Here is a 41,539-nt window from a genome sequence, read left to right on the forward strand (position 1 = left end):
ATTTAAGGAGTGGATAACTGCTGTAAAACTAGAGCGGAACTACACCAAGGAGGAGATTGCTGCTATGTACCTTAACGTGGTGGAGTTTGGCAGTAACTCGTTTGGCATTAAAGCAGCGGCTAAAACATTTTTTGATACAACTCCCGACTCACTAACCATTGATCAGGCTGCCCTACTTGTGGGTGTAGTTAATGCGCCAACACGTTATAGCCCCGTGCGCAACCCAGAAAATGCTAGACACCGCAGAAATGTTGTGCTTGGGCAAATGCTTAAATACGGTTATATAAGTCAGGAGCAATTCGATTCCATATCAAAACTGCCCATTGTACTTAAATATCAAGCACAGAGCCATAACCAGGGAACTGCTACCTACTTCAGGGAGATGTTGCGATTGTTCATGACTGCATCAAAACCCAATCCCAAGCGCTACTGGTCGCAGCAGCTTTATAGGGAAGATTCCCTGCTGTGGGAAACTAATCCCCTTTACGGATGGTGCAATAAGAACACCAAGCCCGATGGCACTCCCTATAATGTTTACACTGATGGGCTGAAGATATACACCACCGTTAACTCGCGTATGCAACGGTATGCCGAAGAGGCGCTTGCCGAGCATCTTAAAAACGACCTCCAACCGGCGCTTGACAAGGAGATTAAGGCTCGCGGAGGAAAAATCTTTTACGATATAACTCCCGAACAGGCCGACCATATAATATACCTTGCAATGCGGCAAACGCAAAGGTACAGGGGTCTTGTTGCCTCAGGTGCTTCGCGCGATAGCATAATGGATAACTTTAATGAGAAAATACCCATGCGGGTGTTTTCATGGAAAGGTGAGCGCGATACTCTTATGTCGCCCCTTGACTCCATAAGGTACTACAAGCAATTCCTGCGCTCAAGCTTTATGGCAATGGATCCGCATAACGGTCATGTAAAAGCCTACGTCGGTGGTCCTGATTTTAAGCACTTTAAGTATGATATGGTTCAGCAGGGGAAACGACAGGTTGGTTCAACCATCAAACCATTCCTTTATACCTTAGCCATGCAGGAAGGATATTCGCCCTGCACCAAAGTACCCAATGTTACACAAACCTTTGTGGTGGGCGATACCATTTGGGCGCCCAAAAACTCGGGTAGCACCAAGTACGATGGCCAAATGGTCACACTAAAATGGGGCTTGTCCAACTCGGTTAACAACATCTCTGCATGGATCATGAAGCAGTTTGCGCCAAGCGCTGTGGTGGAAATGATTCATCAACTTGGTATAAAGAGCTACATTGAACCTGTTCCCTCAATAATACTTGGCACATTTGAGTTCAGCCTTTATGAAATGGTAGGTGCATATGGAACTTATGTGAATAAAGGGGTTCAGGTGGAACCAATATTTGTTACGCGCATTGAGGATAAAAACGGAAATGTACTGGCAACTTTTAACACCAAAAAAAACGAAGCCATTAGTGAGCAAACAGCATACCTCATGATAAACCTGCTTGAAAGCGTTGTTAATCAAGGTACAGGGGTTCGCTTGCGGTTGAAGTATCGGCTGCCCGGAAAGATTGGTGGAAAAACCGGAACAACCCAGCACCACTCTGACGGTTGGTTTATGGGCGTAACCCCAAATCTTGTTGCAGGAGTTTGGACGGGTGCCGAGGACCGTTCGGTTCACTTCCAGAACCTCGCCTTAGGACAGGGGGCCAACATGGCTCTCCCTATCTTTGGTTTGTTTATGCAAAAGGTTTATGCTGACACCTCGCTAGGTATATCGCCAAACGATGATTGGCAAAAGCCATTACTTCCTAGCAACGTAAGCATTAACTGTGAGGACGAATCTAGCTATGAGATAAACGAAATAGAAATCTACTAAAGCGATTTACCAGGAATTGCATCGATAAGCAACTGCGTATATACACTTTGGGGCCTGCTAAATATCTCCTCGGCAGGCCCTTGTTCTTCAATACTGCCTCTATTTAAAACTATTACCCTTGAACAAATACTCCGCACTACCGATAAGTCGTGGGAGATAAAAAGGTAGGTTAACCCCATTCCCTTTTTTAGCTCCTGAAGCAAATCAAGCATCTGGGCCTGAGTTGATACATCAAGCGCTGAAAGGACCTCATCGCAAACCAAAATTTTTGGTTTAAGAACCAGTGCACGAGCAATAACAATCCTTTGCCTTTGTCCCCCGGAGAATTCGTGAGGGTAGCGATTAATACTGTCAGCTGGCAAGCTAACCATTTGAAGTAATTCCTCAACCGCCTTCCGGGCCTCCCTTTTACCTCCTAAACCATGATAGATAAAAGGCTCCATTAGGGCCTGGCCTATGGTTAGCCTCGGATTTAGCGATGAGTAGGGGTCCTGAAAAATAAACTGAACCTCGCGACGAAAATTAAGCAGATTGCTCCCTTTTAGGCTGCTCAATGGTTCCCCATTATATTCAATGGTTCCGCTTTGGGTTTCGATTAATTTAAGCAAAGTACGACCAATGGTACTTTTACCTGAACCCGACTCGCCCACCAGACCTAATGTTTCGCCTTTAAATAAAGTAAATGAAACATCGCTAATTGCCTTAAAGCCCCTTTTAAACCAGCTATTGCTACCGTATTCTACACTGATTGAATTTACACGGAAAATGTGTTCAGGCTCATTTGTGACACCAGCTGTTTCAGTAATAGGTTGATTTATCCGTTTACGGAACTCAATAAGCCGACGGGTGTATGGATGTGTAGGGTTGTTAAAAATTTCGGTTACAGTGCCCTGCTCAACAATTTGCCCCTGCTGCATAACCATAATTCTATCGGCAACCTCAGCAACTACTGACAAATCATGAGTGATGAAGATAATGCCTATTTGATGCCTTTGCCGAATATCCTTCAGTAGCTGTAAAATACTCTTTTGAACGGTAACGTCGAGTGCGGTGGTTGGCTCGTCGGCGATAAGGATACGGGGATTACCCGCAAGTGCCATGGCTATCATAACCCTTTGCTTTTGACCTCCGCTAAGCTGGTGCGGATAGCTGCTATAAACCTTAGCAGGATCGGTTAATTGCATTTCCGCAAGCAACTGTATGCATCGCTCTTTAGCCTTTGCGCCCCTAAGATTGGTATGTAGTTCAACAGCCTCCGATATTTGCTTACCACATATCATGGAAGGGTTAAGGCTGGTTTGGGGTTCCTGAAAAATCATTGCAATGCCTTGTCCCCTGATCTGCCGGTGCGTTTTACTATCTACTTTTAGTAGATCGACCTGTCCTTTTTCAGTGCTGAAAGAGGCTGAACCACCTTCCACTTTTGCATTGGGTGGCAACAGCCCCATAAGGGCTAACGATGTTACCGATTTTCCCGATCCCGATTCGCCAACAAATCCAAGTATTTCGCCGGGCATCAAGCTAAAGCATATCCCTGAAACCACCGGGTTGCCAGAAAACGATACTGTGAGATCGGATACCTTTAGCATCAGATATCAACATTAAAATTGTTGGACTCAATGGCTTCGGCCATCAGGTAGCCATGTGCAGTTGCATAGATTATGGAACGGGTTGCCCCTGAGCAATCGCCAATAAATTTCAGCCTTGCCGAAATCTGGTTGTTCAGCCTATTGGAGTAGAACTTTATTTCGGGAGCATATACTAGATTGTCGTTGTTGGCCACCCCGGGAATAACCGTGTTAAGATTTTCAATGAAATCAATTATACTCTCAATAATCCTACGTGGGAATGCAAGGTTTATATCACCTAAAATGTATTTTTCGGGCTCAAGGGTTGGATGAACCCGGTAAAGGTTTTTAGTGCGTTTGGATTCCTTAAAGTGGCTGTATGTTTGTAGTATTACTTTCCCCTCACCCGCCAAAAGGTTCGATAGCTTAGCAATGTATGAGCCATAGCCAATGGGATCGTTGAACGGTTCGGTTAGCACAAGCGATGCCAGAATGGCAAAGTTGGTATTCCCACTTTTTTCGCGCATCTTGGCATGTCCGTTAACCGTGGTGAAATCGCCATAGTTCTCAGTAACCACAAACCCCGATGGGTTGTTGCAGAACGTACGAACCATGTAACCGGTACGGCTTTTGTATTTCACCTTGAATTCATACATCTCACGGTTTATTTCATCCACAATGTGGTTGGGTAACTCGTAGCGAATACCCAAATCAACCTTAGTATTATTCTTTATAAGCTGTGGATATTCCGATATGGTTCTGTTAATCAGCTTATGCCCACTCCTACCAACCGCAATAACCGCCATATCGAACCTTTCGGTTCCGTTAACTATTACACCATCAGGCTGCTCTTTTACCTCAGTTACCTCAGTGCTAAAATGAAAGTGGATATTAGCCGATTTGCAAAATTGCTCGTAGATATTGAAGAGAACCTCCTTGAGCTGATCGGTTCCAATGTGGAAGAATTGCGATGATATGGGTAGAAATCCTTTTTCGTAGAATTTACGGTAGTAATCCTCCGATGCGAATGAGTTGCCGGTTTCAACCTCACGCTTACCCGTAAAATTGATGTAGTACTCAACAAACCTACGCTGCAGCAAGGGATCAATATAAATTTCACCTCCCATCTCGGTTGATACGAATAGCTTTCCATCGGCACGTATGCCCGATATGCTAGACGAGTAGATGTCGTTGCTTTTCTCAAAAACGTGCACCTCGTGGTTGCTATTCTTTAGCTTCTCGAGCAAACCGATGGCTGCTGCCCCAAAACCGATAACCGCAATTCTCATATCAATTATTTTTAGTCCACGGATTCCCGTCCAAATAAGAGTCGAATTAACTCCTCAATTCTCCCGATTGGAATAATCTTACAGTTTTTATTTCCGTTATCGAGCCCTTTGGTATTGTAGCGCGATACAAACATGCGGGTCATCCCAAGCTTATTGGCCTCAGCCACACGTTGGTCGAGACGGTTCACCGGGCGAATTTCGCCAGAAAGGCCAACCTCCGCAGCAAAGCATGTTGTGCCAGGTATTGCAACATCGAGCGTTGATGATAGTATGGCTGCAATAACAGCAAGGTCAATAGCCGGATCGCTAACCTTAAGCCCTCCGGCAATATTCAGGAAAACATCCTTGTTGGCAAGCCTAAAACCTGCGCGACGCTCAAGAACAGCCAAAAGCATGTTAAGCCTTCGCTGGTCAAAGCCTGTGGTGGATCGCTGAGGTGTACCGTAAACCGCTGTGCTAACCAGCGCCTGAGTCTCAATTAGAAATGGTCTTGCACCATCGATTGTAGCGGCAACTGCAATGCCGCTAAGCTGCTCATCGCGATGCGATAGTAGTATCTCCGATGGATTGGTTACCTCAACCAAGCCATTGTTTTGCATCTCAAAAATCCCAATCTCCGATGTTGAACCAAACCGATTCTTTGATGAACGTAAGATTCGGTAAAGGTAGTTCTGATCGCCCTCAAACTGTAATACCACATCAACAATATGCTCCAGCACCTTGGGGCCAGCTATGCTACCATCCTTGGTTATGTGACCAATAAGTATGACGGGAACACCCGATGTTTTTGCGTAACGCAATAGCGTGGCAGCCGTTTCGCGAATCTGCGAAACGCTACCCGGCGACGACTCTATTGTATCGGTGTACAGGGTTTGAATGGAGTCAATAACAATTAAATCGGGCTGAACATTCTCAATCTGGGTGAGTATGTTCTCCAAAAGCGTTTCGTTCAGGATTAGGCAATCCTGATTAGCAGGGTTAATCCTATCGGCACGGATTTTCACCTGACGGGCACTCTCCTCGCCCGAAACGTAAAGCACCTTTTGGTGATCCATACCCAGGGCAAGCTGCAAAGCTAAAGTTGATTTTCCTATGCCCGGTTCACCTCCAAGCAAAACAATTGAACCAGGAACAATTCCCCCTCCTAGTATTCGGTTTAGCTCGCCTATGCGGGTATCGATGCGTTTCTCATTGCTGGTTTCAATCTCCTTTAAGGGCTTTGGTATTGCATTGCGGGAAACCTCTACCAGTCCTGGTCGGCTTTTGGACTCCTTGGTTATCCGCTCCTCTACAAAGGTGTTCCACTCATTGCATGAGGGGCAACGCCCCAGCCATTTTACCGACTCGGCCCCGCAATTCTGGCAAACGTAAACGCTCTTAGTTTTAGCCACCTACTTATACTTTGAAATGATATCATCGATACTGGTAGTGCTACCCATGAAAATCTCGACACGGCCTCCCCACTCCTTAACCACCTCAAGGGCTTTCTTATCGGTATCGGATGCATGCGCACAGCAAACTGCCACAGCAGGTTTTGTCCTGCGGAGGAAATCTTCAACCCCTTCATTGCAAATATGCACTGCTGAAACCAGCTGATGCGCCGAAACCATTGCAGCCCGTTGATCCTGATTATAAATTGGAAATTTTTCGCCTTTATCTGCCTTAACATCGGCATCGGGCTTAACGCCTACTGCCAACTCCTGACCTAACTCAGAGGCAAAGGTGATTAAGTCAAAAACCGACGGGTGAAAAACATCAAAGGTGCCATAAAGGGCTACTACCGAACGCGATTTAAAGTTCCAAAATGCTACCATTCGGTCGTACTCAACACCACTAAGTATTTTTTTCGAAAGAATTTCTCTTTTATCCATAAAGCAAAACGTTTAAAGATTTAAGCAAGTAAAAATACAAATTTTCAGAGATAATGGGTGAAAATCAAGTTTGGTATTTAGCGTTTAGCGTTTGATTGCAGACAAAAAGAGGGTTTGACGGAAAGCGGGAAGGAAGGATAAAGGTTAAAGGATAAAGGATAAAGGATAAAGGCTAAAAGTTGACCCGTGACCCGTCCTGAAGTATTGGGATAGACTACTCTGAAACATCTCTCTGTCCTGCTGAGCTCGCCGAAGCATCTCTTTGCTCCTTTTTCGCTTTTACCCTTCACTGAAATCCTTCGCTCCCCTCTAAGTCGAGACAGGAGGCTCAGGATGAAAGATTTAGCTGTTCGTTGATAGTGAATTCATGACCCCAGCATTCTTTTTCTTAACTTTTCTTTTTCGCCTCAGCCATTAGTTGAACCGTATGGGTAATGGGTGTGAATGTAAAACCAAGTGCTTTAATTTTAACGGATGAGTAGTACGATTTTGTAAATGCCGATTTGAGGTTACTTTTTGATATTCTTCCGGCTGTAAGAATGAAAATCAGCGGGTAAAGAACATGTATTAATGTCAAAGGTATCTTTATAAAAGGTTTTCTATTGTTGGAAACATTAGCAATTAAGGTAAAAAGTTCCCTGAAGCCAAGGTTTTCTGAATTAAGAACAAATCGCTCTCCGCTAACCTCGGTGTTTAGAGTAAGAAAGACCATGGCTTTTGCCACATCGCGAACATCAACATAACCGGTTACGCCATCGGTATAAAAGGGCATCCCTTTCGATACTATGCTGAATAGCTGTCCACTACCCGAATTCCAACGTCCGGGACCGAGAATTACTGAAGGATTAACTATTACCACTCTTAACCCCTGTTCAAAACCACGCCAAACCTCGTTTTCACCTAAAAACTTGCTTCGGGCATAGGCACTCTGTCCCTTACTTTTTTGCCACTTGCAGCTCTCATCAATTACTCCCAAGTCGTTCCTTTCGCCTAGGGCTGCAATGGAGCTAACGTGGCATAACGTTTTAACCCCATTCTCAAGACAGGCATCCACAACATTAGCAGTCCCACGAACATTGGTGGCAAGTATGTTCTGCTCCTGCGATGGGCTGAACGAGACCGTAGCGGCTGTATGAAAAACGGTTGATACGCCCTTAGTAGCCTCAACCAACGATTGGTAATCTAACACCTCAGCATCAACCCATTCAATCAGATTTAGTAAGTCCGAAGAATTAGCGGTGTATAGTGAGAAAAACCACTCTACAAAATGCGTATTTGAGTTTGCCCTTCGGGTAGCTCTAACCTTGTGCCCCCCTGAACACAGTTCATAAAGCAAATGAGCACCTACGAGTCCAGTAGCACCAGTTACAAGTATCATACTGTTGGGTGAATTTATTTCTGGAACGATAGGTCCTTTGACCAAATTAGCTTTTTGCCAAACCCTAACCGGTTATCGGTCATCTTTAAGTAGGTAAGGTCAACAACCCATAGGTGGGTTTCCATTAGCATGGCAATTGGAAAACGCTTAAGGTAAGCCTTCTTGGCTCTCTCATGCAGTTCGCCTTGTGGTTGTGATATTATTCCCTGAAACTGCACTCCCTGGATTTTGCCAATGATGCTTGTTTCAAGCACAATAGTCCCCGCAACGTAGATATTATGACTGGCCTGTTGGATGTGTTTGGTGTCGAAATCGGAAGTAAACACAAGACTGTTTTCATCTTCCATGTAAACATAGAAACAGTTAGCGCACCAGGGTTCCTCGTTGAAGCTTGTAGCCAGCGTTAAAACATGATGCTCGTTGATAAACTCAACAATCCTGCTATCGGGTTTTTCGGCCATGATAAACTTTTAATCAAGCAAAGGTAAAAAATTTAGTTGATAGTTGGTAGTTGATAGTTGGTAGTGAAAATACACTTTGCCCTTCCCCTCTGGGTGTAGTTATTTGTTGTTCGGGTTTATTTAAACGGCTCTCTCTACATTTCTCTAACTTCCTCAAGCTTCTTTATAACTTCTTCTCAATTCCACTTTCAAATGAGATTCCTCGCTAGGCTCCTAATGACAATAGGGGTTGCTCGATTTCGTTTAACGGCTTACGTTTAACGCTCTATACACCTCTAACTTCCTCACATTCTCCAATGCCCGTATTACTATTCACTAACCTAGCGCCCTCCGTACTGCTGCTCGTAGTATTTCAGGTAATCGCCGCTTACCACATTGTTAAGCCATTGCTCATTGGCCAGGTACCATTCAACGGTTTTTTCCAGGCCCACATCAAAAGTTAGCGATGGCTTCCAGCCCAGCTCGCGCTGAATTTTGCTGGAGTCAATGGCGTAGCGTAAGTCATGACCAGCCCTGTCCTTTACAAAGGTTATCAGCTTTTCCGACTCCCCCTGGGCTCTGCCGAGTTTCCTGTCCATTATTTGACAAAGCAGCCTGATAAGGTCAATATTCTTCCACTCGTTGTTACCCCCAATATTGTAGGTTGTGCCAGGCTTTGCCTTATGGAAAATCAGATCGATAGCGGCTGCATGATCTTCCACGTACAGCCAGTCGCGAACATTCTCCCCTTTACCGTAAATTGGGATGGGTTTACTGTTCTTAATGTTGTGGATAGATAGTGGTATAAGCTTCTCAGGAAACTGGTTTGGCCCGTAGTTATTGGAGCAATTCGATATAACAGCGGGTAGGCCATAGGTGTGATTGTAGGCCCTTACCAGATGATCCGACGATGCCTTTGAAGCGGAGTATGGGCTGCGGGGGTCATAAGGGGTTTCCTCTGTGAAGAACCCTTCAGCCCCAAGGCTACCGTAAACCTCATCGGTGGAAATGTGGTAGAAAAGTTTTCCTTCCCAGTTGCCATTCCAAAACTTTCGGGCTGCGTTCAGAAGAATGGTGGTTCCAAGTATGTTTGTACGGATAAATGCCATGGGGTCTGTTATCGACCGGTCCACGTGCGACTCGGCTGCCAGGTGGATAACACCGTCAATGGCATACTCGCTAAAAACCTTGTCAACATCGGCCTCGCTGGCTATATCGCCTTTAATAAATTTGTAATTGGACTTGCCCTCAATGTCGGTTAGATTTTGCAGGTTACCCGCATAAGTTAGCTTATCAAAGTTGATAATCAGGTAGTTGGGGTAGTTGTTTACAAATCGGCGAACCACATGCGAGCCAATGAATCCTGCGCCACCGGTTATTAGAATTGTTCTGCGTTCCATTCCCTTTTCATGAATTTACAAGTGTTTAACAAAATTTTTCTGTAAAGAAAGTAAATTTTTGGATGACATTTTGTGTTGGATAAAAAAGATACTAAATTTGCAGCCACAAAAATAACGGCTCGTAGCTCAGCTGGTAGAGCACGTGACTCTTAATCATGGGGTCGTGGGTTCGATCCCCACCGAGCCGACAGCAAGCCACTCCAAAGGAGTGGCTTTTTTGTTTGGGTCATAAAATATTTTGCTAATTTTGTTAGTAAACCATTTCCCCCATGCCCGGACTACAAAAGGAAACCGTTAATTTTCTTGTAAACCTCTCAAACAATAATAACCGTGAGTGGTTTCAGGTTAACCGCAATTATTATGAGCAGGCCCAAACCGATTTTCAACGGCTTGTGTTTACACTGATTGCAGGTATTAGCCACTTCGATAAATCGATAGGTGCTCTTGAACCCCGCGATTGCATCTTTCGTATTTACCGCGATGTTCGCTTTTCTGCTAACAAAAATCCTTACAAGGAGAACTTTGGGGCCTTTATTGCTCCGGGTGGCCGAAAAAGCAGTGGTTGTGGCTATTACATCCATATCCAGCCCGGGGGTTCATTTGCTTCGGGAGGTTTGTACATGGCCCCTGCGCCTGTTATGAAAGCGGTACGCACGGCAATGGTTGAAAATAGGAGCGAGTTCCTTTCCGTAGTTAACAACCCTAAGTTCAAATCAACCTTTACCTGGGAGGGAGTTGAGCAGGCTAAGCGCACACCTGCAGGTTTTGAGTTCGATCCCGAACTCGATCTATTTCTCAGGTTGAAACACATAACCCCATCACGCGATTTTACCGATGATGAACTCTTTCATCCCGATTTCGACCTTAGGGCGATTGAAGTGTTTGAAACGCTTAGTCCACTGGTTAAATTTCTAAATCAAGCCATACCATAAAATGCGCAGCCTATTTACAGCAATAATCGCCCTACTACCCATATGCATCAATGCTCAGGTAGGATATGTTCAGGAGGGCAACGCATCGTATTACGGCGATAATTTTGAGGGAAGGGTTACCGCATCGGGTGAACGCTACAGTCACCTGAAAGCTACCTGTGCACACGTGTCAATACCGTTTGGTTCGCTGGTTAAAATAACCAACCTGGATAATAACCAAACGGCAATAGCACGCGTAAACGATAGGGGCCCTTTTGTACCCGACAGAATAATTGATGTTTCCAAATCGGTAGCGGAAAGGCTAGGGATGATTGGTACGGGTATAGCACGGGTTAGAATTGAAGTTATAGATAGCCAGGGAATTAAGCTTAATTCCCAAGAGGATGCATCGAAAACGGCAGTAACCGATTGGGGTAAGAAAACTACCAATTCACAAACCGTTGAGATTAAAACCAACCAACAAGCCGCACCTTCCGAAGCGATAGAGTATTTCTCGGTCGAAGTTCAAAAGCAAACCAAAAAAGGATTCTATGTCCAGCTAGGTAGCTTCCGGGAGCAAACCAATATCTTTTTGCTGCTAGCCGATGCTCAGGAGCAGTTTGGAAAGAAAACTTGCGTTCAGGTAGTTGCGGTAAACAACGACCGCCTTTTCAAGTTACTCATAGGACCATTTACATCCCGTTCCGATGCCGAAAAGGTAAAACAATCCGCTCAAACCAAATATCCGGGCTGTTTTATTATTGAGGCTAAATAATTGATAAAAAATTACTAATATTGAAATTCATAACCAACCTAAATTACTATGAAAAAGCTGTTTTTGCTATCATTGGCTATTATGCTAATAGTGCCGGCAATGGCTCAACACCAGGACAAGGTTCTTGGTACATGGCTTACACAGTATGGCGATTCCAAGGTAACCATTAAGAAGGATGCCAAGGGAAAATTTTATGGCGAGATTACTTGGCTTAAGGAACCCAATAAGGATGGGAAACCCAAGGTTGACGATAAGAATCCTGAGCCTAAACTACAGAGTAGGCCAATTATGGGTTTGAGAATGCTCGATGGCTTTGTTTACAAGGATAACCAGTGGGTTGATGGCACTATCTATAACCCCAAGGAGGGAAAAACCTACAAGTGCTACATGTGGTTCGACGATGGTAACTATAACTTGCTCCACGTTAAGGGTTATATAGGTTTCTCTTTCATTGGGAAAGAGGTGGAGTGGACCCGAAGCAACTAAACACATGGGGTAAAACGTGTAGCATACGATTTTATAAATCTTTTCTACCCTAACGTTTGCACCATTTGCCACGATGGTCTTTCGCTATACGAGGAGGTGCTTTGCACCTCCTGTTTATATCATATCCCCCGAACCCGATTCTGGAACTGGGACGATAACCCAGTATCGCAAATCTTTTGGGGTAGAGTGAATGTGGAGCATGCTTGCTCATTCTTTTACTTCCGCAAGGGTAGCCGCTACCGTAAGCTATTGCATATGCTAAAATACCAAGGGCGCGAGGATATTGGCGTGTTTCTTGGTCGTCAGTTTGGCCTTGAGCTGAAAAACTCGGAGCTATATAAGCCAATTACTGCAATAATCCCTGTGCCACTGCATCCTAAACGATTTAAGGAACGCGGTTACAATCAGGCCGAGGCCATTGCAAGGGGATTATCGGAAGCCATGGGCGTTCCGGTGGTGACCGATGTTTTGCTCAGAAACATTTATACCCAAACCCAAACCAAGAAAACGCGCATGGAGCGTATGCAGAATATTGCCGGGGCATTTACTATCTGCAACCCCGAAAAAATAGAAGGAGGGCATGTCCTGCTGGTTGACGATGTTATTACCACAGGGGCCACACTTGAAACCTGCACCCAAACCCTTATCGATTCTGTTAATATTAAAGTTAGCGTTGGCACTCTTGCCTATGCAACTAATACTTAAGATTTAAGGATAAAGGATAAAGGGTAAAGGGTAAAGTTTTAGGTTCACCATCAACCAACAACTATCAACTATAAACGAACAACTTTACTTATACCTGTAAGCCGCTTTACGGAGCCTGTCCATAATGGCAATTCCGATGCCTACCTCAGGTACAGGATCGGCAACTATGTATTCCACATCGGAATCCTCAAAGGCGTGGATTTTTTCAAAAAGGTGCGCTGCCGCTTCAACCATATCGCCCGTTTCCGATAGGTACTCAATACGTTTGTAGTTACCTTCTGGTTTTTTCCCAAAGGCAATATATCCTGCCATTGATGGGTCAATGGGTTTGCTGGTTTCACCAGCAATGTATAGTGGTTTGTTTGGGCTGTAGTGCGATTTAAGCAGTCCGGGCGATGCTAGCCCTTTTAGAGGTTTATGGGCACCTGAAGGTTTCAGCACCTGTGCCAAATGGCTATGGGTTATTGCACCATGACGCAGAATTATAAAACCTTCCTCGTCGAGCGTTATTACTGTCGATTCTATTCCAACGGTTGTTTTCCCTCCATCAAGAATATAGTCCACCTCAGGCAACTGCTTTAGCACATGCTCCGCGCGTGTGGGGCTAACCCTTCCAAACTTATTGGCACTGGGGGCTGCAATTACACATCCCGATTTTTTAATAAGCTCCAGGGCAATGGGATGGTTTGGCATGCGTATGCCAACTGTATCGAGGTCGGAGGTCACAATGCCGGGGACAACTGTACTTTTGGGAACAACTATGGTTAGCGGGCCTGGCCAGAATCGTTCTGCTAGCTGAAATACTCTGGGATCGTTACATGATGATAAAAGGGATATGTTTTCAGCTGAAGCAATATGAACAATTAAGGGATCGAACGAGGGGCGCTCCTTAAGTGCAAAAACTTTTGCTACAGCATTGGGGTTAAGGGCATTAGCCCCCAACCCATAAACCGTTTCAGTAGGAAAAGCTACAACTCCCCCGTTGGCAATAATTGATGCAGCGTGGTCGATATCAACCCCAACTATCCCCATCGGCTTCAATTACTGAATATTCTTATCGGCCTCTTCAAGTTCAATACGCTTCTTCTCCTGGTATTCAGCAATCTTTTTCTGAATATCGGGATTGGAAAGCCCAATAATTTTTGCGGCAGCAAGGGCTGCGTTTTCAGTGCTAAGAATAGTAAGAGGAGCAACACCCGATGGCATACGAAGGCTTGAATACACATCGGCACCACCAAACTTATCGCTGTACGGTGGGCAGGCAATTACTGGGCAGTGGGTTTGAGCATCGGTGAAACCGCTTAAGGCGTTGCTCATGCCAGCAATGGTTATAAACACTACGTTTTCCTTTTCGTAATGTTTAATCAGCTCATAGCATTTTAGCGGCACCTTATGGGCCGATGCAATGCGTGTTACGGTTTCAATTCCAAAACCCTTTAGCACGTTAACAATTTGGTTGGCCCAATCAAGGTCAGCCTTTGAGCCCATAATGATTACAACTTTGCGGTTCATGATCTATTTATTATTTATGGTTATGTTGATGCCCAAACAGAGTATGCCGATGAAACAGCAGCAGGTATATCACCCCGATGGTTATGGATGAATCGGCAATGTTAAAAACAGGCCTGAAGAAAACGAAGTGCTCACCCCCAATAATGGGAACCCAAGAGGGTAGCACAGTATCGATAATAGGGAAGTAGAACATATCAACTACACATCCCTGAAGGAATCCGGCATATCCTCCAAAGTTTAGCTTTGATATGCCATAGTACGATACCCACTGGTTAAACTCCGAACTATAAGTGGTACCACTATCGAACAGATAACCGTAGAATGCGCTATCGATAATATTTCCAATGGCACCGGCAAGGATGAGCGAAAGGCCTACTATAATTCCCGTTTTTACCTGTTGCTTAATAAGATGATTTAAATACCATGCAATGGCAACAATTGCTGCAATACGGAATATGCTTAAGCCAATTTTACCCCAAATACCCCAAAACTTTAACCCGAAGGCCATACCGGGGTTTTCAGTAAAGTGAAGAATGAACCAGTTCCCAATTACCCTCATCTCATCGCCTATGGCAAAGTTGGTTTTTATCCAAACCTTGAGGGCCTGATCAATTACAAGGATAAGAAGGATTATTAGAAAGGCTAAATGTTTCTTATTGAAATTCATAGGTCAACTGTTTATGGCGTAAAACTAATACAAAAAGTAAAAGCGACCAAATGGTCGCTTTCCTGAGTAATACATATTAACACTTACAGCTATCGTTGACTATTTTTGGCTTCAATGCTGAGCGTTGCGTGTGGAACAGCACGTAGACGTTCTTTTGAGATCAGTTTGCCGGTTTCGCGGCAAATACCATAGGTTTTGTTCTCGATACGTACCAGGGCAGCCTCAAGATGTTGGATAAACTTGAGCTGGCGTTGAGCCAAGCGGCCAGCCTCTTCCTTCGATAGGGTTGAAGCACCCTCCTCCAAAACCTTAAAGGTTGGCGAGGTATCCTCGGTATCGTTACTCTCATCCATGGTAATGGCACTCTTAAGGATTTCGTAATCCCTACGTGCCTTTTCGAGTTTCTGCAGAATAATTTCCTTGAATTCTGCTAACTCCTCATCGGAATATCTGGTCTTCTCTCCCATGGCTTTTTAAATTTTGCTAAAGATATAAAAAAATTGTAGTAAAAAACCAACTCATCTATTCAATCTTTTCAACAGAAATAGCAGTTGAAAGTTCATCGTCTAACTCTATTACGTTAGAATTTCCATTTAGTTCCTCATCAACTAAAATAATTTCACGGGCAAGGGTTTGCGTTGAAATATAGCTCTTGTGAACCTCAATGGCCTTGTTCAGCTTGTCGTGTTTCTGTATTTTGATGCGGATTTTATCGGTTACCTCAAAGCCTGAATCCTTACGCATGTTTTGAACCCTATTGATAAGCTCACGGGCAATACCCTCCATGCGAAGCTCCTCAGTAATGGTAATATCAAGTGCAACCGTATAGCGTCCTTCGTTTGCAACAAGCCATCCTGGAATATCTTCCGAGAGAATTTCAACATCCTCAAGGGTTAGATTGATATCTCCCTCGGCTGCCTTTATGGTGAACTGTCCGTTGCGCTCAAAAGCAGCAATGTCTTCCTGTGTCATTTTGGCAATGGCTTCGGAAATTGCTTTCATTGCCTTTCCGTAGCGAGGGCCAAGGGTTTTAAAGTTCGGTTTTATCTTTTTAACCAGAATCCCCGATGAGTCGCTAATGTACTCAAGCTCCTTAACATTAACCTCGCTAAGAATGAGGTTTTCAACTGCTGCAAGTTGCTCCCTGAACCTTTCATCAAGGATTGGAATCATAATCTTTTGCAGGGGTTGACGAACCTTGATGTTAACCTTACGTCGCAATCCAAGTACCAGCGAGCAAATTGATTGGGCCATTTCCATCTTCTCCTCAAGGTTCTTGTCAATCAATGCATCGTTGCATTTTGGGAAGTTCGCAAGGTGAACGCTTTCGGCTGAATGGCGATGTGTAACACGGTTAAGGTCAGTGAACAGCTGATCCATGTAGAATGGGGCAATGGGGGCAGCCAGCATGGCTACTGTTTCCAAACAGGTATAAAGGGTTTGGAAAGCTGCAATCTTGTCGGTATCGTACTCGCCACCCCAGAAGCGTTTACGATTAAGCCTTACATACCAGTTGCTGAGCTGCTCAATTACAAAATCCTGAATTGCTCGGCCAGCACGTGTAGGTTCATAGTCCTCGTATGCCTCCTCAACCTCTTTCACCAGGCTGTTAAGCAGCGAAAGTATCCAGCGGTCAATTTCGGGCCGCTGACTAACCGGAATTTCGTCCTCAGCATATGAAAATCCATCCACGTTGGCGTAAAGAGCAAAGAACGAGTAGGTGTTGTAAAGGGTTCCAAAGAACTTACGCTTAACCTCGTCAACACCATCAATATCGAACTTAAGGTTATCCCAGGGTTGTGCGTTGGTAATCATGTACCAGCGTAAGGGATCAGAACCGTACTTTTCAATTACCTCCCACGGGTCAACGGCATTGCCAAGGCGCTTACTCATCTTGTTACCGTTCTTGTCAAGCACCAATCCGTTGGAAACGATATTCTTATAGGCTACAGAATCGAAAAGTAGAGTTGACAGCGCATGGAGCGTATAGAACCAGCCACGGGTTTGATCAACACCCTCAGCAATAAAATCGGCTGGGAACAACTCGTTAAGATTATCCTTGTTCTCAAAGGGGTAGTGAATTTGAGCGTATGGCATAGCTCCAGAGTCGAACCAAACGTCAATTAGGTCGAGCTCACGGAACATACGCTTCCCGCTTGGCGAAACAAGCACAATATTATCAACAAATGGGCGATGCAGGTCGAAGCTGTTATAGTTTTCCTTGCTAAAGTCACCCTCCTTGTAGTTGGCCAACGGGTTCTTATCCATGAACCCAGCCTTAATAGCCTTTTCTATTTCATCCTTAAGCTGGGCAACGGAACCAATACAAATCATCTCGCTGCGATCTTCTGAAACCCAGATGGGCAGTGGTGTACCCCAGAAACGCGAACGGGAAAGATTCCAATCCAACAGATTTTCGAGCCATTTACCAAATCGCCCGGTACCTGTACTGGCCGGTTTCCAGTTAATGGTTTTGTTCAGCTCAATCATCCTATCCTTAAGGGCTGTAACACGGATAAACCAGCTATCGAGTGGGTAGTAGAGTACAGGCTTATCGGTGCGCCAGCAGTGCGGGTAGTTGTGAACGTGTTTTTCAATCCTGAATGCCTTATTTTCCTTTTTTAGGGCAACCGCAAGGTCAACATCAAGTGTTGGTGCATCTTCAGGCAGGCTTGAATCGTACTCGTTTTTAACAAATCTACCGGCAAACTCCCTGTAAAGGTCAACATTTACGTTGCTTTTCACAAAGTCAGGGTCGAGGTCCTCTATTGGGTAAAATCTTCCGCGCCTATCGACCATGGGTTCAGGGTTGCGGTACTTGTCGCGAAGTATTAGCTGAGCAATACCCGATGCCTTTGCCACTCGGTCGTCGTCGGCACCAAAGGTTGGTGCAATATGAACCACACCGGTACCATCCTCGGTAGTAACAAAATCGCCGGCAATCACCCTGAAGGCGTCGCCCTCGGGTTTCACCCAGGGGAATAGTTGATGGTATCGGATACCTACAAGCTTTGAACCCTCAATCTCCGATAAAACCTTAAAGGGAACCTTTTTGTCGCCTGGCTGATAATCGTTGAACGACAGCTCGGCATTTGCTGCCGGAAAGTAATAATCCTGCCTGTCCTTGGCCAGTACAACAGTCAATGGCTCACCGCTGTACGGGTTAAAGGTTCTAACGATGCTATACTTAATGCTGGCATTTATCGCCAGTGCGGTGTTCGATGGAAGAGTCCAGGGTGTGGTTGTCCAAGCCAGTATGTATACATCTGGGGTATCGGTTAAGTCAAAAAGGAACTGGCTACTCTCATTCCTGATAACATTGAACTGTGCTACCACAGTGGTATCCTTAACATCGCGGTAGCATCCGGGCTGGTTAAGCTCGTGGGTACTTAAACCGGTTCCAGCAGCCGGAGAGTATGGTTGTATGGTTTTCCCCTTGTACAGTAAACCTTTCTCAAAAAGCTTTTGTAAAAGATACCAAAGCGATTCAATGTAACGGTTGTCGTAGGTGATATAGGGGTCGTCCATATCGACCCAGTAGCCCATTTTTTGGGTAAGGTCCTCCCATAGGTCGGTATACTTCATTACCTCCTTACGGCAGGTGTTATTGTACTCCTCAACTGATATTTTGGTGCCAATATCCTCCTTGGTTATACCAAGCATTTTTTCAACGCCAAGTTCAACGGGCAAACCATGGGTGTCCCATCCGGCTTTACGCTCAACTAAAAAACCTTTTTGGGTTTTATATCGACAAAAAATATCCTTAATGGTGCGTGCCATTACGTGATGGATGCCGGGTATTCCATTGGCTGATGGTGGCCCTTCGTAAAAAATAAACTTGGGGTGCCCTTTACGAGTTTCTATACTTTTCCTAAAGGTGTTCTGCTGCTCCCAGGTCTTAAGAACATCCTTGTTCACTTGAGGCAAATCAAGTCCCTTGTACTCTTTAAATTTTAGGTTACCCATATAAAACGCTGTTAAATACTAAAATCTGTGTAGATAATCGCTTCCAAAAAAATCTCACAAAATTAGAGTTTTTTTCAGACAATCAAAAGTTTAAGTTCAGTTATTCAGGTGAGGATTATTCGTGTTTGGTGTTTAGTGTTTGATTTTTTGTGGAATGCTAGTTTAATAACCAACCAACAACTATCAACTACTTCCCCACACTAAACACCAAATATCAGTTTATCCTTCCTAAATTAGTTGTAACTTTAACACGCCAAACAGTTACATCGATGAAGCGCATCATAGCAACCATGGTATTTCTATCACTTGCCATTGCTGGATTAGTATTTCTGTTTTACCATTGGGTAAACAAACAGGATTACCGGCAATTCAACCCAATTGATGCTATCCCTCTAAATGCCTCATTGATTTTGAATATTGATGATTTTGAATTGTTTACTAACTCTGTAAAGTCAAATAGTTGGTGGAAAACCCTTGAACGGGGCGATGTTGTTAAAAGTTTTGCAGGCATGCTTAACTATTTGGATAGCGCAGCAAAATCGGACAATAAAGTTAGAACAGCCTTAAAAGGAACTAATACTGCAGTAGCCTTTTACAACCACCATCTGCAGGGCAGCGAGTTTTTACTGGCCCATAAAGTTCCCCAGGAGATTAACCAAAGCGATATTCTAGAGCTTATAAAGCTTCAAAGTTTAGGGTATGCTAAGGCCGAGGAGATACAAATTGCCGGCAACAGCGCAATTTATGTTGAGGTTCCTGAGGGGAACTATTTCAGCTTAACTTTTACCGTGTTCAGCAATCTTTTACTGGTTAGCAATAGCCAGGAATTGCTTGTTGAATCGGTCAAAAAGCTGAAGGAAGATGCTGCCGTTGAATCCGATGTGCAGTTTCAGTCGCTTTACCAAACAGCCGCAACTGGCGTTGCAGCAAATGTCTTTGTAAATATCAATGAGCTCTCTAAAACTTTATCGCTTGAAAATAATTCGCTTGCTCTTAAGGGGGTTGCAAGCTGGGTTGGGCTCGATGTTCAGGTATCACCTACCATGGTAATTGCCAATGGGCTTATTGTGAGTTCAGCCACCAATGGCGATTACTATAAAATATTTACCCGTCAAAACCCTGTTCCTTTTTCTTTGCATGGCTACATGCCTGCTTCAACATCATTTTTTACCTGGTATGGCCTGCCCAACATCCATAACTTTATGGCCGACTATAGCGATTATATTGATAACCTTGGCCTAACTGAACCATACAATAGAAACCTTTCAGATTTCTTAGCCCATACAGGGGTTTCAATCGATGAGTTTTTAGTGAATAACCTCGATAACGAGGTTGCTGTACTATCGGCCAAATTACAAAACAATAGCACAGATTGGTTTATTCTTGCAAACACCAAGAGCGGTTCAGCTACCCTACAGCAGCTTGAATCGTTTGCTGGTACAAAAACCATTGTCAAACATGAGTTTAAGCCCGATAAACAGAAAAGTTTCCCTATTATTGAAAACCCTATTAAATGGTTTATCCCTACCCTATTGGGTAATAGCTTTTTGAAAGTAAACGATGGGTTTGTGACGGTAATCGATAACGTTTTGGTTTTCGGCTCAAGCATCAGTTCGCTTGAATTCATAATTAATGAGTATTTGCGTAATAACACACTTACCAGAACAGAAAGCTATAGGAGCGTTCAGCAACGTATTTCCACATCATCGAATCTGATTCTTTATAGCAAGGGAATGGATTCATACCCCTTAAGCAAATTACACTTAAATGGTAAGCCAACCCAGCTATACAAAGGAAAAACGCTCTCCAGCCATAGCTTTATTTGGCAGGTAGTGGGCGGAAGCCAAAAGCTTTTTGCCATGCTTGCCATAAAAAGCACCCAGGCCGATATGACTGAAACCCCAAGCTCGCTTAAAAATGTGAAGTGGGTTTGCAAGCTCAGCACTGAACCGGTTGGCAAACCACATTTGTTGGTTAACCATCTTAACGGACAACCGGAGGTTTTGGTTCAGGACTCTGAAAACTCAATCTATCTTATTAGTAACGATGGGCATATACTCTGGAAACGAAAGATTGGGGCTCCAATTCTTGGCAGTGTGAGCCAAGTAGATATTTATCGAAACAAGAAGTTACAGATGGTCTTTGCAGCAGGCAACAGAATATACCTGGTTGACCGCAATGGAAATGATGTTGAAGGTTTTCCGGTAACCTTGCATGCTAGAGCCACCTCCCCATTATCGGCATTTGATTATGACAAGAACCGTAACTACCGGTTTATTGTGGCTTGCTCCGATAAAAAGATTTACTGCTACAACACTAACGGAAAACCCGTAAGCGGTTGGCTTAGCTTTAAAACAGAAACGGTTGTTAGTAATCGCATAGGCCACGTTAGTTATCAGGGTAAGGATTATATAGTGATTTTTGACCAAAATCGGCCGTATTTACTGAACCGGCGTGGCGAGGAACGGTTAAAGCCTCAATCTTTTTTTGCCAAAGCAAAAAACAGTGAATTTTACCTGGTAGGAAGTTCGGGTAAAGGGCCATATTTACTAACCACCGATACGCTGGGCATAATCAATAAGCTATTTTTTGATGGCAGGGTCGAAAGTCAAGTGCTGGAACCATACTCACCCAACCATACCTTTATCATGGCAGGAAAAAATTATTTTATCCTCGATAGAAATAGGATAAGCATATATTCAACCGAAGGCAAACTAAAAAATGCGATACTATCGTCAATAGGCGATTTCGATACCGGAAACCTACAGGTCATGGCAAACAATAACCTGGTTTTGGCAACCAGGGATGAAAGTGTTTTTGGTTACGATTTCAGTGGCAAACCTCTTAGCTTTTTCCCTATATCGGGCAGTATTCCAATTGTTGAGGTAAATTCTAGGAGCAAGCAATTTGTTACTTTATCAAAACAGAATGGGGTTATATGCTTTGCCATTAAATAAATAGCTATCTTTGCGCACCGTTTAAACAGAATAATGATTGCATTTTTAAAATTCATTTTTTACTTCTTTTTGACCCTTTTTTTACTGGGTTTGATAGGGCGCATCATCCTAAGGCTTTGGTTAAGGCGATTGTATAAAAAAGTTAACCAGGAAACAGGTCAACAATCGACCGATAGCAGCAAGGGGCGAAATTTTTCATTCACCCGGAAAAAAAAGATTATCGATAAGAATCAGGGTGAATACGTGGATTACGAAGAGTTAGATTAGCTATAGTTTAATTTGATCAAATGTATGGCTGAAGTTGTAGCAGGTATCGATATTGGTGGTACAAACACAGTAATAGGAATAGTTAACCGTAATGGCGATATACTTGCCGAGAGTACCCTTCCCACACGCTGTAATGCTACCTTTGATGTTTTTGTAAAGAACTTAACCGGGGCTATTGAGCAGTTGCTCATGGAACTTGGTCATGAACACAGGTTGCTTGGCGTTGGTGTTGGGTCTCCTAATGGTTCATATAATCTGGGCGCTATAGTTGATGCTCCAAATTTGGAGTGGAAAGGGATACTCCCTTTATGTAAGGAGATTACCCTATTAACTGGAGTTCCTAGTGTGGTTACCAACGATGCCAATGCTGCTGCACTGGGCGAGTTGCTTTTTGGGGCAGCAAAGGGAATGAAAAACTTTGTTGTTATCACATTGGGTACAGGGTTAGGTAGCGGAATTGTTGTTGATGGCAAGCTAGTTATAGGTCATGACGGTTTTGCTGGCGAGTTTGGGCATGTGGTTGCCAAGGCAAATGGCCGTCAGTGTGGATGCGGAAAGAAGGGATGCCTTGAGACCTACGCCTCAGCAACAGGGCTCCGCCGAACCGCCTTCAAGATGATTGCCGATAGCAACCAGCCTAGCATGCTCCGCAACGTTACCTACGATAAGCTTACTGCCAAGATGATTACTGAGGCAGCCAAAACAGGCGATCCGCTTGCTAGGGCAGCCTTTGAGTATACTGGACTTATTTTAGGAACTCGCCTTGCCGATTTAGTGGCTATACTTAACCCTGAGGCCATTTTCTTCTTTGGAGGTTTAGCCAATGCCGGTGAGTTGCTAATTGATCCTGTTCGCCGTTACATGGAAGAATATATGTTTCCAGTTTTTAAGGGCAAGGTAAAACTTTTGCTTTCAGGTTTGCAGGATAAAAATGCTGCTGTGCTCGGGGCTGCTGCCCTTATTTGGGAAGAGCTGGATAAATCGGCACGCTAACTAAAAGCCTCCCAATTTTTAGCAAGTCCACCAATACCGGTTTCACGGTAGGCCACCTGAATATCGCGGCCTGTCTCGGCCATGGTTTCAACCGCCTTATCGAACGATACTTTATGCCCCCCATCGGACGAAAGGGCGTAAACTGCACATGAGTATGCCTTAGTGGCAGCAATGGCGTTGCGTTCAATACAAGGAATTTGAACATATCCCATTACCGGGTCGCAGGTTAGTCCAAGGTTATGCTCCATGGCCATCTCGGCTGCATACTCAATTTGGGTGGGCGACCCGCCCATGATTTGGGTCATGGCTGCAGCAGCCATAGCGCAGGCTGTGCCTATTTCCCCCTGGCAACCCACCTCTGCCCCCGATATCGATGCATTATGCTTAACCAGATTCCCTATTAACCCTGCAGTGGCTAAAGCTCTAAGCATTTTCTGCTCCGTAATATGCTCCTCGCTGTTGAGGTAAAAAAGCACACCGGGTAGCACCCCGGACGAACCACAGGTTGGTGCGGTAATGATTTTCCCTCCTGCCGCATTCTCCTCCGCAACTGCAAGGGCAAAAGCAAATAGCAAACCTGTATGTTTCATAGTTCCATGGGAGTTTAATGCCTTGGTGTACTGGGCTGAAGCCCTGCGTGCCAGCTTTATAGGCCCTGGTAAAACACCCTCATTATCAACCCCTCGCTTAACGGTTTCGCGCATGGTATGCCATACCTTTGCTAAAAAATCCCAGATCTCTTTACCCTCGTTATCCTCTACAAATTCCCAGAGGCTTTTCCCCTCGCTTTTGCACCAGGCTAAAATCTCGGTCATGGTTGTCAGCCTGTAAACAGGATTATTATTTAGAACTCCTGTCTTATCTTTTAAATCGCCACCGCCTATGCTGTAAACCTCCCAAAAGTCGATAAGCTGACCGTCCTCTTCCGAATAAGCCTCAATAATCATTCCGTTAGGATGAAGCGGAAGGCTTTCCTCGGGTCGCCAAATAATATCTACCTGCTTTGGTAAAAAACTCTTGCGTAGTGCACTATCGGTATGGTGCCCTTTGCCGGTTAGAGCCAAGCTGCCGTAAAGCGATACCCTAAAGTAGTTGGCCTCCGGATGGCGCTGTTTCATAATCTCTGCAGCACGGGCAGGCCCTATGGTATGACTGCTCGATGGCCCATATCCTTCCTTGTATATCTCCCTTATGGATAGCATGCACTTTAATTTTTTGGCAAAGCAACATCATTTTTACATCTGTTGCAAGGGTTTAGAGTAAATTAACAACCCAATTTTTTAAATTAGAATAATTAGTAGTTTGCTAAAAATGTGTTACCTTTAATCAATAATTAGCAATTTTAGTAAATGAATAGGCGAGTATCAATCCTGATTTTGCTGGATATCTTCCTAATTGGCGTTTCCTTTTGGCTAACTACTGTAATAAAGGGGGTTTCGTTCCAATCGTATTTGGGTAACTATGGGAATGGCGTTTTAATTTTTACGTTAACCTGGATATTGACCTCGCTCATCTACAATAAATACACATTTACCTCTTACTCAATAAGGCACTTATCCAAGAATATTATTACTTCAAACCTCATAGTGCTTGCAATTATTTCGATTCTAATCTTCTTGACCCGCAACGATTACTACTCGCGTTTCATTGTGTTTAGTACAATAGCATTCACTACTCTGGCTGAACTATTTATTTACAATTTATGGGGAGTTCTAAAGAAAACCCAGGTATTGCCCGACGATGTATTGGGCAAGGTGGAGCGCTCGCTCCGTAGGCCTCGGCCAGTACCCACAATCACCGAGGAGCCCATTGATCCTACCCGTGTTAAAACAGTTCAAAAGGCAATACTCTCCGATTTTAGCCGCGATGTGTACTGTTTTCTGGAGCAACATACCAACCTGTTTAGCGATAAAACGCTTATTATTGCCACAACAACCAGCTTCAACCTTTTAAATCAGCCCAGCAATACCTTTAAAACAATTATAAACCTTAAGCGGGTTAACGATATTCGGCGAATTAACAAGTTCTTTGAGGCCGCTAACGAGAAAATTCCTGTTGGTGGTGTGTTTGTTTGCATGGCCGAAACACAGGAACAGCGCAAGAACCGAATACTTAGTAAATTCCCACCAATACTTAACTACATATACTATCTCTTTGATTTCATCCTAAAACGAGTTTTCCCTAAGTTTTCATTTACCAAGGGGATATACTTTTTGCTTACACGTGGTGAGAATAGGGTGATAAGCAGGGCCGAGCTTTTAGGAAGGCTTTACTCATGCGGTTTCGATGTTATTGATGAGCAGGAAATTGACAAAATGCACTATGTGGTTTCCCAAAAAATCCGCAAGCCATACTTTGACATGGAGCCTACCTATGGCCCTCTCATAAAGCTTCGCCGTATTGGGAAGGGTGGCAAATTTATCAAGGTTTACAAGCTCCGAACCATGCACCCATACTCGGAGTACCTACAGGAATACATTTACCGCAAACATAACCTACAGGAGGGTGGCAAGTTTAAGGACGATTTTAGGATTTCAACCCTTGGACGCTTCATGCGGAAACTATGGATTGATGAGCTACCTATGATTATTAACCTCCTACGGGGAGAACTAAAAATAGTGGGGGTAAGGCCTTTAAGCCAGCATTACTTTAACCTATACTCCAAGGAGCTCCAGGAAAGGAGAATTAAGTACAAACCAGGCCTAATTCCACCATTTTACGTTGATAATCCCAAAACCCTGGAGGAGATAATGGCTTCGGAAATCAAATACCTTGATGCTTACGATAAGCATCCACTGTTTACTGACCTGAAGTACTTTTTTGTTGCCGTTTATAATATTGTTTTCAAGCGGTATAGGAGCAACTAAAAGCCCCAGCAAATGCCAGCTTCAACTTGCATCTGCTTGCCCAGCATAAAGTTGGGGGTGTACTTATAGCTGGTGTAGTTCTTGATGTTGTTAACCCCTCCGGCGATAAAGATATACCCATCGTTAATTATCTGGTATCGAGCACCCACTTGCCAGAACGTTTGCTCCCACTCTACTTGCTCCATGAAGGGCAGTCCTAGTCGTTCGGTTGTAATCTTTGTATAATCGGGACCTTTTCGGCTTTTGGTAAAACTTCCGAATAACTGTAATCCCCGGGTAGGGTGATAACTTATGGCAAAATGTATTTCATCGGCATTATCGGTAAGGTAATGGCCCAGGTTAAACCTGTTACTCTCGTATGTGGTTGTTTCAATAATATGCTTAAATGCTAGCGGATTAGTACGGGTGTACTCAAAGGTTAATGATAAATTGCTCAAAGGGAGGTCCCACACCCTGAAGCCCGCTTTCAGGCTGTAAAAATTGCTATGCTTATCGGGGTTAAACATATTCTTCATCGAAAGCTCATCCAGGAAAAGAGTGGCGTAAAGGTGAAGGTGCTTAACGTTGTACGATGAGATATCAAAAAACATCTGCGAGTTTTGCCCAACCTGGTTGCTCATGCCATTCAGGTGATGGTCAATTGATTTGTAAAAGAAAAATGGTATAAGGTAGGCGGGTTGAACCTCAAGGTCGGAGTAAACGATTGAGTTCCCCACGGAAAGGTTTAACCCCCTGTAGGGTTTAAAGGTTATAAGGTTAGCGGCGATGTACTTGTTGTGGTAAACCTTTCGGGTTTCTCCAAAGCTTATATATGTTCTTGCGGAATCAATTACCTGCGATACAAGCCAACCGTGAATGTAGTTCAGCTCTATCCACCTAGCAGGTTTTACATTAAGCTTTAGCATGGCAAACGATGGTGTGCGCCCACCCAAAATATTTGTGCCGTTATAACCGGAGCCCCACTGAACATTATCCTTAATCATTCCTATGCTGCCCCATTTCCATCCATAGGTTATACCGCCTCTCATTTCGCTAAATTCACCCCCATCTCCATCTACCTTGTAGTTACCGCCTTGCTCTCGGGTCAAATAGGTTGGCATCGCAAGCCTATAATTCTGTGCATAATCGCGTAGACTTGCATAAAAACCAAATCTTCCGGCATGCCCATGCACCTCCGCTCCAACCCAACGGTTATAGGCAAATGCACTATCGTTTTTAATGGTGTTTACTCCCAGCAAGGGATTAATTGTAATACTGTAAAGTGAGTCGGATCGGTATAGGATATCGAATCGTTTTTTTCCCTTAGTAGCATTATCCTTATCAAAATCAGCCAAATAAAATTCAAGCTCCTTCCTTTGACGGTTATTCAGCTTTTCTTTCTGTTCGTTTGCCTGTGTTAGTAACGTTTTGATAAAATCACGACTGTAAGGCCTAACGCTGGTATTTGCGTTTACAATGCCAAGCGTATTTAGCTCATCAATAAACTCGTAGATACCGATATTTGAGATATGGTGATATGTTTCCTGTGCATACAAATAGGGCGAAGCAAGTGTTATTGCAATTGCAATTATTAGTTTCTTCATTGTGGCGTCAATTATTAGTAAAGTTACAACATTAACCCAATATTTTCATTTGGGTTTAAGAGTGAATTTAGCTACTTGATTTGTTTTGAGTAACAAATTTGTTTCCTTATTGTTACATTTGCAGCGATTAAAATAGACTATAATGATAAAACAACTAAAATTCCCGCTAACATTTGTCCTAATAGGAACCATAGTACTTTCTTGTGCGGTTTCGAAAAAAAATAAGCAGCTATCCGATGAGGCCAAGCGAGCTTTTGAAATGAACGACTATCAGGCTGCATTGGCTTCGTATGAACAGCTAATTGCTACAGGTAAAGGGGTTACCGGTGACGTTTGGAACAAAGCCGGTATTGCTGCCTGGGAGGTTGGACAAACCGAAAAGGCAATTGATTACCTGGAAAAAGCCAAAAAGGAAAACGGGGCCAATGCTCAAGGTTTGTTCACTCTTGCTAAGGCTTACCGTAAAATTGATAATCTTTCGCGTGAGATTGTTAACCTTAAACTTTGCGTTGACCTTAACCAACCGGAATTGCTATCACAGGCAAGAGCTACGCTTTTTGATGCATACGTAAGGAGTGAGAACTGGAACTTGGCCGATTCATTATGGAATGCATTAGCCCCACAGTATCAGTCCGATGTAAACCTTAAAACAGGCTACCTGATTGTTAACCGGAAATTGAAAAACAACCAGAAGGCGGAAATGCTTGCAAAGGAGTTACTAAAGCACGATAAAAATAATACCGAAGCTCTAGAATTCCTTGGAGAGTATCACTTTAACCGAGCCGATGAGCTGTACGTGAGCCAAATGAACGCATACCAGAAGAACAAGACCACCAAACAGTATAAGCAGCTTACCGAGGCTTTAAAGAAGGTGAATGCCGATTATAAAATCTCGCGCGATTACTTTGAAACCCTTTACAGGTTGAAGCCCGATAAAAGGTATGCCCGTTACCTGGGTAACATCTATACCCGTTTTGAGAATAAGAAAAAGGCCGATTACTGGTATAAACTTGCTAAGTAGGAATAAAAAAAGCGCGTTAAAAGCGCTTTTTTTTTATTTATAGAATATGCTTGAGTTACTCCACTGTAACCGATTTTGCTAAGTTTCGTGGCTGATCAACGTTGCATCCACGCATAACGGCTATGTGATAAGCCAGTAGCTGTAATGGGATAACGGTAAGCAAAGCACCAACAATCTCGCCTGCTTCGGGTATCTCAATGGTATAGTCGGCCATTTCCTTTATGGTGGTATCGCCTTCGGTTACAACGGCAATTATAACACCCTTGCGTGCTTTAACCTCCTGAACGTTGCTTACAATTTTCTCGTAGCTGCTGTCCTTAATTGCAATAACCACTACCGGCATGGTATCGTCAATCAGGGCAATGGGCCCATGTTTCATCTCGGCAGCGGGATAACCTTCGGCGTGGATATACGATATCTCCTTTAGTTTAAGTGCGCCCTCAAGCGCAACCGGAAAATAGTAGCCCCTACCAAGGTAAAGGAAGTTACGCGAATCCTTAAAACGCTCCGAAATGACTTTGACTAGCTCCTCGCTTTGTAGTATTTTCTCAATTTTATCCGGTACAAGGGTAACCTCGCGAATAAGTTCGCGGTAACGCTCCTCGGTAAGTGTACCACGCCTGCGGCCAAGCAGTATGGCCATCATGATTAGAACGGTTACCTGAGCGGTAAATGCTTTGGTTGATGCAACCCCAATTTCAGGGCCTGCATGGGTATAAACGCCGGCGTGTGTTTCGCGGGGGATGCTCGATCCTACCACATTACAAATTCCTAGCACAAGCGCTCCGGCTTCCTTGGCAAGTCTTATTGCTGCCAGGGTATCGGCGGTTTCGCCGCTCTGGCTAATGGCTATCACCACATCATCCTTATTGATAATGGGGTTGCGGTAGCGAAACTCCGAGGCGTACTCAACCTCTACGGGTATGCGGGCCAAATCCTCAATCAGGTACTCACCCACAAGCGCAGCGTGCCACGAGGTACCACAGCCAATTAAGATTATACGTTTGGCTTCTGTAAGGTTTGGTAGTACGCTATACAGGCCGCCAAGGTGAATGTCAAATGGGTCGCTCGAGATACGGCCACGATAGGTGTCGTGGATGCTACGCGGTTGCTCATATATCTCTTTGAGCATGAAGTGCTCGTAACCGCCTTTCTCTATTGCCTCAATATCAATATCGAGCTGCTGGATGTTGGGTTCAAGCGCTTGGTTGTAAATGGTTTTCAGAACCATTTGGTTGCGCTGGAGTACAGCAACATCGTTGTCGTTAAGGAATATTACACTTTTGGTAAACTCAACAATTGGAGTGGCATCGGAAGCAATAAAGTACTCGCCTTCGCCAACCCCTATTACCAGCGGGCTGCCCTTGCGGGCTGCAATCAGCGTATCGGGTTCATCGCGGTTAATAACAACTATACCGTACGCTCCTACAACCTTTGTCAGCGCTAAGCGGACTGCAATTTCGGGGGTAACATTTCCTTTCAGGTAGATGTACTCAATCAGGTTAACCAGAACCTCAGTATCGGTTTCCGATTTAAAGATGTAACCCCTCTTCTCCAGTTTGCTACGGAGTAGGCTGTAGTTTTCAATAATCCCATTATGGATAAGGATGAACTTGCCGTTCATCGACTCATGGGGGTGGGCATTTATGTCGTTAGGCTCGCCGTGGGTAGCCCAGCGGGTATGGCCAATTCCAATTGTGCCTGGGAGTGGTCTATCACCAATAAAGGCTTCCAGATCGCTTACCTTTCCCTTTTGTTTTGCAAGAAACGGATCGCCATTTACTATACAAATACCGGCCGAATCGTAACCCCGGTACTCCAGGCGTTTTAAACCGTTTATCACAATAGGGAAAGCTTGCCTATACCCAATATATCCAACAATTCCGCACATACTATTTGAGCTTGGTGTATGTAATTTTTAGTTTAATTGGGGTACTGTTCTGTCCGCTTTTAAGCACCCCATGCCTAATGGTAGTATTCGAGTTTGGGAATACATACAGGCTATTGTCGCTATACTCACCCTTTAGCATTCTTTGGAAATGGTAGGTTATATTGACACTGTAACCATTCCTGAATGTCCGGTACGAGCCGTTTGAACTAAGGGTATTTGTGCTAGTTATCTGATCCTTGATCAGTCCAATCCACTCGCTACCATCCTTGTAGTAAAATAGGAGCTGACTAATGGTTGAGTCGGGTAGCGATGTGGTAGCATCGGCCTTACCAATGATGAGCTCAGCACGATGTATTACAATGGGCATGGAGTCGCGCCATTGTGTCAGGTCGGGGAAAGTTATTTTCCCATAAACCCCGCCAAGGCTCTGGGTATAGAAAACTGTATCCTGAGTAATGGTATCGTTAAGGTGTTGTATTTTTTTAGCAGGATCAGCCTTTGTGTAATCATGCAGGTACTCGTAAAACCTTGAACCAAACGTATAGGTCTTACTGGTATTAATGGTTGAGTCCTTGCCGTCAATCTGTTTAACGTAATGGTAGTATAGCCTAAGGTACATGTTTGAGGTTGATACGTTATAGGCTACACCTCCATAACCGGGTAACTCGTCGAAGGTTACATAGAACCCTTTAAACTTGGTGTAAAATATTTTTGAATCGGTTAACGCCAGCGAGTCCATTAACGATTGACCAAATGTAAGTGGGAGTGGTAGTTTCAAACTTCCTTTCCCTTTGAGGGTTGCGGTAACCAAAGGGGTTGGGTTGTATGTATTAACATTAATAGGGCTGAGGGCGTTCTGCTTGTCCCAGAATAGCGAGGTGTCGGTAATCTCGTGTATCCTCAGGTTAAGTTCAGTGGTGGAATCGCCGTAAAAGCTGGTGGCAGTAAAATAAAAAAATATTGAATCGGCAGTTGCAGTAGGCCCGCCGTAACCATCGGTTGATTTTCCCGGGAGGTAGCGGCCAACAAAGCTTCCCTTGGTCGATCCAAAAATCTCGCTGTTAACATACCCCATTACTCCCTCGGAGGCCAGAAATGAGTTTAGCGAATCCTTTGTAAGGGTAAAAGCGCTAACCTTGAACGAGGAATCTATCTTTACCTTGTAAATATCCTCGTCGGGTAAAAGATTGTTGCCTAAAAAACCGGGTTCATTATAGCATGACGTGAGCGAAAATATCGAAAGAAAAAGGCCTGCAATTAAAACACCCAAATGCCTGATTCCAATACTACTTCTTTTTTGAAACATTTGAATTGCCATTTAGTATCTGGTTATAAAATTCGTCGTAAATATCAATATAATTTTCACTATCCTGGTAGGGGAGTAAAGGTTTTTTAGCTGTATTTATATGTTCAAGCACCTCGCCGTTAACAGTAGGGCTACCCAAAATAACCCCATCGGAAAAGTTTATGGCAAGCTTGAGGATGTTTTCGTATGTTGGTTCTCGTAAAATCTCAACATCTTTCTTAGATATACCCTCCATCAACACTTTTTTCCTGACATTCTCGTTCAAAGGTTTGCTAAAACCATCGTTATACACAGAGAAAACAACCTTAGAGTGGGCAAACAGAGGGTCGTCGGCGTAGGCCTTTTTGATCATCAGTGGGGCAAAAGCGGTGAACCAGCCATGGCAGTGGATTAAATCGGGCGACCAGCGTAGCTTTTTAACGGTTTCAATTACTCCCTTGCTGAAAAAGATAGCCCTTTCGTCGTTATCGTCGAAGGTTTCGCCATTCTCATTGGTTAAGGTGGATTTCCTTTGGAAATAGTCCTCGTTATCAATGAAGTACACCTGCATACGCGCACTTTGTATGGAAGCCACCTTTATGATAAGGGGGTGATCCATGTCGTTGATGATTAGGTTCATCCCCGATAGGCGTATCACCTCGTGCAGCTGGTTTCGGCGTTCATTCACACATCCATACCTTGGCATAAATGTTCTTATCTCTCGACCCTTTTCCTGTATCCCTTGAGGTAAAAACCTGCTGATTTTTGAAACCTCACTCTCAGGCAGGTATGGAAGTATCTCCTGAGAGATAAAGAGTATCTTCGCCTTTTTTTCTTTCATTTTGGATTATCCTTTTGCCGAATTTGATTAAATAGCTAAAACATCAATCACCAAGGCGCATATTTATAATAGGCTACAAAGTTACAACTTTTTTCTTGATATTGATTAATTTGTTATGTAATTGAATACCAGTATACATGTAAAATTTAAGTTGTTATCGGTGTCCATTTAATGTTAATTATATAGCTTTTTGATATGTTTTAGGGCATCAACGGTAAAAATCAACATACATGTTATTCAAAAATTTACAACCTTTGCAAGGTCAATATCGATACCTCAGTAAACTATAATTGCCTATGTGCGTGGTTGTTGATAAGATATCGGATCTAAAAACGATGCTTCAGGGTTTCAGGAGCGAGGGGAAAAGCATTGGCTTTGTTCCAACCATGGGAGCATTGCATAAAGGTCATGTCTCGCTGGTTGAGCGCAGTGTTGCTGAGAACGATATCACGGTTGTGAGCATTTTTGTAAATCCCACACAATTCAACGATAAAAACGACCTAAAGAACTATCCCCGAATGCCCGAAAAGGACATTGCCATGCTGGAGGCTGCAGGGGTTAATGTTGTTTTCATGCCCACCGAGAGCGAGATTTACCCTGAGCCCGATACCCGTGTGTTCGATTTTGGTATGCTCGACAAGGTGATGGAGGGAAAGTTCCGACCGGGACACTTCAACGGGGTTGCCCAGGTGGTAAGCAAGCTTTTCGATATTGTTGAACCTCACCGGGCATACTTTGGCCAAAAGGATTACCAGCAGCTGGCCATCATTAGGGCAATGGTTCGTATGCTGGGCTACCGGATTGAAATAGTTGGCTGCCCTATTGTGCGTGAACCCGATGGGTTGGCCATGAGCAGCCGTAACCTGCTGCTTACCCCTGAGCATAGGAAAAGTGCCCCGCTCATTTACCAAACATTAGCTGAAGCACGAAACAAAACCAATGAGTTATCCGTTAAAGAAATGATAGATTGGGTTGTAAATAGAATCAACTCCGACCCAAATCTTAAGGTTGAGTACTTTGAGCTGGCCGATGCCGATTCCCTGCTGCCTGTTCAGGGCTGGGATCACCCCAACGGAATTGTTGGCTGCATTGCGGTTTGGGCTGGTAATATCAGGCTTATCGATAACATGATGTTTAAATAGTTCCGAAAACAGTATAAGGCGATGATGATTGAAGTTTGCAAGTCGAAAATCCATAGGGTTACTATCACCGAGGCTAACCTTAACTACATTGGTAGCATTACCATTGACGAGGACCTGATGGATGCAGCAAACATTATTGAAAACGAAAAGGTTCAGATTGTCAATATAAACAACGGCGAACGCCTTGAAACCTACGTGATAAAGGGTGAGCGTGGTAGTGGCCAAGTTTGCCTCAATGGACCTGCTGCACGCAAGTGCGTGGTGGGCGATGTAGTAATTATTATTTCCTATGCTACCATGGATTTTGAGGAGGCCAAAAAGTTTAAGCCCACTGTAATTTTCCCCGACACCGCCACCAACAAGCTTGTATAACAAACCCGTTTACTGCATTGAAAAGCATAGTGAAATCAAGGCTATTTAACTTTGCCGTATTCTTTTCCCTTGCCATTGTACTGCTCTACTACGCTTTCAGGAGTGTCGATTTTACCCATATTGCTCAGGGTTTTAGGGAGGTAAGCTATTTCTGGATAGCCATTTCACTTTTAATTGCCCTTATTGCCCATGCTCTTAGGGCTATTCGCTGGGGTTACCTTATGGAGTCCCTTGGCCATAAACCTCCATTTGGTAGCCTGTTTGCAGCAGTAATGTTCGGTTACCTGGCTAATCTAGCTCTCCCCCGCTTTGGCGAGGTGGCAAAATGTGGTAGCGTAAGTAGGGTTTCCCGAATCCGTTTTGAGTCGCTTGTTGGAACCGTAGTGGTTGAGCGCGCTGCCGACCTTGCAATGCTCCTGATTGCAACTGTTATTGTGGTTCTTGTCAAAATCGATTCCTTTGGCCAGTATATCTACTCAAGGATTGTTCATCCCATTGAGCAAAAGGTCATACATATTGAGGGGTATAAAATTGTTATTCTACTGGTGATGGCAATCGCATTTCTACTCCTTATCCGTTTCATTTTAAAGAGCGATTTCCTGGGCGAGAAACTGAACGGGAAAATCAGAAGTGCTGTAATAGGCGTTATCGATGGACTAAAGAGTATTTACCGAACACCCAGGGTAATCCAATTCGCACTGCTCTCGGTTTTAATTTGGGTAAGCTACTGGCTAATGACCTGGGCTTTACTTTGCTCTACCCCAATTACATCGAACCTTACTGGCTGGGATGCACTGTTTATCATGGTTATTGGTTCCTATGGTATGACTGTTCCCGTACAGGGCGGTTTTGGGGCTTACCACATTATCACTGCCTCGGCCCTTGGCATTTTTGGAATCACTTACGAGAACGGGTTGATATTTGCAATCATCTCGCACGAATCACAAACCATTTTGTTGGTTATTGCAGGAATTGTATCGATGGTTTACCTCTACATTAAGCAGCGCAAGCCATTGGCGTAGAAAATTCCAATTTACAGCATTGAAAGTTGTTACATACACGTTAAAAGTATACATTTGTGAGCTGAATGTGGAAAGATTTGGCTGATTGCAACCACAAAAATAAATGCTAAAACAGCGATTATTCCAGCAATCGATCAAACCTTCCCCATAGATATTTGTTTAACCTAAAAGTTTTTTACTATGGGATATTTATTTACTTCGGAGAGCGTATCGGAAGGGCATCCCGATAAGCTGGCCGATCAAATTTCCGATGCTCTGCTCGATGAGTTTTTACGTCGCGACCCCAACTCAAAGGTGGCATGCGAAACACTGGTTACTACCGGTTTAGTTGTTTTAAGTGGCGAGGTTAAAACCCATGCATATGTTGATGTTCAGGAGGTTGCCCGCCGGGTTATCCGCCGGATTGGTTACACCAAGCACGAGCTGAGGTTCGATGCCGAGTCGTGCGGCGTTATCTCATCAATCCATGAACAATCGCCCGATATTAACCGTGGCGTTGAGCGTGGCGATGAGTACTCGCAGGGTGCAGGCGACCAGGGTATGATGTTTGGCTATGCCTGCCGCGAAACCGACGACTATATGCCACTTGCCCTTGTGCTTTCGCACGTGTTGCTCATGGAGCTTGCCAAAATCCGCAGGGAGGGTAAGCAGATGACCTACCTCCGTCCCGATGCCAAGTCGCAGGTAACCATTGAGTACGACGATAATAACCAGCCCCTCCGAATCCATACCATTGTTGTATCCACCCAGCACGATGAGTTTGATGCCGACGATGATAGGATGCTGAACAAGATCAAGGAGGATGTTCGCACTATCCTTATTCCAAGGGCTAAAGCCCGTTTCCCTGAAAGGGTTCAAAAGCTTTTCAATGACGATTACATTTTACACGTTAACCCTACCGGTAAGTTCGTAATAGGCGGTCCGCATGGCGATACCGGCTTAACCGGACGTAAAATTATTGTTGATACCTATGGCGGCAAAGGGGCCCATGGTGGTGGCGCTTTTTCGGGCAAGGATTCCAGCAAGGTTGACCGCTCCGGTGCATACGCAGCCCGCCATATTGCCAAGAACATGGTTGCTGCCGGCATTGCCGATGAGGTTCTCATTCAGGTAGCATACGCCATTGGCGTTGCCGAGCCCGTAGGGCTTTACGTTAATACCTATGGAACTTCGCACGTTAAGCTTACCGATGGCCAAATTGCTGAAAAAATTAAGCAGATCTTCGATTTGCGTCCGGGTGCCATTGTTAAACGTTTGGGCCTAAAGAATCCCATTTTTGAGGAAACCGCTGCCTATGGCCATTTTGGTCGCGATTACTACAAGCGCGAGGTGGAATTTATTGTGAATGGCAACTGTGAGGGCGAAAAGGTGGTTAAGCGCGAGGTGGAATTCTTTACCTGGGAAAAGCTCGACTATGTTGACACTCTCCGCAAGGAGTTTAACCTGTAAAGGGGGTTCACCATAGTACTTGATTTCATTAGAGAATACGCTACCTTTAATCCTGAGCGTCCTGTCCCGCCTTAGTTGGGAGCAAAGGATATCATTATTAGTGTGCAGTGTTCAGTATGCAGAGTACAGGGGGGTAGTGTTTCGTGTTTAGTGTTTCGTATTTAGTGAAAATCTGCGTATATGACCCCAATCTGTGCTATCCGTGTTCTATTGAATTTACTATCAACTGTCAACCAACAACCATTAACTAAATAGGTATCACAAGGTTACACGGTGTAACACGGTGTTACACAGATTGGCATTCACGAACAACGATACACGAACAACGAACAACGAACAACGCTTCCTGCCCCGTAGGGGCGTAATATTTGTAACTCCATGGCCACTCCCCTATGTATTGCGATGCACGCAATGATACTCCAAAGAATAAAACTGAAACGTTGCATCGCAACAGAAGGGCATTGCAAAGAGCCTTTTACATGTTCTTTCTTGTCTTGATACAAGAAAGAACCAAAGAAAATCAAGGCTGAAAAGCCCGACCCGATGGGTACCCCGTGGGTGGAACTGCTGCGCGATACAATTCGCCACGCCTGCGGCGTGACTCATGTGGTATCGCTTACAAAGCCCACCGCAACGTTCCACCCCCGCCCCTTTGCCGTGTCAGGCTTTTATGCCATTGCCTGCTTTTTCCGTTCCATACTCTCTCAGGGAAAAAGGCTGGGGGTGAGGTCGTTTTACACATTCAACCTAGATGCCCCCTCTAAATCTCCCCTGAGAGGGGAGACTTTAACCCTGCAAAAAAGTTTCCTAATTGCCTCTCCCCTCTCATATCAGGAGAGGGGCGGGGGTGAGGTCAATTCCACGAACAACGCACCCAGCCCCGTAGGGGCTAAACATTTGTAACTCCATACCTATTCCCATGTGTTTTGCGATGCACGCAATATTTTTCCAAAGAGCAATGGTGAAGCTTTGCATCGCAACAGTAGACCATTGCAACGAACGATTTCCTAACAACCAATCATAAGGAGATAAAGGAATATAGAGATGCTTCGACAAGGCTCAGCATGACAAAGTGAGTGAGGGAGCCCATCATGTTGTCATTCCGAGTTAGCCGAGGAATCTCATTAAATAATGGATGAAGGTATTATGAGATGCTTCGGCGAAGTCTATCCCTATAAATTGGAACTCAGCACGACAGCGTGATGTTTCGCTCGCGCGCAACATGACTAATAACCTTAACTAAACAACATTGATTTAAAATTTCAGATTCAAGATTTTAGGTAAACTCTTATGCCATCAACCATCAACTAAATCGGTATCACAGGGTTACTCAGAGTTTTCAAGGTGTTTCACAGTGAAAATCGGCCTAATCTGTGTCGTCTGCGTTCCATTACCAAACTAAACACTATACACAAAACACTAAACACACCTTAACTAACAACCATCAACTGTCAACCATCAACCATCAACCATCACCTTACAACTAAACCTGTTAACCCATACTTTCCATCAATATAAGGGACAAATTTTCCTCAAAAACAATTTTTTGGCTTACATTTACAAAAATTTTGATCTATGCTTGCATACATAACCTGGAATATCAATCCTGAAATTTTTAGTATTGGCCCGTTCTCAGTACGATACTACGGCCTAATGTGGGCCATGGCCTTTTACATTGGTTATGTCATATTTAACCGCTTTGTAAAGCGTGAGCACCTGCCCGAGGGTTTCCTCGACTCGCTAACCATGTACATGATTGTAGGCACAGTAATTGGAGCCCGCTTGGGTCACTGCCTTTTCTACGAGCCGGAATTCTACCTCAGCAACCCGCTCGAAATCCTTAAGATCTGGCACGGAGGCTTGGCCAGCCATGGTGCGGCCATAGGGATACTAATTGCCCTTTACCTTTTTGCCCGCAAGCAAAAGGTCCCCATGATTTACGTTATTGATAGGGTTGTAATAACCGTAGCAATTGGTGGTGCCTTTATTCGCCTGGGAAATCTGTTTAATTCTGAAATCTACGGGGTTGAAACCACACTGCCCTGGGGTTTTATTTTTGTGCGGAATGGCGAGGTGATCCCCAAACACCCCACACAGCTTTACGAGGCACTATCGTACACCGCAATATTTATCCTGCTTTACTGGCTTTACCTAAAGGCAGATGGCAAGCTGCGTAACGGTTTCATTTTTGGTATCTTCCTCATCCTACTCTTTGGCGCACGATTCCTGATTGAGTACGTAAAAGAACCACAGGTTGAGTTTGAAAAACACATGATGCTAAACATGGGGCAGTGGCTTAGCTTACCCTTTATTGCAGCAGGAATTGGATTTTTGATTTACTCATACCTTAAACCTTCGGTTTTTATCCCACAGGACAACATATATGGCCCCCAAAACAAAATGTACAATTTTTGAAAATACACATGGCTGATAATTAGATACATACGAAATTCTCACTTAAAACAAAATGTACCAAATGGGTTAAAACTGGGTTAATATATGCGGTTAAATTAACACTAAAAAGCGACATTAAGGTTAAACATTGGCTCTTTAAAATACAAGAAATTATAAGGAATGGATGACATTTTAAGCCCCTTTCTAAAAGGGGTTTTTTTGTTGCATTTAAATGGGGTTGAAAATTGTAAAAAAATGGGTTAGGGGGCAGCTGGGCGGTCAGCTGGGGGGTCAGCTGGGGGGTCAACTGGGGGGTCAAAACAGGGAAAAAAAATAGGGCATTAAAGGGAGGGTAAGTCCAAAAAACAGGCAAAAAAACTGCTAAAAAGTAAAATAGAGGGGGGGAAAATTCCGTAATATATACAATTGAAAAACACATAAAACGCACTATATCAGTGCAATAAAAAATATATGGGTGTAAAATGTGTGCGTGTGGATCGTTACCCCATGGAGTTAATGCGAACTGATGCCTTAACGTGTGCTGCAAATCGTATCGATTCAATTGGGAAGTCCTTGGGTTGGTGGTGTTCGTTATAGCTAACCAGCGTTACATATCCGGGAATATCCGATTTTTTGACATATTTAACAGTAACATAGGCATCTCCATTATTTACTATCGATAGCAAATACATTTCCCCCCATAAAATATTGTTAATATCGTGTAATACCTTATATATAATAATATCGCCGCTTTTGAGTAGCGGATACATGCTATCGCCCACCACGTATATGGCCCCGTCGCACTTGGGCAGGTTGGGTATCTCGAGGTATGCAATGGGTTCATTGTCTGATATTTGCTCGTACACCTCCACCACGCCAGCAATGGCATCAACGCTGTATAGGGGTATGCGTGCGCTGGTCAGGGGCCTATCAGTTTTGCCGGGAAATCGTGTAACGCGCTCTTCGGTCACTGCCAGGCTATTCAATTCCCCATCCCTTAGCATCGGACCCTCTCCCGTAAGTAACCAGGTTGGATTAATATCTGGTACTAAGGTTAATATATTAACTATTGAATTGCTATTTATAGGTGTTTTTTTTGCTTTACCTTTAAAATTATTATATGTTAATCCAATTTTATTGCAAAAATCTTCTAACCTAAATCCTTTATATTTAGCTATTTGCAAAATTCTTTCTTTTATAGTCAAAATATTGTCCATTAAATTTTGATAGTTAATATATTTACCTTATATTTGTTACATGAAATTAAATCAAAATTAATACAAATGAATACAGAAAAAAAATATAGTGAGCTAAAAAATTATCTAAAACGGGGCGACGCCCCTAAACTTGCCCGCCTAACCGGCTACAGCGCCATAACCATACGGGCCATGCTGCAGGGCAAGCGCACCATGCACCCACTGGTTGAAGCGGCAATAAAAAAACTTACCGAAAGCCGCATAAACAGCATGGATAAGGAAGTAACCCAAATAAAATAACTAAAAACAGATGTCTATGAAAAAAGAAAAAAAGATTATTACCCCATTAAAATGGGAGGTGTTGTTTTTAAAAGGACACGACGAGAATATTACGGTTAAGACTCTTAGGGTCTTTGGATTACCACTTTTTGTAGCAACATACAAAACCCCAACGGAGTATGGTTTTATTTCAAAAGCCTAATAACCTCGTCGGCATGTTTTGTAAGTTCTTCGAAAAAATCCCGCAAGAGGCGCGATGCTGCTCCATCGGATGGGGCTGCGGGAACAACCCTTGATGGATGCCCGAACCGGGAGCTGTGCGGTGCGAATGGGCAGGCGCTGCACAGTAGGGCGGGTGGATGGCCGCGGCGCACGGAACACTGCCCAGTTGCGCCTGACAGCCGGGAACAGACCGGTTTTTTAAAACAAAGCTTATGCCCCAGTACCACAATGGCATACTATGTATAACGGTTGACGAGTGGCTCCAGTCTGGACTCACCTATGATCAATACAAAAACGACAAAAGGCGTGGCTACCTGACTATTATAAGAACGGGTGGCGGAGGGCATCCGGCACTCATTGAGTACAACACCCTGCGGGGCGACAGGCGGGCTGTAATTGAGGGGCATTTTGGCGATGTATCCAGGCTGGCCCAGCGCGCCACGCTGGAGGACTACATCAAGCCCGATGCCGATGCCGCTCGCTACTACACCGCCTATAGGCTCCCCGATGGGCGCCCACTGCGCGAGGAGGCCCGGGTGAAGTACCTGTCGGAGGCCTGCATACTCAACGCCCTGATACGCTACCTTAACGATGCTCGAGCCCGTCGCCGGGCCATGGGCATGCGCAAGGGTGAGCTATATACCCATGCGGCAGGCCTGATCGACGAGCTCGACCGCAGCCGCTACCCCCACGACTTGCCCCTTAACCCGCGCCGGCTCAAGGAGCTGGTACAGAAGTACAGGGAAAACGGCTACGAGGCGCTGGTACACGGCAACTGGTGCAACCGCAACAGCCGTAAGGTTAACGAGAAGGTTGAGCGCCTGCTCATTTCCATATACTGCATGGAGAATTTACCCTTTGGGGAGTGGGTGCACGACTACTACCTGCAGTTCCTGTCGGGTACGCTCAGGATTGCCGATGCCGAAACG

37 protein-coding genes and 1 tRNA gene (1 of these 38 only partly in view) are annotated in these 41,539 nt (G+C 44.3%); 20 read left to right on the forward strand and 18 right to left on the reverse strand.

All coding sequences use genetic code 11. The features are described from left to right. Positions 1 to 1,861, forward strand: the 3' portion of a protein-coding gene (locus AB6811_RS03365; RefSeq protein ID WP_369489031.1) for a penicillin-binding protein 1A. Its footprint begins 482 nt before the window's first position; 1,861 of the gene's 2,343 nt are visible here — the last part of the coding sequence; the start codon falls outside the window, past its left edge; it ends in the stop codon at positions 1,859 to 1,861. On the opposite strand, the gene AB6811_RS03370 is transcribed toward AB6811_RS03365, so the two are convergent. From AB6811_RS03370 to rfbB, 7 genes are all read right to left on the reverse strand, one after another. Further along, positions 1,858 to 3,450 (reverse strand): ABC transporter ATP-binding protein, encoded by a 1,593-nt coding sequence (locus AB6811_RS03370; protein ID WP_369489032.1) that lies wholly within the window; start codon positions 3,448 to 3,450, stop codon positions 1,858 to 1,860. The genes AB6811_RS03365 and AB6811_RS03370 overlap by 4 nt on opposite strands. Next, a complete protein-coding gene (locus AB6811_RS03375) occupies positions 3,450 to 4,718 on the reverse strand; it encodes an NAD(P)/FAD-dependent oxidoreductase (RefSeq protein ID WP_369489033.1) in 1,269 nt (422 codons plus the stop codon). The genes AB6811_RS03370 and AB6811_RS03375 overlap by 1 nt, the downstream gene beginning before the upstream one ends. A gap of 11 nt (positions 4,719 to 4,729) precedes the next feature. Then, positions 4,730 to 6,109: a DNA repair protein RadA gene (radA, locus tag AB6811_RS03380; protein ID WP_369489034.1), complete on the reverse strand. Its 1,380-nt coding sequence runs from the start codon at positions 6,107 to 6,109 to the stop codon at positions 4,730 to 4,732. Next, positions 6,110 to 6,589: an adenylyltransferase/cytidyltransferase family protein gene (locus AB6811_RS03385; protein ID WP_369489035.1), complete on the reverse strand. Its 480-nt coding sequence runs from the start codon at positions 6,587 to 6,589 to the stop codon at positions 6,110 to 6,112. A gap of 388 nt (positions 6,590 to 6,977) precedes the next feature. Continuing rightward, positions 6,978 to 7,967 carry an NAD-dependent epimerase/dehydratase family protein gene (locus tag AB6811_RS03390; protein ID WP_369489036.1) on the reverse strand — a complete coding sequence of 330 codons (990 nt, stop codon included), beginning with the start codon at positions 7,965 to 7,967 and terminating at the stop codon, positions 6,978 to 6,980. 14 nt (positions 7,968 to 7,981) lie between these two features. Beyond that, positions 7,982 to 8,428, reverse strand: coding sequence for a pyridoxamine 5'-phosphate oxidase family protein (locus AB6811_RS03395; RefSeq protein WP_369489037.1), 447 nt, complete (start codon positions 8,426 to 8,428; stop codon positions 7,982 to 7,984). Positions 8,429 to 8,748: 320 nt separating this feature from the next. Beyond that, positions 8,749 to 9,807, reverse strand: a complete 1,059-nt coding sequence (gene rfbB, locus AB6811_RS03400; RefSeq protein WP_369489038.1) for a dTDP-glucose 4,6-dehydratase — start codon at positions 9,805 to 9,807, stop codon at positions 8,749 to 8,751. Between the two features lie 115 nt (positions 9,808 to 9,922). On the opposite strand from rfbB, the gene AB6811_RS03405 reads away from it, so the two are divergent. The 5 genes from AB6811_RS03405 to AB6811_RS03425 all read left to right on the forward strand — a co-directional run bounded on the left by AB6811_RS03405 (position 9,923) and on the right by AB6811_RS03425 (position 12,684). Next, positions 9,923 to 9,995: transfer RNA gene (locus AB6811_RS03405), tRNA-Lys, on the forward strand. A gap of 81 nt (positions 9,996 to 10,076) precedes the next feature. Then, on the forward strand, positions 10,077 to 10,739 hold the full coding sequence (locus AB6811_RS03410; RefSeq protein ID WP_369489039.1) for a DUF2461 domain-containing protein: 663 nt from the start codon (positions 10,077 to 10,079) through the stop codon (positions 10,737 to 10,739). Between the two features lies 1 nt (position 10,740). Further along, positions 10,741 to 11,493, forward strand: a complete 753-nt coding sequence (locus AB6811_RS03415) for a septal ring lytic transglycosylase RlpA family protein (protein WP_369489040.1) — start codon at positions 10,741 to 10,743, stop codon at positions 11,491 to 11,493. A 48-nt stretch (positions 11,494 to 11,541) separates the two neighbouring features. After that, positions 11,542 to 11,979, forward strand: coding sequence for a DUF2147 domain-containing protein (locus tag AB6811_RS03420; RefSeq protein ID WP_369489041.1), 438 nt, complete (start codon positions 11,542 to 11,544; stop codon positions 11,977 to 11,979). A gap of 96 nt (positions 11,980 to 12,075) precedes the next feature. Continuing rightward, positions 12,076 to 12,684 (forward strand): ComF family protein, encoded by a 609-nt coding sequence (locus AB6811_RS03425; protein WP_369489042.1) that lies wholly within the window; start codon positions 12,076 to 12,078, stop codon positions 12,682 to 12,684. Between the two features lie 84 nt (positions 12,685 to 12,768). On the opposite strand, the gene AB6811_RS03430 is transcribed toward AB6811_RS03425, so the two are convergent. The 5 genes from AB6811_RS03430 to ileS all read right to left on the reverse strand — a co-directional run bounded on the left by AB6811_RS03430 (position 12,769) and on the right by ileS (position 18,829). After that, positions 12,769 to 13,716, reverse strand: a complete 948-nt coding sequence (locus tag AB6811_RS03430) for an L-threonylcarbamoyladenylate synthase (protein WP_369489043.1) — start codon at positions 13,714 to 13,716, stop codon at positions 12,769 to 12,771. Between the two features lie 9 nt (positions 13,717 to 13,725). Then, on the reverse strand, positions 13,726 to 14,196 hold the full coding sequence (purE, locus tag AB6811_RS03435; RefSeq protein ID WP_369489044.1) for a 5-(carboxyamino)imidazole ribonucleotide mutase: 471 nt from the start codon (positions 14,194 to 14,196) through the stop codon (positions 13,726 to 13,728). 10 nt (positions 14,197 to 14,206) lie between these two features. After that, on the reverse strand, positions 14,207 to 14,863 hold the full coding sequence (locus AB6811_RS03440) for a lipoprotein signal peptidase (protein ID WP_369489045.1): 657 nt from the start codon (positions 14,861 to 14,863) through the stop codon (positions 14,207 to 14,209). 89 nt (positions 14,864 to 14,952) lie between these two features. Continuing rightward, positions 14,953 to 15,330: a TraR/DksA family transcriptional regulator gene (locus AB6811_RS03445; RefSeq protein WP_369489046.1), complete on the reverse strand. Its 378-nt coding sequence runs from the start codon at positions 15,328 to 15,330 to the stop codon at positions 14,953 to 14,955. A gap of 55 nt (positions 15,331 to 15,385) precedes the next feature. Beyond that, positions 15,386 to 18,829, reverse strand: coding sequence for an isoleucine--tRNA ligase (gene ileS / locus AB6811_RS03450; RefSeq protein WP_369489047.1), 3,444 nt, complete (start codon positions 18,827 to 18,829; stop codon positions 15,386 to 15,388). 269 nt (positions 18,830 to 19,098) lie between these two features. Between ileS and AB6811_RS03455 the strand changes: the two genes are divergently transcribed. Genes AB6811_RS03455 through AB6811_RS03465 form a run of 3 tightly spaced genes read left to right on the forward strand, consistent with a single transcriptional unit; the run spans position 19,099 to position 23,046 of the window. After that, complete coding sequence (locus AB6811_RS03455) at positions 19,099 to 21,786, forward strand: DUF3352 domain-containing protein (RefSeq protein ID WP_369489048.1); 2,688 nt, start codon at positions 19,099 to 19,101, stop codon at positions 21,784 to 21,786. A 33-nt stretch (positions 21,787 to 21,819) separates the two neighbouring features. Beyond that, entirely contained in the window at positions 21,820 to 22,053 is a 234-nt protein-coding gene (locus AB6811_RS03460) for a DUF4834 family protein (protein WP_369489049.1), read from the forward strand. A gap of 24 nt (positions 22,054 to 22,077) precedes the next feature. Further along, positions 22,078 to 23,046, forward strand: a complete 969-nt coding sequence (locus AB6811_RS03465) for an ROK family protein (RefSeq protein WP_369489050.1) — start codon at positions 22,078 to 22,080, stop codon at positions 23,044 to 23,046. Here the strand turns inward: AB6811_RS03465 and AB6811_RS03470 are convergent. Then, on the reverse strand, positions 23,043 to 24,248 hold the full coding sequence (locus AB6811_RS03470) for an L-serine ammonia-lyase (protein WP_369489051.1): 1,206 nt from the start codon (positions 24,246 to 24,248) through the stop codon (positions 23,043 to 23,045). The two genes, AB6811_RS03465 and AB6811_RS03470, sit on opposite strands and share 4 nt — an antisense overlap. Positions 24,249 to 24,395: 147 nt before the next feature. Between AB6811_RS03470 and AB6811_RS03475 the strand changes: the two genes are divergently transcribed. Next, complete coding sequence (locus AB6811_RS03475; RefSeq protein WP_369489052.1) at positions 24,396 to 25,913, forward strand: sugar transferase; 1,518 nt, start codon at positions 24,396 to 24,398, stop codon at positions 25,911 to 25,913. Here the strand turns inward: AB6811_RS03475 and AB6811_RS03480 are convergent. Continuing rightward, positions 25,910 to 27,496 carry a capsule assembly Wzi family protein gene (locus tag AB6811_RS03480; RefSeq protein ID WP_369489053.1) on the reverse strand — a complete coding sequence of 529 codons (1,587 nt, stop codon included), beginning with the start codon at positions 27,494 to 27,496 and terminating at the stop codon, positions 25,910 to 25,912. The two genes, AB6811_RS03475 and AB6811_RS03480, sit on opposite strands and share 4 nt — an antisense overlap. A 142-nt stretch (positions 27,497 to 27,638) precedes the next feature. Here AB6811_RS03480 and AB6811_RS03485 point away from each other — a divergent pair, with 142 nt between their 5' ends. Next, positions 27,639 to 28,517 carry a tetratricopeptide repeat protein gene (locus tag AB6811_RS03485; RefSeq protein ID WP_369489054.1) on the forward strand — a complete coding sequence of 293 codons (879 nt, stop codon included), beginning with the start codon at positions 27,639 to 27,641 and terminating at the stop codon, positions 28,515 to 28,517. A gap of 55 nt (positions 28,518 to 28,572) precedes the next feature. Here the strand turns inward: AB6811_RS03485 and glmS are convergent, their stop codons facing one another. From glmS to AB6811_RS03500, 3 genes are read right to left on the reverse strand one after another with little or no spacing between them, the layout of a single operon-like run. Next, positions 28,573 to 30,408, reverse strand: a complete 1,836-nt coding sequence (gene glmS, locus AB6811_RS03490) for a glutamine--fructose-6-phosphate transaminase (isomerizing) (RefSeq protein ID WP_369489055.1) — start codon at positions 30,406 to 30,408, stop codon at positions 28,573 to 28,575. A gap of 1 nt (position 30,409) precedes the next feature. Beyond that, positions 30,410 to 31,714 (reverse strand): DUF4270 family protein, encoded by a 1,305-nt coding sequence (locus AB6811_RS03495; protein ID WP_369489056.1) that lies wholly within the window; start codon positions 31,712 to 31,714, stop codon positions 30,410 to 30,412. Beyond that, on the reverse strand, positions 31,695 to 32,534 hold the full coding sequence (locus AB6811_RS03500; protein ID WP_369489057.1) for a glycogen/starch synthase: 840 nt from the start codon (positions 32,532 to 32,534) through the stop codon (positions 31,695 to 31,697). The genes AB6811_RS03495 and AB6811_RS03500 overlap by 20 nt, the downstream gene beginning before the upstream one ends. Positions 32,535 to 32,836: 302 nt before the next feature. Between AB6811_RS03500 and panC the strand changes: the two genes are divergently transcribed. The 6 genes from panC to lgt all read left to right on the forward strand — a co-directional run bounded on the left by panC (position 32,837) and on the right by lgt (position 38,934). Continuing rightward, the gene (gene panC, locus AB6811_RS03505; RefSeq protein WP_369489058.1) at positions 32,837 to 33,676 is read left to right on the forward strand and encodes a pantoate--beta-alanine ligase; all 840 of its coding nucleotides are present in this window, start codon (positions 32,837 to 32,839) and stop codon (positions 33,674 to 33,676) included. A 21-nt stretch (positions 33,677 to 33,697) separates the two neighbouring features. Next, a complete protein-coding gene (panD, locus tag AB6811_RS03510) occupies positions 33,698 to 34,048 on the forward strand; it encodes an aspartate 1-decarboxylase (protein ID WP_369489059.1) in 351 nt (116 codons plus the stop codon). A 17-nt stretch (positions 34,049 to 34,065) separates the two neighbouring features. Next, on the forward strand, positions 34,066 to 35,070 hold the full coding sequence (locus tag AB6811_RS03515; RefSeq protein ID WP_369489060.1) for a lysylphosphatidylglycerol synthase transmembrane domain-containing protein: 1,005 nt from the start codon (positions 34,066 to 34,068) through the stop codon (positions 35,068 to 35,070). A 180-nt stretch (positions 35,071 to 35,250) separates the two neighbouring features. After that, on the forward strand, positions 35,251 to 36,519 hold the full coding sequence (metK, locus tag AB6811_RS03520; RefSeq protein WP_369489061.1) for a methionine adenosyltransferase: 1,269 nt from the start codon (positions 35,251 to 35,253) through the stop codon (positions 36,517 to 36,519). 543 nt (positions 36,520 to 37,062) lie between these two features. Beyond that, the gene (locus AB6811_RS03525) at positions 37,063 to 37,422 is read left to right on the forward strand and encodes a hypothetical protein (RefSeq protein WP_369489062.1); all 360 of its coding nucleotides are present in this window, start codon (positions 37,063 to 37,065) and stop codon (positions 37,420 to 37,422) included. Between the two features lie 672 nt (positions 37,423 to 38,094). Continuing rightward, on the forward strand, positions 38,095 to 38,934 hold the full coding sequence (gene lgt / locus AB6811_RS03530) for a prolipoprotein diacylglyceryl transferase (RefSeq protein WP_369489063.1): 840 nt from the start codon (positions 38,095 to 38,097) through the stop codon (positions 38,932 to 38,934). 479 nt (positions 38,935 to 39,413) lie between these two features. Here lgt and AB6811_RS03535 read toward each other — a convergent pair whose 3' ends face one another. Further along, complete coding sequence (locus AB6811_RS03535; protein WP_369489064.1) at positions 39,414 to 39,917, reverse strand: S24 family peptidase; 504 nt, start codon at positions 39,915 to 39,917, stop codon at positions 39,414 to 39,416. A gap of 279 nt (positions 39,918 to 40,196) precedes the next feature. Between AB6811_RS03535 and AB6811_RS03540 the strand changes: the two genes are divergently transcribed. The 3 genes from AB6811_RS03540 to AB6811_RS03550 all read left to right on the forward strand — a co-directional run. Further along, complete coding sequence (locus AB6811_RS03540; protein ID WP_369489065.1) at positions 40,197 to 40,409, forward strand: hypothetical protein; 213 nt, start codon at positions 40,197 to 40,199, stop codon at positions 40,407 to 40,409. A 16-nt stretch (positions 40,410 to 40,425) separates the two neighbouring features. Beyond that, the gene (locus AB6811_RS03545) at positions 40,426 to 40,590 is read left to right on the forward strand and encodes a hypothetical protein (protein ID WP_369489066.1); all 165 of its coding nucleotides are present in this window, start codon (positions 40,426 to 40,428) and stop codon (positions 40,588 to 40,590) included. 232 nt (positions 40,591 to 40,822) lie between these two features. Next, positions 40,823 to 41,539, forward strand: a 717-nt coding sequence (locus AB6811_RS03550) for a hypothetical protein (RefSeq protein WP_369489067.1), incomplete at its 3' end; no start/stop codon positions are given.

The sequence above is a fragment of the Tenuifilum sp. 4138str genome, from assembly GCF_041102575.1.
Taxonomy (GTDB): Bacteria; Bacteroidota; Bacteroidia; order Bacteroidales; family Tenuifilaceae; genus Tenuifilum; species Tenuifilum osseticum.

Coding starts and splice junctions, on each gene's coding strand:
- AB6811_RS03370 (WP_369489032.1), bottom strand. CDS start 3,450: ATGCTAAAGGTATCCGATCTCACAGTATCGTTTTCTGGCAACCCGGTG.
- AB6811_RS03375 (WP_369489033.1), bottom strand. CDS start 4,718: ATGAGAATTGCGGTTATCGGTTTTGGGGCAGCAGCCATCGGTTTGCTC.
- AB6811_RS03385 (WP_369489035.1), bottom strand. CDS start 6,589: ATGGATAAAAGAGAAATTCTTTCGAAAAAAATACTTAGTGGTGTTGAG.
- AB6811_RS03390 (WP_369489036.1), bottom strand. CDS start 7,967: ATGATACTTGTAACTGGTGCTACTGGACTCGTAGGTGCTCATTTGCTT.
- AB6811_RS03395 (WP_369489037.1), bottom strand. CDS start 8,428: ATGGCCGAAAAACCCGATAGCAGGATTGTTGAGTTTATCAACGAGCAT.
- rfbB (WP_369489038.1), bottom strand. CDS start 9,807: ATGGAACGCAGAACAATTCTAATAACCGGTGGCGCAGGATTCATTGGC.
- AB6811_RS03410 (WP_369489039.1), top strand. CDS start 10,077: ATGCCCGGACTACAAAAGGAAACCGTTAATTTTCTTGTAAACCTCTCA.
- AB6811_RS03415 (WP_369489040.1), top strand. CDS start 10,741: ATGCGCAGCCTATTTACAGCAATAATCGCCCTACTACCCATATGCATC.
- AB6811_RS03420 (WP_369489041.1), top strand. CDS start 11,542: ATGAAAAAGCTGTTTTTGCTATCATTGGCTATTATGCTAATAGTGCCG.
- AB6811_RS03430 (WP_369489043.1), bottom strand. CDS start 13,716: ATGGGGATAGTTGGGGTTGATATCGACCACGCTGCATCAATTATTGCC.
- purE (WP_369489044.1), bottom strand. CDS start 14,196: ATGAACCGCAAAGTTGTAATCATTATGGGCTCAAAGGCTGACCTTGAT.
- AB6811_RS03440 (WP_369489045.1), bottom strand. CDS start 14,863: ATGAATTTCAATAAGAAACATTTAGCCTTTCTAATAATCCTTCTTATC.
- AB6811_RS03445 (WP_369489046.1), bottom strand. CDS start 15,330: ATGGGAGAGAAGACCAGATATTCCGATGAGGAGTTAGCAGAATTCAAG.
- ileS (WP_369489047.1), bottom strand. CDS start 18,829: ATGGGTAACCTAAAATTTAAAGAGTACAAGGGACTTGATTTGCCTCAA.
- AB6811_RS03455 (WP_369489048.1), top strand. CDS start 19,099: ATGAAGCGCATCATAGCAACCATGGTATTTCTATCACTTGCCATTGCT.
- AB6811_RS03460 (WP_369489049.1), top strand. CDS start 21,820: ATGATTGCATTTTTAAAATTCATTTTTTACTTCTTTTTGACCCTTTTT.
- AB6811_RS03465 (WP_369489050.1), top strand. CDS start 22,078: ATGGCTGAAGTTGTAGCAGGTATCGATATTGGTGGTACAAACACAGTA.
- AB6811_RS03470 (WP_369489051.1), bottom strand. CDS start 24,248: ATGCTATCCATAAGGGAGATATACAAGGAAGGATATGGGCCATCGAGC.
- AB6811_RS03475 (WP_369489052.1), top strand. CDS start 24,396: ATGAATAGGCGAGTATCAATCCTGATTTTGCTGGATATCTTCCTAATT.
- AB6811_RS03480 (WP_369489053.1), bottom strand. CDS start 27,496: ATGAAGAAACTAATAATTGCAATTGCAATAACACTTGCTTCGCCCTAT.
- AB6811_RS03485 (WP_369489054.1), top strand. CDS start 27,639: ATGATAAAACAACTAAAATTCCCGCTAACATTTGTCCTAATAGGAACC.
- glmS (WP_369489055.1), bottom strand. CDS start 30,408: ATGTGCGGAATTGTTGGATATATTGGGTATAGGCAAGCTTTCCCTATT.
- AB6811_RS03495 (WP_369489056.1), bottom strand. CDS start 31,714: ATGTTTCAAAAAAGAAGTAGTATTGGAATCAGGCATTTGGGTGTTTTA.
- AB6811_RS03500 (WP_369489057.1), bottom strand. CDS start 32,534: ATGAAAGAAAAAAAGGCGAAGATACTCTTTATCTCTCAGGAGATACTT.
- panD (WP_369489059.1), top strand. CDS start 33,698: ATGATGATTGAAGTTTGCAAGTCGAAAATCCATAGGGTTACTATCACC.
- metK (WP_369489061.1), top strand. CDS start 35,251: ATGGGATATTTATTTACTTCGGAGAGCGTATCGGAAGGGCATCCCGAT.
- AB6811_RS03525 (WP_369489062.1), top strand. CDS start 37,063: ATGGGTACCCCGTGGGTGGAACTGCTGCGCGATACAATTCGCCACGCC.
- lgt (WP_369489063.1), top strand. CDS start 38,095: ATGCTTGCATACATAACCTGGAATATCAATCCTGAAATTTTTAGTATT.
- AB6811_RS03535 (WP_369489064.1), bottom strand. CDS start 39,917: ATGCTAAGGGATGGGGAATTGAATAGCCTGGCAGTGACCGAAGAGCGC.
- AB6811_RS03540 (WP_369489065.1), top strand. CDS start 40,197: ATGAATACAGAAAAAAAATATAGTGAGCTAAAAAATTATCTAAAACGG.
- AB6811_RS03545 (WP_369489066.1), top strand. CDS start 40,426: ATGAAAAAAGAAAAAAAGATTATTACCCCATTAAAATGGGAGGTGTTG.